Below are 40,957 nucleotides of genomic sequence, written 5' to 3' on the forward strand. Positions count from 1 at the left end.
ACCGAGACTTTCATCTCTTGGGGTATGGACCCAAACTGGGCGTGGGGTGTCGCAACCGTCGCGGGCATCCTGCTGATCGCGTTGCCACTGATGCTAGCGGTCGCGATGATCATCTATGCCGACCGCAAGATCTGGGCGGCGATCGCGCTGCGCCGCGGGCCGAATGTCGTCGGTCCCTTCGGCCTGCTGCAAAGCTTTGCCGACGGGCTGAAAGTGTTCCTGCAGGAGACGATCATCCCGACGGGCGCGAACCGCGGGCTGTTCCTGATTGCGCCGATCATCACCTTCACTGTGGCGCTGATGGCGTGGGCGGTGATCCCGTTCAATTCGGGCGCGGTGCTCGCCGACATCAACGTCGGGCTGCTCTACATCCTCGCGATTTCGTCGCTCGGGGTTTACGGCGTCATCCTGTCGGGCTGGGCGTCGAACTCGAAATATCCCTTCTTTTCGGCGATGCGCGCTTCGGCGCAGATGATTTCCTATGAAGTCTCGATCGGCTTTATCCTGATCGGCGTCGTGCTCTTTGCCGACAGCTTCAACATGAACGAGATCGTCAAGGCGCAGCAGGGCCACGGGCTCGGCATCGTCAACGCTTTCGGCTTTAACCTGCTGCTCTTCCCGCTCGCGGTGATGTTCCTGATCTCGTCGCTGGCCGAAACCGCGCGCGCGCCGTTCGACCTCACCGAAGCCGAAAGCGAGCTTGTGGCGGGCTATCAGACCGAATATTCGTCGATGGCCTTCGCGCTGTTCTGGCTCGGCGAATATGCCAATGTGCTCCTGATGTGCACGCTCAACGCGGTGCTGTTCTGGGGCGGCTGGCTGCCGCCGCTCAACGTCGACCTGATCCCGTGGTTCGACATCCCGGGCTGGGTGTGGCTGTTCGGCAAGATCCTGTTCTTCTTCTTCATCTTCAGCTGGGTGAAGGCGACCGTCCCGCGCTACCGCTATGACCAGCTGATGCGGCTGGGCTGGAAAATCTTCCTGCCGATTTCGCTGCTCTGGATCTTCCTGATTTCGGGCTGGCTGATGCTGACGAGGTACTCATGACTTCCATCGCCCACCTCATCAAAAGCTTCACGCTGTGGGAGTTCGTCAAAGCTCATTGGCTGACCTTGAAGTATTTCTTCAAGCCGAAGGCGACGATCAACTATCCGTTCGAGAAGAACCCGCTGAGCCCGCGGTTCCGCGGCGAGCATGCGCTGCGCCGTTATCCGAACGGCGAGGAACGCTGCATCGCGTGCAAGCTGTGCGAAGCGGTGTGTCCGGCGCAGGCGATCACCATCGAGGCCGAACCGCGCGAAGACGGCTCGCGCCGCACGACGCGCTACGACATCGACATGACCAAATGCATCTATTGCGGCTTCTGTCAGGAAGCGTGCCCGGTCGATGCCGTGGTCGAGGGGCCGAACTTCGAATATGCGACCGAAACGCGCGAAGAACTGCTCTATGACAAGGCCAAGCTGCTCGCCAATGGCGACAAATGGGAACGCGCGATCGCGGCAAATCTTGCCGCCGACGCGCCCTATCGATAAGGGCGCGCGCACATGATCCAATACATTGCCTTCTGGCTCTTTGCCTCCATGGTCATCGCCTCTGCGACGATGGTCATTCTGGCGCGCAATCCTGTCCACAGCGTCATGTGGCTGATCCTCGCTTTCTTCAACGCGGCGGGATTGATGCTGCTCGCGGGCGCCGAGTTTATCGCGATGCTGCTCGTCATCGTTTATGTCGGCGCGGTCGCGGTGCTGTTCCTGTTCGTCGTGATGATGCTCAACATCGATTTCGCCGAATTGCGCGCCGGTTTCGTGCGCTATCTGCCGCTCGGCGCGCTGGTGGCGATCATCCTTGCGGTCGAACTCATCGTCGCGGGTGCAGCATGGAGCGCGGGCAAGGTCGACCTCGCCGCGCGCGCCGCGCCGGCGGTGACCGACAGGAGCAATATCCAGCAGATCGGCGAACTGCTCTACACGCGCTATATCTTCCTGTTCGAAGCGGCGGGCATCGTCCTGCTGGTCGCGATGATCGGCGCGATCGTGCTGACGCATCGTCAGCGCGGCGGGGTGCGAACGCAGAATATCTCGCTGCAGAACCAGCGCCGCCCGCAGGACGCGACGCGACTGGTCGATCCGGGCGTCGGGCAGGGGATGGAACTGTGATTTCGGTCGGCCATTATCTTGCCGTTTCGGCGGTGCTGTTCACGCTCGGCGTGCTCGGTATCTTCATCAACCGCAAGAATATCATCGTCATCCTGATGGCGATCGAGCTGATCCTGCTCGCGGTGAACATCAACCTCGTCGCGTTCAGCGCCGCGCTGAACGATCTCGTTGGACAGGTGTTCGCGATGTTCGTGTTGACCGTGGCGGCGGGCGAGGCCGCGATCGGGCTTGCCATTCTTGTGATTTATTTCCGCGGCCGCGGCACCATTGCGGTCGACGACGCCAACCGGATGAAGGGGTAAGCCGGTGATTCAGGCGATCGTTTTCCTGCCGCTGTTCGCGGCGCTTGTCGCAGGGCTGGGTCAGCGGGCTATCGGCCCCTTTGCGTCGAAGCTGATCACCACGGGCGCGCTGTTCACAAGTGCCGCGCTCAGCTGGCCGATCTTCCTGTCGTTTGTAATGGGAACCGGCGAAGCGGGCGTGACACCGGTGCTGCACTGGGTGTCGTCGGGCGCGCTCCAGTTCAACTGGGAGCTGCGCGTCGATGCGCTGACCGCGGTCATGCTCGTCGTCATCACGACGGTGTCGGCGCTCGTCCACCTCTATAGCTGGGGCTATATGGAGGAAGACCCGGACCAGCCGCGCTTCTTCGCCTATCTCTCGCTCTTCACCTTCGCGATGCTAATGCTCGTGACCGCGAACAACCTGGTGCAGATGTTCTTCGGCTGGGAAGGCGTCGGTCTCGCCTCCTATCTGCTGATCGGTTTCTGGTACAAGAAGCCGAGCGCCAACGCCGCGGCGATCAAGGCGTTTGTCGTCAACCGCGTCGGCGATCTGGGCTTCATGCTCGGTATCTTCGGTACCTTCCTGGTGTTCGGCACCGTCTCGATCCCGGAGATTCTGGCAGCCGCACCGGGCATGGCGGGTTCGACGATCAGCTTCATGGGCATGCGTCTCGACACGATGACGATCCTGTGTCTGCTGCTGTTTATCGGCGCGATGGGCAAGTCGGCGCAGCTCGGCCTGCACACCTGGCTTCCCGACGCGATGGAAGGCCCGACCCCGGTGTCGGCGCTGATCCACGCCGCGACGATGGTCACCGCGGGCGTCTTCATGGTCTGCCGCCTCTCGCCGATGTTTGAGACGAGCGAAGTCGCGCAAGGCGTCGTGATGTTCGTTGGCGCCGCGACCTGCTTCTTCGCCGCGACCGTCGCGACGACGCAGTGGGACATCAAGCGTGTCATCGCCTATTCGACCTGTTCGCAGCTCGGTTACATGTTCTTCGCCGCGGGCGCGGGCGCTTATGGCGCCGCGATGTTCCACCTGTTCACGCACGCGTTTTTCAAGGCTTTGCTGTTCCTTGGCGCCGGTTCGGTCATCCATGCGATGCACCATGAGCAGGACATGCGCTATTACGGCAATCTGCGGAAATCCATCCCGATCACCTATTGGGCGATGATGCTTGGTACGCTGGCAATCACCGGTGTCGGTATCGCAGGCGTTGCGGGTTTTGCCGGCTTCTATTCGAAGGACGGCATCCTCGAGGCTGCGTTCGCGAGCGGCGGCGGCGGCGTTGTCGCCTTCTGGGTCGGCATTTTTGTGGCCTTCCTCACCAGCTTCTATTCGTGGCGCCTCGTCTTCCTGACCTTTCACGGCAAGGCGCGCTGGGAGCAGAGCGAGCATATCCAGCATGTGGTGCACGACGACCATGGCCATGACGATCATGCGCACGCCGATCATCACCATGACGCGCACAGCGATGGCACCGCGGGCTATCACCCGCATGAAAGCCCGATCACGATGCTGATCCCGCTGGTCGTGCTGTCGATCGGCGCGGTGTTCGCGGGCATCGCCTTCCACCATCCGTTTATCTACCCCGAAGAGGGGCTAGCGTTCTGGAACGGCAGCATCGCGTTCGACGAACATCTGATGCACGCCGCGCACGAAGTGCCTTTGTGGGTCAAATGGACTCCATTTACGGTGATGGCGATCGGCCTGTTCCTCGCGTGGAACAGCTATATCCGCAACACGACTTTGCCGGGGCGTTTCGTGGCGCAGTTCAAGCTGCTCCACCGGTTCCTGTTCAACAAATGGTATTTCGACGAGCTCTACCACATCGTTTTCGTCAAACCGGCGTTCGCAATTGGCCGCTTCTTCTGGAAGCGCGGCGATGAGCAGACTATCGACCGCTTCGGTCCCGATGGCATGGCGGCGCTCGTCGCGGGGGACCCGTCTCGCGGTGCGGCTGCAATCGGGTTATGTTTATGGATATGCATTTGTGATGCTGCTCGGGCTTGTCGGCCTCGCCAGCTGGGCCATGGTGAAGTTCCTGTGAGCAGTTTCCCGATCCTTTCGCTGATGCTCGCGGCCCCCGCGCTCGCCGCCGTCGCCTGTCTCTTCGTTAGCGACAAGACGGCGCGGTGGGTTGCGCTCGGCGCCACGCTGGTCACCTTCGTCCTCGGCTGTGTGATGTGGGATCAGTTCGACATCGGCGGGCCGCAGTGGCAGTTCACCGAGCGCGCCGACCTGTTCGGCCGTTTCCAGTGGGCGCTCGGCATCGACGGTATGGCGCTGATGCTCATCATGCTCAGCGTCTTCCTGATGCCGCTCTGCATCCTCGCCAGCTGGGACGCGATCAAGAGCCGTGTCGGGCTCTACATGGCGATGTTCCTCGTCATGGAAACGATCATGATCGGCGTGTTCTGCGCCCAAGATTTGCTGCTGTTCTACATCTTCTTCGAGGCTGGCCTGATCCCGATGTATTTCATCATCGGTATCTGGGGCGGCGCGAACCGCAAATATGCGGCGTATAAATTCTTCCTCTATACGCTGCTCGGTTCGGTGCTAATGCTGATCGCGATCATTGCGATGATCGCCGAAGCCGGCACGACCGATATCCCGACGCTGCTGAATTATGACTTCCCGCTGGCGATGCAGACGTGGCTGTGGCTCGCCTTCTTCGCTAGCCTTGCGGTCAAGATGCCGATGTGGCCGGTCCACACCTGGCTTCCCGACGCGCACGTTCAGGCGCCGACCGCAGGCTCGATGATCCTGGCGGGTGTGCTGCTCAAGCTCGGCGCCTATGGCTTCATCCGCTTCATGATGCCGATGTTCCCCGATGCGTCGGCGCAGCTGATGTGGATCGTTTTCGGCCTGTCGATGATTGCAGTGGTTTACACCAGTCTGGTCGCGCTGGCGCAGAGCGACATGAAGAAGCTGATCGCCTATTCGTCGGTCGCGCACATGGCGATCGTCACCGCAGGCCTGTTCGCATTCAACCAGCAGGGCATCGAAGGCGCGCTGATCATCATGCTCAGCCATGGTGTCGTCTCGGCCGCGCTCTTCTTCTGCGTCGGCGTGATCTACGATCGACTCCACACGCGCGAGATCGACCGTTACGGCGGCCTCGCCGTCAACATGCCGGCCTATGCGCTGTTCTTCATGCTGTTCACCATGGCGTCGATCGGTCTGCCGGGCACCAGCGGTTTCGTCGGCGAGTTCCTGAGCCTCGCAGGCATCTATGAAGCCTCAAGCTGGGTCGCCTTCGTGTGCACCACCGGCATCATCCTCGGCGCCGCCTATATGCTCTACCTCTACCGCCGCGTCGTATTCGGCGAACTGACCAAGGACGATGTGAAGGCGATGCCCGACCTCAACGCGCGCGAATGGACGATCATGGTGCCGCTGGCGGCCGTGGCGCTGTGGATGGGCGTCTATCCCGAAAGCTTCCTCGCGCCGATGCGCGGCGATGTAACAACAGTCGTCGCGCGGCTCGCTCCGGCCAAGCCTGCCGGCGACGCGCATCTTGCCGCCGGCAAGGCCAAACCCGCCAAGGCGCAGGATGAAACCGCCCACGGATCGAGCCACGCGGGAGGCGTCCAATGACCGCCGATCTCGCGCTCATCTGGCCCGAACTGATCCTGACGATCGGCGGGCTCATCACGCTGATGCTTGGAACCTTCCTGGGCGACCGTCAGGTCGGCATCTATCAGCTCAGCTCGCTGCTCACGCTTGCCGCCGCTGCGGCGGCGGTGGTCGCGCTGTTCGGCATCGATACCACGGTCTTCTCGGGCACGCTTTCGGTCGACAGTTTCGGCGGTTTCGCCAAACTGCTGATCTACGCCGCAAGCTTCGTCTGCATCATTATCGCGCCGCGCTTCTTTACCGGCGGGATGCGTGCCGAGTATCCGACGCTGATCCTCTTCGCCGCGCTCGGCATGGGGATCATGGCCTCGTCGCGCGACCTGATGACGCTCTATGTCGGACTCGAGCTCAACAGCCTTGCCGCTTATGTGCTCGCCAGTTTCATGCGCACCGACGAGCGGTCGACCGAAGCGGGTCTCAAATATTTCGTCCTCGGCGCTCTCGCGTCGGGCATGCTTCTTTACGGCATCTCGCTGCTTTACGGTTTCACCGGGACAACCGATTTCACCGGGATTGCAGCGACCCTTGGCGGCGAACTCAACATCGGGCTGATCTTCGGCATTGTGTTTGTCCTCGCTGGCCTCGGCTTCAAGATCAGTGCCGTGCCGTTCCACATGTGGACGCCCGACGTCTACGAAGGCGCGCCCACGCCGGTGACGACCTTCTTCGCCACGGCGCCGAAGGTGGCGGCGATGGCGCTGATGACGCGCGTCGTCATCGACGCGATGGGCCCCGCGATCGGCGCGTGGCAGCAGATCGTGATCTTCCTGTCGCTCGCCTCGATCATTCTCGGCGCGGTCGGCGCGATCGGACAAAAAAATATCAAGCGACTGCTTGCCTATTCGTCGATCAACAATGTCGGCTTCATGCTGATCGGCCTCGCTGCCGGCACGCAGCAGGGAGTCGAGGGTGTGCTGACCTATCTGCTCGTCTATGTCGTCACAACGCTGGGCGCCTTCCTCGTCGTGCTCCAGCTGCGCGATGCCGACGGCAACCAGATCGAGAGCATACCGGCACTCGCCGGCCTGTCGCAGCGGCGACCCGGCCTGGCCGCGGCCATGGCGGTGTTCATGTTCAGCCTTGCGGGCATCCCGCCGCTGTTCGGCTTCTGGCCGAAATATCTGGTGTTCGAGGCCGCGGTGGACGCCAACCTCGTGCCGCTGGCGGTCGCGGGTATCGTCGCCTCGGTGATCGGCGCCTTCTATTATATTGCGATCATCAAGATGATGTATTTCGACGATAAATCGGACACCGAAATCCCGGCGAGCGGCGGCGTTATCGTCGAGGATGCGGTCATCACCGCAAGCGCGCTTTGGCTCTCGGTCATTGGCTACCTCTTCATTCCTGTGCTGGCGGTCGTATCGGCCAGCGCCGCGGCGGTGCTGTTCTGATACCGCCGATCGAGCGGATAGCGCAGACAGGTTCGACCAATGCCGACCTGCTGGCGCGGCTGGCAGGCGGTGAGCATGTCGGCGAGGGCCATTGGCTGATCGCCGACCGCCAGACCGCCGGGCGCGGGCGGCTCGGGCGCGGCTGGAACGACGGGCCGGGCAACTTCATGGGTTCGACCGCGGTTCATCTGACCATTGGCGACCCGTCACCCTCGACGCTGGCGCTGGTCGCCGGAGTTGCGCTGGCCAAGACCGTTGCTGCGCTCGCACCGGACATCAATGCGCAGCTCAAATGGCCGAACGACCTGCTGATCAATGGCGCGAAATGCGCGGGCATATTGATGGAACGCGCCGGCAATTCTGTCGTGATCGGCATCGGCGTCAACCTGGTTGCCGCCCCTCAATTGGTCGATCGTCCAACGGCGACGCTTGCGGGCGAGGGGGCGTCGCTCGACCGCGATCATTTTGCCAACGCGCTCGGCATTGCGATGATCGACGCACTGTGGACCTGGCGGCAGGAAGGGGTCGCCAGCATCGTCCGTGCCTGGTTGCCGTTGGCACACCCCCTTGGTACGCCGCTACGCGTTTCCGAGCAGGGTATCGACGGGACTTTTGACGGCGTTGCCGACGACGGCGCGCTGCGCTTGCGCGTGGCGGGCGGGGAGACCATGCTGATCCATGCTGGCGATGTCGAACTGCGCCGTCCCGTCGAGGAAGAGAAATAAGATGCTGCTCGCAATCGATGTCGGCAACACCAACGCCAAATTCGCTCTGTTCGATGGATCGACGCTGCACGCGCGTTGGCGCATTGCGACCGATGACCGGCGTACCGCCGACGAGTATATGGTGTGGCTCGACCAGTTGCTGCGCATCGAGGGCCATGACCGTACTCAGGTCGATGCGGTCATCATTTCGACCGTCGTCCCCCGCGCACTGCACAATCTGCAACTGCTGGCGGTCAAATATTTCGGTGTCGATGCGCTGGTTGCCGGACGCGAGCCGGTGACGTGGGGCATCGCGCTCAAGGTTGAGGAGCCGCGCTCGGTCGGCGCCGACCGAGCGGTCAACGCGATCGCGGCGCAGGCGGTCGAGCCCGGCAAGGACAAGCTGGTGATCAGCTTTGGTACCGCAACGACGCTCGACCATATCGGTCCCGACGGCGCCTATCTGGGCGGCATTATTGCGCCCGGGGTGAACCTGTCGCTCGAAGCGCTGGTTGCGGCCGCCGCCAAGCTTCCGCGTATCGCAATCGAGGCACCCACGACCCCCAGCGTCATTGGCCGGACCACCGAAAGCCAGATGCTGATCGGAGTCTATTGGGGTTATGTATCAATGATGGAAGGCCTAATAGGGCGTATGAAATCCGAAATCGGCAAACCTCTCACCGTCATCGCGACCGGCGGCCTTGCAACCTTGTTCCAGGAACAGGCGCATCTGTTCGACCGCATCGAACCTGATCTGACGCTCAACGGCCTGATGCACCTTTATGCCCAGCGGGGGACCACTGCATGACCGTTCCCGGCAAGGAGCTGCTGTTCCTCGCGCTCGGTGGGTCGGGCGAGATCGGCATGAACGCCAATCTCTATGGCTGCGACGGCAAATGGATCATGCTCGACTTGGGCGTGACATTCGGCACCCATGATTATCCCGGCATCGACATCATCATGCCCGATCTGGAGTTTATCGAGGACCGCAAGCAAGATCTGCTCGGCATCATCCTGACCCATGGCCATGAGGACCATATCGGCGCCTTGCCCTATCTCGCCGCCGATCTCGGCGTGCCCCTCTACGCCAATCGCTTCACCGCCGGGCTGATTGCCAACAAGCTGGCGGAGGAAGGGCTGGAGAAAGAGGTCAAGATCAAGACCGTCGATATCGACGCGCATTTCCAGCTTGGCCCGTTCGGTATCCGCCTGATGCCGCTGGCGCACTCGATCCTCGAGATGAGCGCAGCGGTGATCGACACGCCTTATGGCCGCGTATTCCACACCGGCGACTGGAAACTCGACGCCGATCCGGTGCTTGGCACGCCGTCGAGCGCCGCGGCGCTGACCGCGATCGGCGACGAAGGCGTCGATTTCCTGGTGGGCGATTCGACCAATGCGTTCAATCCCGAGGCGTCGGGCAGCGAGGGCGATCTGTATGACGGATTGCTCACCGCGGTCGGCAATGCCAAGGGGCGGGTCATCGTCACGACCTTTGCCTCGAACGCGGCGCGCCTCAAAACGCTGGGGCGCGTAGCCACTGCGACCGGGCGCACCCTGTGCGTCGCGGGGCGGTCGCTCGACCGCATTTTGGGGGTGGCGCGCTCGGTCGGTTATTTGAAGGACTTTCCACCGACGGTTGATTTCGACGAGGCGATGCGCCTGCCGCGCGACAAGGTCATGGTGATCGCAACCGGCGGGCAGGGCGAACCGCGCGCTGCGCTGGCGCGCATGGCAGCGGACAGCCACCAGATCAAGCTCGCGCCCGGCGATACCGTCGTCTTTTCATCGAAGCAGATCCCCGGCAACGAAGTCGCAATCGGGCGGATCATGAATCAGCTGGCCGCGAAGGACATTCTGACCGTCACCGAAAAACAGGCGCATATCCATGTCAGTGGCCATCCGGGGCAGCCCGAACTGGCAGCGCTCTATGGCTGGCTGCGGCCGAAACTGGTGGTGCCGGTCCATGGCGAAATTCGCCACATGCACGAGCAAGCGCGCTTCGCGCTCGAAAAGGGCGTTCCCGACGCGCTGATCCAGGAAAATGGCGACCTGGTGCGGCTGGCACCCGGCCCGGCCAAAATCCTCGAGCGCGTTCGCGCCGGACGGCTGATCCTCGACGGTGACGTCATCCTGCCCGCCGATGGCGAGACGATCAACGAGCGCCGCAAGCTGGCGCTGCATGGGCATATAACCGTTGCGGTCATCTTTACTGGCAAGCGGTTTACCGAAGTCGCGATCAGCTATCGCGGCGTTCCGGTCGAGGATGAGCGTGAAGCCTTTATCGATGAGATGCGCGGAGCCGCGGAGAAGGCGGCACTGGTTCCGGCCAAGGAGCAGGAAAAAATGCGCGAGGCGATCCGGCTCAGCGTGCGCCGCGTCGCGACCGATTGGACCGGTAAAAAGCCGGTTGTCGATGTCATGCTCGTGCAGCTCTGAACGGACTTACGACAATGAAATGGACTTCTGCCCTCGCCATCTATTCGCTGTTCTTGGCGCTCAGCGCCTTTTTCGTGCTGCCCTTCCACGGTCGCAAGGCGAGCGACGACGAAGCTCCGCTGATCAAGGGTCAGGACCGCGGCGCGCCCGCGGTGTTCCGTCCGGCGCGCATCTTGCTCCAGATGACGATCGTCGCGACGGTCGGCTTCGTCATCTACTACGTCGCTTATGTGAACGGCTGGGTTAATCCCGACGTAGTGAGCGGGCGGGCCTGACGACCGACGGGATCGATTTCCGATCCCGAATTGTGTGCTTTGGCGCTGTTAAGCGACGATGAAACGAGCGTCGAGGCCACGCTGGCTCGTTGCGTCAGCAAACGCCTTGGACACCTTTTTGAACAACGCCGTCATATCGGGTAGCTGAACGATCCGTGTTCCGCACAACAACGCTCAGTGGAGGCCTGACTTCGTTTATGTCGCTGGTAAGGCTGTCCCAAAGCGCATCGAGGTTGTGCCCATGCCAGCTCGACGAACCCAGCGCCGATAAAAGCGTCGAATAGAAGTCGGCTTCAGACGACCATGCCGATGCATCAAGGTCTATGATCTTCATGTCGCGACAATGCATCACGTCAGCAACTCACGCAATCGATCGAAAGCAGCGACGTCGGTCTGCTCAATACCTTCCTAGTTACGCAACCGATCAATCGCCTGCGCCAGCGCCACATACAGCTTGCCGATATCCGACGACAGCAAGGTTACGCTGATTGCCGACCCGTCGCGCGCGCCGATCAGCAGGCGCAGCATCGCTTCGAAATCATGAATGAACTGGTTCACCGACGCGTGGAAACCATCGTCATTCTGGTAGAGCCGCAGAATTTCCTTTGCCTCGCCGTTTTCGATCAGCTTGACCGCGCGGCGCGCGAACACGCCGCGGTCGCCCTTCAGATAGGCGTCCCATGCCGTGTCGCTGACTTCGGTCGACAGGATTTTGGTGACGTCGATCGCGGTCGATTTCAGCGCCTCGGTCAGTAGGCCGACCTGTTTGGCGAGCGAGTCGCGGTCGGATGCGGCGATCGCCTGTTCGGCTTCGGCGACGCGCTGCTCGACGCTGGCGCTGGTGTCCATGATCGTGATCAGCTGGCGCATCAAACGGTCGGCGGCGCCGTTCGCTGCTGCGACCGCGCGCGCCGATGCTTCTTCGATCGCTGTCAGCTGCGCCATGATTTCGTTCTTGAACGCGGCGTCGATGGCCTCCGTCGCGGTCGCCTGCATCGCTTCGCGCGCACCGGACACCAGCTTTTCGAGCGTGAGTCGCGCTTCGTCGGCAGCCGAATCTGCGGTGGCGCGCACTTCACCAAGCGTCGCGATCATTCGCGCGCCGCCCTGTTCGGCAAATTCATCGGCGCCGTCGCGCAGCTTCGCCAGCGCGGCTTCGGCATCGGCGAGCGAGCCGTTGATACGATCGACGAGCTCCTGCTGGCTCGTTGCATGCCCCGCCATCTGTACTTCGTTTGCCTTGAGCGTCGCTTGCACCGCGTTGACGTGCGACATCGTCGACTGCGCGACGAGTTCGGACGCATCGAGCATTGGGCGCAATTGCGCCAGCGCGGACTGCGTCGTCTTGCCGTGCGATTTCATGCGGTCGAGTGCGCGCGGCAGCGTCTCGTCAAGCTCGCGCGTCACTGCGTCGAGCGCGAGGAGCAGCGATTCGGCGTGCGTGATCAACTGATGCGCCGACGCATTACCGCTTTGTACTTCCTGCATAAAGGCATTCAGCTGCGCTTTGGTGTCATCGATCGAACGGCCAATAACGCCAGTGCTGGCGCTGACGCTGACGTCGAGCAATTCCAACTGCTGCGCGACATCGGTGACATGCGCGGTGATCCGCGTCGCCAGCGCGTCGCTGGCGTCGGCGTGAGCAGACAGCTGTGCGCCCATCGCATCGCCTGCATCGCGTGCGGCGGTCAGCTTGGCGTCCATCTGCGCTGCGGCCGTATCGACGCCGTCGCGGAACAGGCGCCAGCTTTCGTCCATCTGCGCGGTGACGGTAGCGACGGTTGACGTCATATCGTCGCGCGCGCTGGCGCTGGCGCTGGTCATTCGCGCGAGCGCCGCGTCATGCGCGGTGCTGACCTGGGTGGAAGCGGCGAGCAGGCCGGTTTCGGTCTCCTTGCTCTGCTCCTGCAGCGCAACGATCGCTTCCAAAATGCTGGCGGTCGCGGTCTCACCGGTTTGCGCCGTTTTGCCAGCTGCTTCGCCGAGTTCGGCAAGCTTGGCTTCGAGGCTGGCGCCCTGCTGGTGCGCGACGAGCCCGGCTTCGCGGAAATTGACTGCGAGCCGCTGCGCGACATCGTCGATCCTCGGCAGGCCCGCGAGCAGCCCGTCCATGCGCTGCAAAGCGACGTCGCCCGAGCGCGCGAGCTGGTCGTGTGCATTGGCGATCACTGACGCGTTGCTAGCCAGCTTGTCGCTGCTTTCGTTGAGCCGCATCACGGTATCGAGCCCGAGCTGCTGGACGATTTTGGCCTGCTCGCCAAGCTGTTTTTGCGCGTCAGCCAGATGCAGGCCGAGCGAGTGCATTGATTGATTGAGCGCCAAATTTTCGTCGCGAAGCGCCGTCGCAACACGAGCGAAGCGCGCCTGTTCGGAACGACCCGAGCGCAGCAGCACCATCCACAGCACCGCAAGCAGCGTCAGCGGCGTAGCGATCGTCGCGACGAGCGTCGGCCAGTCGGCAAGCGCGGGGCTGCGTGCAAAGCTGTCCGTCGCCACGGCAAGCGCGAATCCTGTCCAGGCGATACCCAGCAGAACGAGCAAGGCAGGGGCGACACGATCGCGCCGCGCCGAAGCCTGTTGCCCTGCTTGTTCCACATAGTCGATGACATCTTCGGCCACGGTCAGCGGCGACATGTCGAGCCATTCGCGTTCAACCGGTGCAGCCGCTTCGGGTGCAGGCGCCGTTTCAGGCGGCGCGGCGTCGGCCTGCGCGGCGCTGTCAGCTTCCAGGATTTTGGCGGAATCCCGCCACAATCCGACGATCTTCTTGTCCCCCGTCATCCCGCCATCTTAGCACCAAATGGCCGTCTTGAAACGGAAACTTAACCACAAGCTGCCAACCCTGTGGAATGTCGTTTGATAGTGGCCCCCTTGACCGTTACCTCAGCGCCGCGATCGGCGACGATCCGGCGATTGCGCTGGACCTGCGCAGCGCCTTTACCGGCAGTGCGCGCGACCTCGCCGACCTGATGCGCCGCGCCCGTTGCGACGCCAATTGGGAGGTTGCTGCGCTTCGTCTGAAGGGGCTCGCCGCGACCTTTGGTATCATCTCGCTGATCGAACTCGCCGAGCAGGCGATAGCCGGAGCGCCGGGCGATCCGTTGGTGTTGCGCCAGATCAACGCGGCAATTGACGACATCGCCTGATCGGCGCGACAAGGCCACAGGCCGGGTTCAATCCCCGTTCAGCCGCTTTCTCCCAGTAAATATCGATACGGGCTGTCTTGCCTTGGCAACGCGACGGGTTTAGCCGCGTTATGAACGCGCGCCGGAACCCTGTTTGCTTTGCCGATTTTCGTTAGGCTAGCCGGCCGATTCTGAGGAGAGATTTCGATGTTCACCCGTTTCCGCTCGATGCCCGCAACGGCTATGGCCGCAGTGCTGGGCTGCGCGCTGATGACGACCGCCACCCCGGCCGCCGCCCAGAAAAAAGAAAAGCCGAAAAAGGAAGAAGCCGCCAAGGGCAAGGGCTTGACCGCGAGTAAGGGATTCGCACCAACGCTCAAGAAGATGATCGACTCAGCGGCCGCCAAGGACGCTGCGACCTTGCAGGCGGCGCTGACCGAAGGACAGGCGAGCGCATCGACGCCTGACGATAAATATCTGATCGGCTTTTACCAGCTTCAGCTCGGCATCCTGAACAAGGATCAGACGTCGCAGGGGCAGGGGCTCGACGTGATGATCGAGTCGGGGCTGACCCCGCCGGAAAATGTCGGTGTCTATAATTTCTACTCGGGCAACTTCGCCTATGGCGCGAAAAATTACCCAAAGCGATTCAGCGGCTTGAAGCGGCGAAGGCCGCCGGCTCGACCGAAACTGCCTTGTCGCCGATGCTGATGGACAGCTATCTGAATGCAGGGCAGGTCGATAAGGGTTGGGAGATTGCCCAGGCCGGGATTGCCGCTGCTCGCGCTGCAGGCACCAAGCCGTCAGAGGAGTTGTTCGTCCGTCCCGCGCAGGCTTTTCAGAAAGCCAATCGGACCAACGAGATGCTCGACGTGCTGACGATGCGCGTGCAGGATTATCCGACCCCGGCGACGTGGCGCAACACGCTTTACATTCTGTTGCAGCAGGCGGGCGGTGACAAGGAACTCAACCTCGATATCCTGCGGCTGATGCGTGCGACCAATTCGATGACCCAGCGTCCCGAATATCTGGAATATGCCGCCCTCGCGACCGAAGCTGGCTATCCCGGTGAAGTCGTCGCGCTGATCAAACAGGGTCAGAACAACGGTGCGATCCCGAAGACCGACACCCATTTCGGCAACATCCTGCAAACGCAAACGCCGCGCGCAACCACCGACGCTGCGGCGGTTGCTGCCGACGCCACCAAGCCCGCCACGCTTGCCAATCCCAAGGCGGCGCGCGCCACGGCGGATGCGCTCGTCGGCAATGGCGAAGCTGCGAAGGCGATCCCGCTGTACGAAGCTGCCCTGGCCGCAACCCCCACCGATCCGGTTGTGCAATATCGTCTCGGCGTTGCGCAGGCACTCGCGGGACAAAGCGACGCGGCGGTTGCCAGCTTCGCCAAGGTGCAGGGCAATCGGCAGCGGCTGGCGAATTTGTGGGCAATCCGCACCAAAGCGGGCGCCGCTCCGGCAGCGGCTCCCGCAGCAGCGCCTGCACCGACTCCCGCTACTTGAGGGCTGGGTTTTCACCCATAACGCAAAGGGGCGCCGTTCCGGCCAGGAACGGCGCCCCTTTTTAGGTGTTGGCGACGGTGGGCCGGTCAGGAATCCACGGGAATCCCGGCTAGCTGCTTTGCGGTGCGAATCGTCAGCGATGTCTTCACGCTGGTGACGTTGGGCGCAGAGGTCAGGTGCGCGGTCAGGAACGACTGAAAACTCTGCAGATCGCGCGCGACGACTTTCAGCAAAAAGTCGATTTCACCGTTGAGCATGTAGCATTCGCGCACTTCGGCGAGGCCGCCGACATAGTCTTCAAATGCTTTCAGGTCGGATTCGGCCTGGCTACGCAGACTGACCATCGCAAAGACAGTGATGCCATAGCCGAGCTTCGCCGCATCGAGGTCGGCGTGATACGATCGGATGACCCCCGACTCCTCAAGCGCGCGCACCCGGCGCAAGCACGGTGGCGCGGTCAATCCGACCATTTGCGCCAGTTCGACATTCGTCATCCGGCCATTTTTTTGTAGCTCGCCCAGTATCTGGAGGTCGATCTGATCGAATTTCTGACTCGCCATTGTTGAAACATCCGCTTTCCAAAACTGCCATGACCATAATATTATTTCAGGCGATTGCAATTGTCCCACAATGTGACGTGACCGGTGAAGGCACTTTCATGACCGGGGGATTCACGCTAGCCGGTAAGCTTACGGTAACCAACGATAGAAGATGTGGGGCTGGCTTCGCGTGACTGCTGACTCGATGATCGCGACCATCTTGCGTCAAGCGCCTGCGGACCATCGCGCCAGCATCGCAGCGTGGCGCCAGCTCTCCGATATTCTGGCGCAACGCGGCAATCAACTGGTTGATGACGATATTCGTCGCAGCCTGCATGCGCTTGCCGTTTTGCGGCCGCGCGTTCCTGAATCGGTACGCCGCGATTGTGCGCGGGCAATAGCGAAACATGGCCGATTTGCGCCGGTTGTTGCGCTTTATGCCAACGATGTCCCAGCGGTTGCGGCGATAATGCTGCGCAGCGCTCAGCTGTCAGAGGCTGACTGGCTGGCGATGCTGCCCGCGACCAATGCGATGGCACGATCGGTGTTGGCCGGGCGGACGGATTTGCCGCACGGCGTCTATCGTGCGCTGGCCAGCCTCGGCAGCGGCTCGGTTGCATTGCCGCAGCCTGCGGTGGCGGTGGAAGCGGCCCCGGCGCCTGTCGTGCCGCTGCACGCGGCGCCCGATGCCACAGTCGAAAACGGTACCAGCCAGATCAGCGAACTTGTCCGTCGGATCGACAAATATCAGTCCACCCGTGACAAGCCTGCTACGGCTACAGCTGCACAACAGTCGCGGTCGGTGTTCCTGTTCGAGACAGGCGCCGATGGTGTAATTTACTGGGCTGACGGCGTCACCCGCGGCGCGGTGATCGGCTTGTCGATTGCCGAGGCTGCGTTTGGCGGCGAACCCGGCACCGATGGGGTTGCCGCAGGCGCTTTTCGCCAGCGCGCCGAAATCCTCAATGCGCGCATGATGTTGGAGGGAACCCCATCAGACGCTGGCGAGTGGCGCTTTTCGGCGCTGCCCTGGTTTGACCCGGCCACGGGGCAGTTTCGCGGCTATCGTGGCAGCGCGCGTCGTCCCAATCGCAGCGAAACACCTTATGGTCGACCCGTCGCAGAGGATTCGGGTGATTCGATCCGCCAATTGATCCACGAACTGCGTAGCCCGCTCAACGCCATCTCGGGCTTTGCCCAGATTATCGCGGGGCAGATGTTTGGGCCGGTCAATCAAAGCTATCGCTCGATGGCCGACACGATCGTTGCCGATGCGCTGTCGGTTCAGACGATCATCGACGATCTGGAAACCGCGGCGCGCAGCAACGCCGCGGTTTCTGTCGACCCGACGCCGGGTGAGGTCGTCGATATCGGAGCGGTCGTGACCCAGGTTGAAAGTGACCTCGCGGCGCTGCTAGCCGAACAGCGAGTCGACCTCAGCATCTCGCGCGTCGGCGGACCGTTCATGGGGCTTGCCAACGACGCCAATGCACGGCGCATGGTCGGCCGCTTGCTGACCGCGCTGATAGATGTATCCGAAACGGGTGCGATTCTCGTTGGACAACTCGTCACCGAAGCGCCCCACGACGACATGCTCCAACTGCGGATCGTCCGTCCCGCGACGATTCGCTTTGCCACCGCATCTGATCTGCTCGACCCCGGTTTCAGCCCCGAGGGCGAAGCGCCGGGCGCCGCGGTGCTCAGCCTCGGCTTTTCGTTGCGACTGGTTGACAGTCTGGCCCGCGCCGCGGGCGGACGGCTCGATATCGGGCATAACGCCTTGACCTTACACCTGCGCTCCGCCAACTCGAAAGCCGAGGTCGAGCTGGGAGCCCAGCAAGGCGAATAAGCGGGACGGCTGCGGGAGCAAAGGGGAGCGTGGTGCAGCCTGCGGGAAATTTCTTAGCAGAGCCTGCGCCATCCGATCTGGTGGAGCTCGCGGCGGACGAGCGACCGCGTTTCTGGGTCACGATCGATACCGAAGAAGATTTCGACTGGGCGGCGCCCTTTGCGCGCACCGGTTATGGCGTTGCGTCGGTGCCCGCGCTTGCCGATTGCCAGAGCTATTTTGCCAGCGCGAATGTGAAGCCCATCTATCTGGTCGATTGGCCGATCGTCGCCGATGACCGTGCGGTCGCTATTCTCGGCGCCGCGCAAGCCAGCGGCGCTTGCGAGATCGGCGCGCAGCTTCACCCGTGGGTTACGCCGCCGCACGACGAGGAAGTGAACGCACACAACAGCTATACGGGCAATCTGCCCACGGACCTGCAGCGGGCAAAGATGACGGCGCTGCGTGACGCCATCCGCGATCGGTTTGGGGTTTCGCCGACTGTGTATCGTGCCGGACGCTATGGGCTTGGTCCGGACAGCGCAACAATGCTCGCCGAACTCGGCTTTCGCTGCGATACGTCGGTGCGCGCGGGCTTCGATTATCGGGCCGGTCATGGCCCTGACTACCGCGCTGCGCGGCTACACCCATGGTGGGTTCGCACCCAAGCGGGAGCAGTTCTCGAGGTGCCAGTAACGACTGTGTTTGGCGGCCTGTTAGGCGGCGCGGGAAGGTCGATCTATCACCGCGTCGCGCGCAATGGCACCCACGCGGGCGCTGCACTCGCTCGGCTGGGCCTTGTGGAGCGTATCGCGCTCACGCCAGAAGGGATTCCTGCCGAGCGCGCGTGCAAGGCGATTGATATCGCTATCGACCAACGCCTGCCGGTCCTCAACTTTTCTTTCCACTCGCCGTCGTTGCAGCCAGGCAACACGCCCTATGTTCGCAGCCAGGCTGATCTTGAGCTGTTTTATCGCTGGTGGGACGTGGTGCTGGATCATCTGGCGCGGCGGGGGGTTGAGGCGACGACGGCAGAGAAAATATTGGCGCTGGCCGCGCGCAATTCGTCCGACTGAGCCTTGGCGCTTGCCAACGCGGCGCACGCTCCGCTATCGCCCGCGCACCCCCTACCGGGTTTCGAAGGGGGGCCTGTAGCTCAATGGTTAGAGCTGGCCGCTCATAACGGCTAGGTTGCGGGTTCGAGTCCCTCCGGGCCCACCACTTCCCGCCACCATTTCCCTTGCAAATCGAAACCGATGCCGGTCCATTGCGGCGGCAGAAGGAGAGGGACATGGCAATGCGACGGAAATTCCTGATCGGGGGGCTTGCCGTCATTGCGGTGGTGGCTGGGACGGTCGCAATGCGCACGGCGACCTTCGCGCCCACAGACATCGCCGACGGGAGCGATATCCGGCTCGCTGCTGCGCCGCCCTATAATCTGGAGGTAGCGATAGCGAATCTGAGCGCGGCGGCGCAGATTCGCACCGTATCGCATCAGGACCCCGCCGACGACGATGTTGCCGAATGGGATCGGTTGCACGTCTGGCTGGCGGCGACATACCCCGCCACTCACCGCGCGATGACGCGCACCATCCTGTCCAATCGCACCCTGGTATATCACTGGCCGGGCAGCGATGCGTCGCTGGCACCAATCATCGTCATGGCGCATCAGGATGTCGTGCCGGTCACCGAAGGCACCGAGGGCGACTGGAAATATCCGCCTTTCGCCGGGACTATCGCCGAAAAAGCGGTTTGGGGCCGCGGCACCGTCGATGACAAGGGATCGCTTGTCGGCTTGTTTGAAGCTTTGGAAGCGCTGGCCGGGCAAGGGTTCCAGCCCCGGCGCGGCATTTACCTCGTGTCAGGGCATGACGAGGAAGTCGGCGGATCGGGCGCCGCGGCGGCGGCGGCCAAGCTCAAGGCCGAGGGTGTAAAAGCGATCTTCACGCTTGATGAAGGCAGCGTCCTGCTCACAGATACGCCCGTCATCAACGGTCCCGCGATCATGATCGGTATTGCGGAAAAAGGCTATGCTACGCTGAAAGTCACCGCCAGTGCCCCCGGCGGCCACAGTTCGATGCCGCCTGTCGAAACCGGCGTCGGCACGTTGGCGCGGGCGATCACCGCCATCGCCGACAAGCCGTTCCCGCTCGCACTGCAGGGACCCGGCGCGGCGATGCTTGAGACGCTGGCCGCCGAAAAGGGCGGTACGACAAAAATGGCGGTTGCCAACCAATGGCTGTTCGGCCCGATCCTGAAGCGCGAAGTGGCTGCGACCCCATCGACCGCCGCCGCATTTCATACGACGATCGCGCCGACGATGCTTGAAGGCAGCCCCAAGGAGAATGTCCTGCCGCAAACGGCCAATGCGTTGATCAACTATCGGATCGCGCCGTGGAACCGGTCCGCCGACATCATGACGCGAGCAAAGAACGCGGTCGGGGATCTGCCGGTTGCGCTGACTTGGGTGAAGCCGCCGCGAGAGCCGTCGCGAGTGTCATCAACCAGTTCGCTGGGCTGGAAATGGATCGCCGCCGCCGCCCGCGTCGACGCGCCGGATGCGGTGCTGTCGCCGATCCTGGTCGTCGGCGGTACCGACGGCCGCAGCATGGAACCGGTGTCGCAGGACGTGTACCGCTTCATGCCGATGCACTTTTCGCTCAAGGAAACGGCGATGATCCACGGCACCAATGAACATATGAAGATCGACAGCTTCAAACGCATGATCGACTTTTACGCGCGGCTGATCGCGACATCCGCCGGATAGCCGCGGCCGGGATAATTTGGGAGAACAGTGGTCGGGGAGACAGGATTCGAACCTGCGACATCCTGCTCCCAAAGCAGGCGCGCTACCGGGCTGCGCTACTCCCCGACTACTGGAGGGCGCCTTAGACAGCGCGGACGCGCAAGTCTATCCCGCCTGTGCAAAAGACAAAGAAAAAGGCGGCCTTCCCGAAGAAAGACCGCCCGTTTCTCGTTTCAGTCAACGCCCCGAAGGGCTGTGACTTACTTCTTTTCTTCAGCCGGAGCGGCCGGAGCAGCAGCGGCATCGGCCGGAGCAGCAGCGGTCGCAGCAGCGTCGGCCGGAGCAGCAGCTTCGGCACCAGCGGCAGCAGCGTCGGCACCAGCAGCGGCGGCGTCGGCGCCAGCAGCAGCGGCGTCAGCGCCTTCTTCAGCAACAGCTTCAGCAGCCGGAGCTTCCGTGGTAGCTTCTTCAGCAGCCTTTTCACCGCAAGCGGCGAGGGCGAACATGCTGGCAGCAACGGCGATAGCAGCAAATTTCTTCATGATGTGTGGGCTCCCTAAAATGCCTTACCGCGATGGGGAAACTTCCCGTCCCGCGAGCGGCGGGATTTAGCCGTTCCGTATGGATCGTCAACAAAAATAATTGAGATGTCCCGCGCTGGCGGAAAACTGTCATTTCCGCGTCACATTCAGGGCAGCTCGGCGTCGCCACTATTCGCGAGAATCGCCAACACCGCGGTCCAGACGACCACATTTTGCCGCAGCTGGACCGGATCGATCTTGTCCAGCGTGTCGTCGGGCGTGTGGTGGAGGTCGAAATAGCGCGTGCCATCCTGCGCCAGATCGATCGCTGGAACACCCGCCGCAACCAGCGCTCCGATGTCCGCGCCGCCAGCCGCGGGCTGTCGGCCGCGCACGACACCGAAGGGTGCGACCGCGGCGGCGAGCTGGTCCGCGAGCGACTTCGCGCTGTCGGGCAGCTTGAAATCGATCCGCCACACACGGTCGGCGCCGAAATCGGATTCGAGGGCGACCGCGTGCTTTGCTTTTCCATGTGCGTCGAAATATGCTTTGCCGCCGAATACGCCGACTTCTTCGGCGCCCGCCCACAGAATACGAATAGAGCGGCGCGGCTGGCCCGTCATCATCACATATTTGGCGGCAGCGGTAATGATCCCGCATCCGGCAGCGTCGTCGATCGCCCCGGTGCCGAGGTCCCAGCTGTCGAGGTGGCACGCGATGATGATCGGGCTCGCGGCGGGATCGCTGCCCGGAACTTCGGCGATCACATTGCCCGACCTCTGCTGACCCAGGTCGCGCGGGGTGAGCAGCAATTTCATCCGCAGCGATTGTCGGCGGTCGCCACGATCGCCCAACTGACGCATGGCTTGCGTGCGCTCCCATTGGCGGACGAGCTGGTCGGCATCGGGGTTTGACAAAGCGGCGGCGGGGATCGGTTTTACGCCTGCCTCGAAATTGGTCACGCCGGTGTGCGGGTTTCGGTGATCGTCGGTGCCGATCGAGCGGATGACGATCGCTATCGCTCCCTTTTTCGCCGCAACATTAGGGCCGGTGAAGCGCCCGCGGCCATAGTAGCCATAGCCGCTGCCGTCCTGCGTCGGCGCCATCTTGTGGTCGATAAAGACGATCTTGCCCTTGACCAGCGTGTCAGGCGCCGCCTGCAACGCATCGAAACCGGCGAAATAGACGATCTCGCCTTCAATGCCTTTCGGGCCGGTCGATGCGCTATTGCCTAACGCGGCAATCGCCAGTTTCTGGGGATGAAAGGGACCGATAAGCGAAGCGGCTTCGTCGCCGCGGACCCAAGTCGGCATCGCGAATCTCTCTTCGCGGACGTTTTGGAACCCCATTTCCTTCAGGCGGCGGACGGCCCAATTGCGCGCCGCGGCTTCAGCCTCGGTCGCAGCCTGCCGCGGGCCGATTTCGGTGGTGAGGTCCTCGACGATCCACCACCCAAGGTCTTTCCCCTGCTGCGCCAATTCGACCGCGGTCGGTGTGGGGGACGGCACGGGGCTTGCCGCGGCGTTGGCGGCGATGAGCGCGGCGGAGTTGATGGCAAGGAGGCGAGCGGTGCGAGCGATGTTTTTCATGGGGCAACCCTAGCGAGGAGCGGTTGCCAACGGCAAGCGTCGATTGCCAAGCTCGCCCCCATTCGCTAACCGGCCCACGATTCAGTCTCTTCCGGCCGCGCGCGCGGCTCAGCCCAAATCCGGAGCATTTCCATGGCCGCCCAATATAGTTTCGTGATCAAGGGTCTGAACAAGACCTATCCCGGTGCGCAAAAGCCGACGCTCAAGGATCTGAGCCTGCAATTCTATCCCGATGCCAAAATCGGCATCGTCGGTCCGAACGGCACCGGTAAATCGACGCTGATGAAGATCATGGCGGGCATCGACACAGAATTCACCGGCGAAGCATGGGCAGGCGACGGCATCACTGTCGGCTACCTGGCACAGGAACCCGAGCTCGACCCGACCAAGACGGTCAAAGAGAACGTCATGGACGGCGTTCGCGGCGTCGCCGACATGATGGACCGCTTCAACGAGATCAGCACGCTGATGGCCGACCCGCCCGCCGACGCCGATTTCGATGCGTTGATGGAGGAAATGGGGACGCTGCAGGAAAAGATCGATGCGGTCGATGGCTGGACGCTCGACAACCAGCTCGAGATCGCGATGGAGGCCTTGCGTTGTCCGCCGGGCGATATGGGCGTGCAGAGCCTGTCGGGCGGCGAAAAGCGCCGCATCGCGCTCACCCGTCTGCTGCTCGAGAAGCCGTCGATCCTGCTGCTCGACGAACCGACCAACCATCTTGACGCGGAAAGCGTCGCGTGGCTCGAAAAGCATCTTGTCGATTATCCGGGCAATGTCATCCTCGTCACCCACGATCGCTACTTTCTCGACAACGTCGTGAACTGGATCCTCGAACTCGATCGCGGCCGCTATTTTGTCTATGAGGGCAATTATTCGACCTATCTGGAAAAGAAGGGCAAGCGTCTCGAGCAGGAGTCGCGCGAGGACGCCGGTCGCCAGAAGGCGATCAAGGACGAACTCGAGTGGATCCGACAGTCGCCGAAGGCCCGTCAGGCCAAATCGAAAGCGCGTATCAAAAGTTTCGACCAGCTGGTCGAAGCGCAGGAAAAGCGCATCCCCGGCAAGGCGCAGATCGTCATTCAGGTGCCGCAGCGCCTGGGCGGCAAGGTGATCGAGGTCGAGAATATCTCGAAGGCCTATGGCGACAAACTGCTGTTCGAAAACCTGTCCTTCTCGCTGCCACCGGGTGGCATCGTCGGTGTGATCGGCCCGAACGGCGCGGGTAAATCGACCCTGTTCAAGCTGATCACCGGGCAAGAAACGCCCGACAGCGGCAAGGTCGTCATCGGCGACACCGTCCACCTGGGGTTCGTCGACCAGAGCCGCGATGATCTGAAGCCCGACAACAATGTCTGGCAGGAAATTTCGGGCGGCGCCGAAATGATGAATATCGGCAAACACGAGATGCAGACGCGCGCTTATGTGGGCGCCTTCAACTTCAAGGGCGTCGACCAGCAGAAGAAGGTCGGCCAGCTGTCGGGCGGCGAACGCAACCGCGTCCATATGGCGAAGATGCTGAAGCAGGGCGGCAACGTCCTGCTGCTCGACGAACCGACCAACGATCTCGACACCGAAACGCTCGCCGCGCTCGAAGAAGCGCTCGAAAACTTCGCCGGCTGCGCGGTGGTCATCAGCCATGATCGCTTCTTCCTCGATCGCCTCGCGACGCACATCCTGGCGTTCGAAGGCAACAGCCACGTCGAATGGTTCGAAGGCAATTTCGAATCCTATGAAGAAGACAAGATCCGCCGCCTCGGCGACGATGCGACGCGCCCGCATGCAACATCGTACAAGAAGCTGACGCGCTGACCTGATGGCGGGGGAGGCGGTTCCGATTTCGTCGAACGCGATCCGTTTGGATGCGGACGCGCTCAACGCTTTCATGGCGGAGGCCTTCCCCCACTCGGTGCCCGGTTCGCGCGGAACTGTTGTGTCGGCGGTGCCCGGGCATATCCAGGCGCGGATGGACCCGAATGAAAATGCCTTGCGTCCCGGCGGGCTGATCTCCGGCCCGACGCAGATGGGGTTCGCGGACATGGCGGCCTATGCGCTCGTCCTCGCGCATATCGGCCCCGTGGCAATGGCAGTGACCAGCGCGCTCAATTACCTGTTCCTGCGTCCATGCCGCCCGGGGCCGCTGTTCGCCGACGCCCATATGCTGCGGCTCGGCAAGCGGCTCGCGGTGATGGATGTGCGGATATGGACCGACGATCCTGCCAAGCCGGTCGGGCAAGCGAACGTGACCTACGCGATTCCTTGAGCGTCACTGCCACGCGTGTTTTGCTTTCGCCCGGCTGTGTTATATCAACAATACAATTGGGGAGGATCATCATGCGAATTGCTCTTGTTGCCGCTGCCTTGCTGTCGGTCGCCGTTTTGCCTGCCGAGGCGCAGATGCGGACCGATCCCGCCGTCATCGCCGAACAGAAGGCTGCGATCGCCAAACTGGCGAAGCTGCATGGCGAATGGCGCGGTACGGCGACGATCACGTCGCCAGCCGGCACGATCAAACTGGTGCAGACCGAGCGGACCGGCCCGATGCTCGACGGCACCGCGCTGGTGATCGAGGGACGCGGCTATGACGAGGCAGGCAAGCTCGCCTTTAACGCCTTTGCGGTGATCTCCTACGACGCCGCGACCAATCAATATGCGATGAACAGCTGGACCGATGGCCGCGCCGGAAAATTCCCCTTTGCGGTGACCGACACCGGCTTTGAATGGAGCATTCCGGTCCCGAACGGCGCGACCATCAAATATGCGGCGACAATCGTCGACGGCAAATGGACCGAGGTCGGCAGCTATGTCGGGGCTGGCATGCCGCCGGTCGAGTTTGCGAAGCTGGAGGTGGCGCGGATCGGTGATACCGATTGGCCTGCTGCTGGGTTTGTTACCGCCAAACCCTGAGTCTATGTGATCCTCCCTGTCGCGCAGCGATGGGGAGGTGGCAGCGCGAAGCGCTGACGGAGGGGCCATGGCGCGACGGTCGCCGCCCGTCCACCATCCGCTTCGCGGAAGGTCCTCCCCATCGCTGCGCGACAGGGAGGATCGATCAAGTCAGGTCGGCGGCACTTCCCACAGCACCAATTTGGTGGCGTGAACATCCTCACGCGCCTTGGCGGCGTCGAGGCGTTCCAGCTTGATGCTGCCTTTCAAGGCGCCCATCTCGATCATCGCGCCGATCACGACGACCCCGCCCGCGCCGACTTCGATGTCAAATTCGGCGGGATGCGCCAGCTTCGCCTTGGCGGTCGCGATATGCAGGTGATGCGTCCCCGGCGCGACATCGGCCATCAACATCTGGCCCGACTTGATCTGACCTTTCGCCGATCCGTCGAGCGTCACGTTCATGCCTTGCAGCGCAGCGACAAAGCCGCGGCGAGTCACATAGATGCGCGCCTTGCCGGTCGGCGCCTGCATCGTTCGCGCATCGGCTATTGTCGCCGTATCGGCCTTGGTGCCGCTCGTGTTGCTCGACAGCGCTCAGAAACAGAAGATGACGATGCCGCCGATCAGCAGCACCGACAGGACGAGCAAGGTTCCCGGCGACAGCACGCTCGCCAGCGATGGTCCCATGAACGCGCCGACCACCGCCGCCACGAAAATGAGGGTCAGCCACATTGCATTCTTGCTCATATCGCTTCTCCCGTTCAGGCGGCGGGCAGAAATTCTCCCGTCGCTTCGTTCAATAGGTGCAACACCCCGTCGCTGATCGCAAAAAACGCGCCGCGGACACGCAGCGCGCCGCGCCGCTCCTTTTCCTGGATGCACGGAAACGTGCGAAGGTTGTCGATGCTAACGCGCACCGCGGCCATTTCCATCGCGCGACCGGCGTCGCGGTTGTCGATGTCGCTATGGTCGCGCCGGACTTGCTCGCTGGCGTCGTCGAGCATCGCGATCCAGTCGGCGATAAAACCGCCGCGCCCCGGTTCGGCGCCCGCCATCGAACGGTGCAGCGCGGCGTGACAGCCGCCGCACAGGCCATGGCCCATGACGACGATTTCCTCGACGCGCAGGAACTGGACCGCAAATTCGAGCGCCGCCGACACGCCATGGCGGCCCGGCGTCGTTTCGAACGGCGGCACCAGCGCGGCGACATTGCGGACAACAAAAATTTCACCGGGATTGGTGTCGAAAATCTGCGACGGTTCGACGCGGCTGTCGGAGCAGGCGATCACCATCACCTTTGGCGCCTGGCCCTCGGCCAACCCGTCCCAACGCTCGCGCTGTTCCTGCCAGCCGCCGTTACGGAAACGACGATAACCGTCGATCATATCTGCAAAGTGAGTCATGCACGCGCCTTAGCATAGCCAGAGAGGTTGAGAAGAGCCGCGCGCGCGACTATGTGGGCGAAATGAACGCTCCCGCACAGCCCGCCGCCACGCCCAGCCAGCGCCAGCGCAAACCGGATTGGATCCGCGTCAAGGCGCCGACCAGCCCGGGCTATGCCGAAACGCGCAAGCTGATGCGCGAGCTGAACCTGAACACCGTGTGCGAAGAGGCGGCGTGCCCGAACATCGGCGAATGCTGGACCAAAAAGCATGCGACGGTGATGATCCTGGGCGACACTTGCACCCGCGCCTGTGCTTTCTGCAACGTCAAGACCGGGATGCCGCGCGCCGTCGACCTGCTTGAGCCTGAACATACCGCAATTGCGGCGGCGAAAATGGGGCTCAGTCATATTGTCATCACCTCGGTCGATCGCGACGACCTGCCCGACGGCGGTGCGAGCCAGTTCGTCAAGGTGATCAATGCGCTGCGCCGCGAAACCCCGCAAACGACGATCGAAATCCTGACCCCCGACTTTCGCAACAAGCCCGAAAGCGCGATTGCGGCGATCGTCGATGCGCGGCCAGACGTGTATAACCACAATCTTGAAACCGTACCGCGCCTCTATCCGACGATCCGCCCCGGTGCGCGCTATTATGCCTCGCTGCGCCTGCTCGAAAGCGTCAAGCGCCGCGATCCGTCGATCTTCACCAAATCGGGGATCATGCTCGGCCTCGGCGAACAGCGGATGGAGGTGCATCAGGTGATGGACGACATGCGCAGCGCCGACATCGATTTCATGACGATGGGCCAGTATCTCCAGCCGACGCCGAAGCATGCCAAGGTGATCGACTTCGTGACGCCACAGGCGTTCGACGCCTTTGCCCAGATTGCGCGCGCAAAGGGATTTCTCCAAGTCGCTTCGTCGCCGCTTACGCGCTCAAGCTATCACGCCGGCGACGATTTCGAGCGGATGCGTGCGGCGCGCGAGGCGCAGCTGGCGCGCGCCAGCGCCGGCTGAAGCCGCTCTTGCCCAGGCATCACGAAACTCGCGTCCTGCCGTACAGCGACGAGCAGATGTTCGCGCTCGTCACCGATATCGAGCGATATCCCGAATTCCTGCCTTGGGTAATCGCGCTGCGGATCCGCAGCGACAGCGAGCATGAGGCGGTCGCCGACATGATCGTCGGGTTCAAGGGGCTGCGTGAAAGCTTTTCGTGCCGCGTCCACAAGGACCGTCCGCGTGCCGTCACCGTCAGCTATATCGACGGCCCGATGCGCCACCTCAGCAATGAATGGCAATTTGCGCCCGTCGAAGGCGGCGGCTGCCGCGTCGATTTCATGGTCGATTTCGCTTTCCGCAGTCGCATGTTCGAGGCACTCGCGGGGCAGATGTTCGACAAGGCGCTGCGCAAGATGACCGCAGTGTTCGAAACGCGCGCCGACGATCTTTACGGGGCGGGCAGGGTGATGTCTTCGGAAGGGCGCAGTTCGTCCTTTTCGGGCTGAAGCAGGTCGAGCGCGAACAGCGTCGCATGATGGCGGATCGCGGCGCGATCACCGCCTTCAAACTGCACTCGCTGGGTGAAATAATCATCCGAATTCTGGCCGCGCAACGCGCGCGCGAAAACAACCAGCCCGACCGGTTTCTTTTCCGATCCGCCCCCCGGACCGGCGATGCCCGTGATTGCGACGGCTATATCGGCGTCGCTGTTGGCCAATGCGCCGGTCGCCATGGCCCACGCCGTCGCCAGCGAGACTTCGCCGAAGGTTTCGAGAATTTCGCTGCTGACGTCGAGCTGGCTCTGCTTAGCATGACCCGAATAGGTGATGAAACCCGCCGAAAACACGTCAGAACTGCCGGCAATGTCGGTGAGCGCGGCGCTGACCATGCCGCCGGTGCAGCTTTCCGCGACCGCAACTTTGCGGCCCGCGGCGCGATTGTTGGCGAGCACGCTGGTAGCGAGCGCATTGCGCACGGCAAACCGCGATTCATCGTCAGGCAGCACGGTCAATTCTCCGGAAGTTGCAAAGTCGCGACAGCCTGCGCAGCGATCCCCTCGCGGCGACCGGTGAACCCCAGCCGCTCTGTCGTTGTCGCTTTCACACTAACCCGGTCGAGCGGAATGGCAAGGATTTCAGCGATCCGGGCGCGTATTGCTAAACGGTGCGGGCCGATTTTCGGCGCCTCGGCGATTATGGTCAGGTCGACATGGTCGATCCGCCCGCCGCGCGCCAGAACGCGCTCCCCGGCAAAGCTCAGGAAGCGGTGCGATGCGGCGCCGCGCCATTGCGGGTCGCTGGGCGGAAAATGGTCGCCGATATCGCCGTCGGCTAGCGCACCGAGGATCGCATCGGTCAGTGAATGAAGCCCGACGTCGGCATCGCTATGGCCTTCAAGGCCATGACTATGCTTAATTTCTATGCCGCCGATCCACAGCGGCTTATCGGCGACGAGGCGGTGGACATCATAGCCCATGCCGATGGCGGTCCGTGTCATTGTCATGGTCCCCAACAGTTCGGAGAGGATGGCCATATCCTCGGCATAAGTCAGTTTGTGAAGCCGCGCATCGCCGGGCACCGTCGTCACTGCGATGCCCAAATGGCGCACAAGCTGGGCGTCGTCGGTCGCCGTCGCATCGATCGCCGCGGCATGGGCGGCACGCAATGTCCCAAGGCGGAACGCCTGCGGGGTCTGAACGCGAGCGAGCGCGCTCCTGTCGACCACGTTGCCCGCGACGCTGTCGGCTTGCTCGACGAGCGTATCGGAGACAGGCAGGGTGGGGATCGCGGCGGCAGCGTCGCCAAGCGCAACGAGAAGGCGATCGATGACCTCGGCGATCACCCCCGGCCGCGCGGCGTCGTGGACGAGCACCGGTGTAGCGTCATCGCGATCCGTCAGCGCAGCCAGCGCGTTGGCAACCGACTGCTGCCGCTCGGCCCCAGGACTGGCAGAAATCCAGCCTTTCGGTAGCGTTTCGATTGCCGCCATGACGTCATCATTTGCAATCAGCACGCCGCCGCCGATCGCAGGGTGCGCGGCAAAGGCATCGAGGCTCCAGCGCAGCACCTCTTTGCCGCCCAGCATAGCAAGTTGCTTGGGTACAGTGAAACCGGCCCGGCTACCGTTGCCGCCCGCAAGCAAGATAACCATCGCGCGCGGCGGGGTGGAAGGAGCGGACTCGGTCATTATGCGCGCCGGTTAGCGCAGCCGCGGCTTGCGGGAAAGCGGCTTAGCGTGTACGCGCTGCTCAAATTTTAGGCAATCACACGAAAGCTCTCGCCATGGCGCCGCTGCGGCCCATCCAGATCGGCAATATCACCATCGCGGATCCCGTGATCCTCGCGCCGATGACGGGCGTTACCGACATGCCGTTCCGCACCCTGGTGCGCCGCTACGGTTCGGGGCTCAATGTCACCGAGATGATCGCGAGCCAGGCGGCGATCCGCGAGACGCGCCAGTCGATCCAGAAAGCGGCGTGGGACCCGGTCGAGGAGCCAGTGTCGATGCAGTTGGTCGGCTGCACACCCTATGAAATGGGCGAGGCGGCGAAGCTCAATGAAGATCGCGGCGCCGCGATCATCGACATCAACATGGGCTGCCCGGTGCGCAAAGTGACCAGCGGCGATGCCGGATCGGCGCTGATGCGCGACCTGAAGCTCGCCGCGGCGTTGATCGAGGCCTGCGTGAAAGCGGTCGATGTTCCGGTGACGGTCAAGATGCGCATGGGATGGTGCCACGACAGCCTGAACGCCCCCGAACTGGCGCATATTGCCGAAGATCTGGGCGCCAGGCTGGTGACCGTCCACGGCCGCACCCGCAACCAGATGTACCGCGGCGAGGCCGACTGGAGCTTCATCCGCACCGTCAAGGACGCAGTTTCGATTCCGGTGATCGCCAACGGCGACATCTGCTCTGCCAACGACGCGCGCACGGCGCTGGAACAAAGCGGTGCCGACGGCGTCATGATCGGCCGCGGTGCCTATGGCCGCCCCTGGCTGCTGGGTCAAGTGATGGCGGTGCTGCGCGGTGACGGCGAGCGTCCCGATCCCGGCATCAACGAACAATATGACGTCATTACATCGCATTATCGCGCGATGATCGAGCATTATGGCGAAATCACCGGGGTCAATATGGCGCGCAAGCATCTCGGCTGGTACGTCAAGGGGCTGCACGGGTCGGCTGAGTTTCGCAACATGGTCAACCAGATCCCCAGCAGCCGCGACGTGCTCGATGCCTTGGAACGCTTTTACACGCCATTCCTGAGCAAGGCCGCGGCGTGAGCGCGCTCACGTCGAATATCCCGATTGTCGACCATGACGAGCTGATCCACTCGCACCCCGTCCCAACGCTGTTGATCGACAAGGGCGGCGTTGTCCTGTTCGTCAACGCCGCCGCCGAACAGATGTGCAACGTCAGCCGGTCGGCGATGATCGGGCGCGTCGTCTATGACGTGATCGATATGGATCGAAGCTATCGCCAGCGGATGAGCGACGCCGCGACGTCGGCGCTGTTCGCGCATCGCGCCGAGATTTCGGTCGGCGGGCGCAAAGCGATCTTTGTCGACATGCAGATGGTCCCCTATGGCCACAGCGGCCACCGCATTCTCGCGCTGATCCCCGCGCAGAGCGATGCCGAGCTGATGGGCGGGGCGATCGGGCGATCGGGGCGCGCCGCCGGCGGTGCCGCATCCATGCTGGCACACGAGATCAAAAATCCGCTCGCGGGAATAAAGGGTGCGGCGCAGTTGCTGGCGCGCAAGACCGACGCCAGCGGCGAACGCTTCACCACGCTGATCTGCGCCGAGGTCGACCGGATCGCAACACTGATCGACCAGATGGAGCATTTCTCGCGTGGTCAGCCGATCGCGTGCGGCCCGATCAACCTGTACCAACCGATCCACCAGGCGATGGAAACCGCTCGCGCGCGCCAGTTTCCCGGGGTGCGCTTTGCCGAGGATTTCGACCCGTCGCTACCGCTGGTGCAGGGCAATCATGACGCCATGGTCCAGATTTTGCTCAACCTCGTCACCAATGGCTGCGAGGCGCTGGGCGGGCGCGATGATGGCGTCGTGCGGCTGGCGACCGCCTATCGCCACGGGCTGTCTATCGACAACGGCGACGGGCGCGGGCGGATCGCGCTGCCGATCGAGGTGAGCGTCAGCGACAATGGCCCCGGCGTTCCCGCCGATATTCGCGGCGACCTGTTCGATCCGTTCGTGACCACCAAGCGCGAGGGGCGGGGGCTCGGCCTGGCGCTCGTCGCCAAACTGGCGCGCGACATGGGCGGCACCGTCCAGCATATGCGCGACGGCGAATGGACGCGGTTTCGCGTTCATCTGCCGGTGGCGCAAAAGGGACGCGCCGCATGAGCAGCCGCAAAACGATCCTGCTGGTCGAGGACGATCCGGCGATCGCGATGATCATCCGCGAAACGCTGGTCGGCGAATGCCATCATTTCGCGTCGGTCGGCAGCATCGCCGAACGCAACGCCTGGCTCGATGATCATCGCCCCGACCTGATCATTACCGATGTCGTGCTGCCCGATGGTGACGGTATCGACTCGTTGCGGGTGGATGCCGGCACACCGGTGATCGTGCTGTCGGCGCAGAACACGCTCGACACCGCAGTGCGCGCGACCGGGATCGGCAGTTATGACTATCTGCCCAAGCCGTTCGATCTCGACGAATTGACCGCGAGCGTTCGCGCGGCGTTGCAACGCCGCGCCGAACCGATGACCGGCACCGATCCGGCGCAGGCCGACAGCCACGGGCTGGTCGGCCGCGCCCCCGCGATGCAGGCCGTGTATCGGACCATCGCGCGGCTCGCGTCGAACGATCTTGCGGTGCTCATCCTCGGCGAATCGGGGACCGGCAAGGAAGTCGTTGCCCGCGCGATTCACGCCACGGGACTGCGTCGGGCGGGACCGTTCGTTGCGATCAACATGGCAGCGATCCCGCGCGAGCTGATCGAGGCCGAGCTTTTCGGGCACGAGAAGGGCGCGTTCACCGGCGCGCACAGCCGCAATGCGGGGCGTTTCGAGCAAGCGGCGGGCGGCACATTGTTCCTCGATGAGATAGGCGACATGCCGCTCGAGGCGCAGACCCGCCTGCTGCGTGTGCTGCAGAGCAATGAATATTCGACCGTCGGCGGCAACCAAGCGCTCCGCGCGGACGTGCGCGTCATCGCCGCGACCCACCGCGACATGCGGACTCTCGTCGCCGATGGCCGTTTCCGCGAGGACCTTTTCTACCGCCTCAACGTCATCCCGGTGACGCTGCCGCCGCTGCGCGACCGGCGCAGCGACATCGCCGCGCTGGTGCGCCATTTCGTCGATGCGGGGCGCGCTTCGGGCCTTCCTGACCGCCAGTTCGCGCCTGCCGCGATGCAGTGGCTCGAACGCTATGACTGGCCGGGCAACGTCCGCGAGCTTGGCAATGTCGTCCAGCGGCTGGCGGTGCTGTCGCGTGATACCGTCGTGACCGTGCGCGATGTCGAAACGGTGCTGCACGAAAATGGCGAGGGCGGCGGCGCGGTGGCACCCGCCGACCTGATCGCCAGGGCCGTCGACGATTGGGCGCGCGAGCAGATGGCAGGCGATGCAATCGACGGAAAACTTCACGGTCAGCTCGAAGCGATCGTCGAGGCGGCGCTGTTTCGCCGCGTGCTGCGGGATGTGCGCGGCAATCAGTTGGAGGCTGCGCGGCGGCTCGGGATCAATCGCAACACGTTGCGCAAACGTCTGGGGCAGCTGGATATCGATCCCACGCATCCCTGAGCGACGGAAACTAGCTCATATTTGAGGCATTCGACCTGCCCAAGCGCAGTTTGTGTGTTTTCTATGCAACAGGTTTGTCGTAGCATGGCAACAATGGCGCACGCGGCTCCCCTGAATCACAATATCGACCCGACCGAGCAGGATGTACGCTCGGGCTTCTGGCGCTTCGCGGTCCCCGAATATTACACGCTGGCGCTCGTCATCAGCGTTGGCATAGCGACCTACGTCTTTGTTACCGGCGACGCGCAAAGCGAACGATTGCTCACACCGGCGCTCGTCGCGGCGATCATGGTCGCTAATCTGGTCCCCGCGATGGCGTTGATCGTGCTGGTCGGCAGCCGCGTCGCGCGCGCGCGCGGTGCGGTCGATGGAAGGGGGCAATGGCCGTCTTCATGTCCGACTCGTCGCACTATTTTCGATGATCGCGGCCGTGCCGACATTGCTGGTCGTGATTTTTGCGTCGCTGTTGTTCCAGTTTGGTGTCGATTTCTGGTATTCCGACCGCTCACGTGGCATGTTCGAAAACGCCGCGACATTAGCCCAATCTTTCTATGAGGAAAGCCAGAAGTCGGTCGCCGGGCAAACGACGGCAATGTCCACAGATTTGGGCAAATATCTGGATACTCAGACAATCGATAGTATCAGCTTTCAAGATGCCTATGGGTTTCAGGTTGTCGTTCGCGAACTCAACGAATCCGCCATCATCGAAATCGGGCGCGATGGAATCCCCCGGACCGCGGTGATGATCGACCCCGACAATCGGGCGGCAGAGGGGCGGGTAACGCCATCGATAATACAACGGCTTAATGCTGGCGAAGAAGTCGTGGTCACCCGAAGCGCCAACAGGATCGAGGCGGTCACGCGACTTCCTGGCAGGCCGAACGCATTTCTTTATGCTTCCCGTGCTGTCTCCAGCCTCGGTCAGCAGCAGTTTCAACTCTCTCGCACGGTGCTTGCTGATTATAATGCGTTGTTCCAACGCTCGCAGCTCTTGCAGTTGCAATTCAACGGCGCACTATATTTGGGATCGCTATTGCTGCTGGCGCTCGCAGTGATCGCCGCCATTGTTGTCGCCGACCGCATCGTCCGGCCCCTCGGTACACTGATCGGCGCCACGCGCACCGCGGCGGGGGGCGACCTGTCGGTGCGCGTGACGCCGCCGGCTCGCGATGACGAAATTTCGGTGCTCACCCGCGCCTTCAACCGGATGACCGAGCAGTTGGAGGGGCAGACTGGCGCGTTGGGCAGCGTCAACGAACAGCTCGAAGCGCCGCGGGCCTTTATTGAAGCGGTGCGCCGCGGCGTGTCCGCGGCGGTGGTATCCGTCGATGCCGATCACCGCATCCAGCTCGCCAACGCCGCGGCGGAACGGCTGATCTGCCAATCGGCCGATTGGCTGACCGGTCGTCCTTTGTCGGAGGTTGCACCCGAGCTGGCGCAATTGCTGACGGGCGACGAGCGCGAGGCGATCGTCCAGCTTGCCCGCCCCAACGCCGAACCTGCGACGCTGGCGGCCAAGGCCGTGGCGCAGGGTGACGGCTTTGTCTTGAGTTTTGAAGATATTACCCAGCAATTGCTCGACCAGCGCCGCGCTGCCTGGTCCGACGTTGCACGGCGTATCGCGCACGAGATCAAGAATCCGCTGACCCCGATCCAGCTTGCCGCCGAGCGGCTCCAACGCCGCTTTGGCGACAAGATCGAAGGCGACAGCGCGACCTTCAAGAAATTGACCGACACCGTGATCCGCCAGGTTCACGACATGCGGCGGATGGTGGATGAGTTTTCGAGCTTTGCCCGCATGCCCAAACCAACCTTCGGGGTCGAGGATGTCCGCGATATCCTGCGCCAGGCGGTGTTCCTGTTCGAGGTCGCCAAGCCCGATATCGTCTTTGCGGTAAAAACCCCGGACGAAATCGAACCGCTCGTTTGCGATCGTCGCCTGTTGTCGCAGGCCATGACAAATATTGTCAAAAATGCCGTAGAAGCGATTGAAGAAAATGCGAAAAATTCGGACGTAACTCCCATTGGGCATATTGATGCCGAGCTGGCCAGCGGGCCGCACGGTGAAATCCTGATCCGTGTTGCGGATGACGGGATCGGGTTGCCGCAGGCGCGCGATACCATTGCCGAACCCTATATGACGACTCGTCAGGGCGGCACGGGACTGGGCCTAGCGATCGTCAAAAAGATCGTCGAACAGCATTATGGCGAGCTGGAGTTTTCGGACAATCCGGCGGGGCGGGGGACGTGTGTCACGCTGACGCTCCATCCCGACCGGCTGCAAGGATTGGCAGGGAAGGGCGACGAAACAAGCATGGGGTACGCAGAATCGGTTCCGGGGCGGATTCGCAACCGACAGGACAGAGAAGAATATGGCGCTTGATATATTGATCGTCGACGACGAACGCGACATTTGCGATCTCGTCGCCGGCGTCATGGAAGACGAAGGCTATGAGGCGCGTATTGCCTCCGACAGCGATTCCCGCTCGAAGCGATCCGCCAGCAGCGGCGGCCATCGCTCGCGCTGATCGACGGGTGGTTGCAGGGGTCGCGGCTCGACGGGCTAGGGCTGGTCGAGGCGATTAAGGCCTTCGATCCCACGCTGCCGATCATCGTCATTTCGGGTCATGGCGGGCTCGACACCGCGGTAGCGGCGATCCGGCGCGGTGCCTATGATTTCATCGAAAAGCCGTTCGAGGCATCGCGCTTGCTCCATCTGGTCGCACGCGCGACCGAAAGCGAGCGGCTGAAGTTCGAATATGAGCAATTGCGCGAAAAGGCGGGGCCATCAGACGAATTGACCGGGACCAGCGCGTCGATCAACAATGTCCGCGCGACCCTCAAGCGCGTCGCGGGGACCGGTAGTCGGGTGTTGATCACCGGTGCAGCGGGCGTTGGCAAGGAAGTGGCCGCGCGCGTGCTGCACGGTTGGAGCGGGCGTCACAATGCACCGTTCCGCGTCATTTCCTCGGCGCGCATGGATCCCGAGACGGTCGAAACCGAATTGTTCGGGTCCGAAACCGACGACAGGGCGATCCGCGTCGGGCTGCTCGAACAAGCGCATGGCGGCACCCTTTTTCTCGACGAAGTCGCTGACATGCCGCTGACGACGCAAGGCAAGATCCTGCGCGTACTCACCGATCAGAGCTTTACCCGCGTTGGCGGCCGCACGATGATCCGCGTCGATGTCCGGATCATTTCGGGCTCGGCGCGCGACCTGACGACTGAAATCGCCGAGAGCCGCTTTCGCGAAGATCTCTATTATCGGCTTAATGTCGTTCCGGTGCATATCCCGCCGCTGCGTGAGCGCCGCGACGATATCGCCAGCCTGTGCGACCACTATATCCGCCGCTATGCCGCCGATCGCCGCGTTCCGCCGCCCGAGATCAGTTCGGAAGCGATGGCGGCGTTGCAAGCGCATGAATGGCCGGGCAATGTCCGCGAACTGCGCAACGTCATCGAACGTGTGATGATATTGGCGCCGAGCGGTCGTTTGCACCGGATCGACGCCGATATGCTGCCAGGCGAGCTGGTCCGCGGCGGTACCGACATTTTGCCGAATTCGGAATCGATCACGGCGATCCCGCTGAAAGAAGCGCGCGAAAATTTCGAGCGCGAATATCTGCGGATCCAGATCAACCGCTTTTCGGGGAATATCTCGCGCACCGCGACCTTTATCGGCATGGAACGCTCGGCCTTGCACCGCAAACTGAAACTTTTGGGGCTCACCGAGAGTTCGGACGGCGAGGGGTGAGGCTTTGCGCTAGACCTTGCGCATGCTTTGCCGCATATTGATGGAAAGAAGAAGGTCTTAAAGCCGGAAAACCGGCGCATATCCGCGGTCGTACCGCCAAAAATAGGAGGCAAATGTGTCCGATAAGAACCAGAATCTCCAGGATATTTTTCTCAACGCACTGCGCAAAAGCAAAACGCCGGTAACAATGTTTCTCGTCAAAGGGGTGAAGCTTCAGGGCATCATCACTTGGTTCGACAATTTTTCGTTACTGCTGCGCCGCGATGGCCAGTCCCAGCTCGTATATAAACATGCGATCTCGACGGTGATGCCGTCGCATGATTTCGATCTTTCGCTGCTCGGCGGCAATCTGCGCGACGCGCCGGCCAGTAAGGGTAAGGCATTGCAGGATGTATTCCTGAATGCGGTGCGCAAATCCGATGAATCGGTGACGATGTTCCTGGTCAACGGAGTGATGTTGCAGGGCGATATCGTTGCGTTCGACCTGTTCTGCATGTTGCTTGAGCGCGAGCGCCAAGTGCAGCTCGTCTATAAGCACGCCATTTCGACGGTGCAGCCAAACGGCCCGATCAACCTGACCGACAGCGAACCCGACGCAGAAGCGGAAAACGCCTGATCGCCTCGATTATTGACAGCCAGGAAGAAGTCACCCGCGGCGCTGCCGCGCTGTTGGTCGTGCCCGAATGGCATAGCCAGCATTTGACGCGCGATCTTGACGCGCGGGCAGAGGAGGCGAGGGGGCTCGCGCTGGCGATCGGGCTCGACGTGGTCGCCGTGCATATGCTGCGACTGCGCCAGACGCGGGCAGCAACCTTGCTCGGTGTCGGGCAGATCGAGGCGATCACACCGGATATCGAGAAACATGGCGTCCAACTCGTCGTGGTCGATGCCGCTCTCAGCCCGATCCAGCAGCGCAATCTGGAAACCGCTTTCGGCACCAAGGTGATCGACCGGACCGGGCTGATCCTCGAAATCTTCGGCGAACGCGCCGCGACCGCCGAAGGACGCTTGCAGGTTTTTTCAACTGCTTGACGGGAAGTGACGTCATGGCGGAAGACATGCTGTTCGCCACCCTCGACCCGACGATGCGCGAGATCCGGCTACCGGGCATCGACAAGGCGATCCTTTCCGACACCGTCGGTTTTGTTTCCGACCTGCCGACCGAACTGGTCGCGGCGTTTCGCGCCACGCTCGAAGAGGTCACGACCGCCGACCTGATCGTCCATGTCCGCGACATCGTCCATCCCGACAGCGACGCGCAATATGACGACGTACGCGCGATTCTGGGCTCGCTAGGGGTCAATGGGCCAGAAGATGACGGGGAGGGCGATACGCCGTCTGCCATCCCGCAGATCGAAATCTGGAACAAGATCGATACTGCGGACACCGATGGTCGCGCCGCAATCGAGGAGATGGCGGCGAAGCGTTCCGACGTCGCGGTCATTTCCGCAGTAACGGGCGAAGGCGTCGAGGCGGCCCGCGTCCTGATGGCTTCGCAGCTGACCGCGCTTCACAAGGTTCAGCGGATTTACCTCGACTATCAGGACGGCGAAGCGGCGGCGTGGCTTCACGCGCGCGGTGAAGTGCTGGCCGACGAGCCTGAGGGTGAGGGGCATGTGCTGACGGTCCGGCTGGATCCGGCCGACAGCGCACGGTTCGAGCGGCTGTGGCCTACGAACGACGCTCCGACGCCTTGACAGCGACCCAATGGGCCTCCTGTTCGTCGAGCGACAGGCCCGCCAGGCTTCCACCTGCGCGATTTTCCATTGCTGCAAAGCGACGTCCGAACTTGATGTTTGCATCGCGCAGGGCGCTTTCTGCATCGACTCCCAGGTGGCGCGCGTAATTGGCGACCGCGAGCAGCAGATCGCCGACCTCTTCGTGGCGTTCCGCTTCATCGGTCGCGAGTGCAACTTCGACCAGTTCTTCGGCGATCTTGTCGCGCGGACCGTTAACATCGGGCCAGTCGAAGCCGACACGCGCGGCGCGTGACTGGAGCTTTTGGGCACGAAGTAAAGCCGGCAAGGATTGCGCGACACCCGACAGCGCGCCTTCGGAACCATCGGCGGCGCGTTCATCGGCCTTGATCTGTTCCCATTGCTGGCGGACGTTATCCGTATTGCCGTCACCAAAGATGTGGGGATGCCGACGTTCCATCTTGTCGCAAATTGCGGTGGCAACGTCGTCAAACCCGAACAGACCCGCGTCGGCGGCAATCTGGCTGTGGAATACGACCTGGAGCAACAGGTCGCCAAGCTCGTCGCAAATCGCCGCAGGGTCGCCGCCCGCGATCGCATCGGCCACTTCATAGGCTTCCTCAATCGTGTAGGGCGCGATCGTCGCGAAACTCTGCGCCAGATCCCATTCGCAGCCGCCGTCGGGATCGCGCAATTTGGCCATCACGGCTAGCAGGCGATCGATGGGGGACTGGAACGTCGGGTCGGTCATAGTTTATCCGATAATATATATTATGTTAATAGCGCTACCAGAACTGTCCATGTAAACTGTGTCCAGTGTGATGGCGAAAGGCTTGCGGTTACGGTAGTCTTTCATCAGTATCAGCGACCGTGTCCACTTCGTTCGCCACGACGCCTTGGCAGGCTGCACGCATCGAAATGCCCGGCGGTCGCCGGTTGTGGACGGTATTGGACGATGCCGGCGATGTCGTCGAGTGCCTTCGTCACTGGATCGTTCATCTCGAACAGACTCACGCGTCACCAAATACGATACGGGCTTATGTTCGCCACGTTGTGGACTTCGCGAACTTCCTCGGTGCCAATGGCGTAGGTCTACATGAAGCTTCGGTTTCGTTGTACGACAGCTTCCTTGCTTGGCGGCTTGCCCGCCGAAAGGATGCCTTGCCGAGCCCGCGGCTGATCCTGCTGCGAAAGCAGGAGACGCGGGTTCTGGCGCCATCGACGCGCAACCAGATCCAGCTGGCGATCAAATCTTTACCCGCTTCTATAACGGCACCGACGACTTCGCGGTCGATACGGCCGAGGTTAACAATGCCTGACGGGCATCGGATACGCCGTTCCTCGAGCATATCAGCCAGCGTCGTACGACGAAGGGGGCAAGGACCGCTATCTGTCGGGCGATCCCGGCCGGGTTCAGCAGCAGGTGCTGGAAGCGCCTGACGCCAAGCGAGTCCCGCGGCTGATCGAGGCGTGCCCGGTCGCGCGCGACGCGTTTCTGATCGTGTTGCTCTGCAATGCCGGCCTCAGGATCGGCGAAGGCTGGGCTTGCGACATGTCGATGTCGACCTCGCCGAAAAGGTCGTCTGGGTCGTTCCGCGCGAAGATAATGCCAATGGCGCCCGCGCCAAATCCGGCCGGACGCGCGGTGTGCCACTCACGACTACGTGCTCAACATGTGCGTCGATTACCTCACCAGCGACGAATA

The 40,957-nt window shown here is 62.5% G+C and carries 39 protein-coding genes, 2 tRNA genes and 5 pseudogenes (2 of these 46 running past the window's edge); 34 read left to right on the forward strand and 12 right to left on the reverse strand.

From position 1 onward, the window contains the following. On the forward strand, position 1 holds a 1-nt sliver of the coding sequence (locus IPF76_RS09145; protein ID WP_293842764.1) for a hypothetical protein. It extends 140 nt beyond the left edge of the window; a 1-nt sliver of its 141-nt coding sequence is all that appears in the window; its start codon lies off the left edge, out of view; the stop codon is cut by the window's left edge — 1 of its three bases falls inside, at position 1. Next, positions 1-1,047, forward strand: partial view of an NADH-quinone oxidoreductase subunit NuoH gene (gene nuoH / locus IPF76_RS09150; RefSeq protein ID WP_293842766.1) — the 3' portion only. It extends 3 nt beyond the left edge of the window; the window shows 1,047 of its 1,050 coding nt (coding positions 4-1,050); the start codon falls outside the window, past its left edge; the stop codon is at positions 1,045-1,047. Before IPF76_RS09145 ends, nuoH begins: the two co-directional genes overlap by 4 nt. Further along, a complete protein-coding gene (gene nuoI, locus IPF76_RS09155) occupies positions 1,044-1,532 on the forward strand; it encodes an NADH-quinone oxidoreductase subunit NuoI (RefSeq protein ID WP_293842768.1) in 489 nt (162 codons plus the stop codon). Before nuoH ends, nuoI begins: the two co-directional genes overlap by 4 nt. A gap of 12 nt (positions 1,533-1,544) precedes the next feature. After that, positions 1,545-2,156, forward strand: coding sequence for an NADH-quinone oxidoreductase subunit J (locus IPF76_RS09160; protein WP_293842770.1), 612 nt, complete (start codon positions 1,545-1,547; stop codon positions 2,154-2,156). Continuing rightward, the gene (gene nuoK / locus IPF76_RS09165; RefSeq protein ID WP_260583119.1) at positions 2,153-2,458 is read left to right on the forward strand and encodes an NADH-quinone oxidoreductase subunit NuoK; all 306 of its coding nucleotides are present in this window, start codon (positions 2,153-2,155) and stop codon (positions 2,456-2,458) included. Before IPF76_RS09160 ends, nuoK begins: the two co-directional genes overlap by 4 nt. 4 nt (positions 2,459-2,462) lie before the next feature. After that, positions 2,463-4,491 (forward strand): annotated as a pseudogene (gene nuoL / locus IPF76_RS09170) (NADH-quinone oxidoreductase subunit L). Beyond that, positions 4,488-6,041, forward strand: a complete 1,554-nt coding sequence (locus tag IPF76_RS09175; RefSeq protein ID WP_293842772.1) for an NADH-quinone oxidoreductase subunit M — start codon at positions 4,488-4,490, stop codon at positions 6,039-6,041. Before nuoL ends, IPF76_RS09175 begins: the two are co-directional and overlap by 4 nt. Further along, a complete protein-coding gene (nuoN, locus tag IPF76_RS09180; RefSeq protein WP_293842774.1) occupies positions 6,038-7,471 on the forward strand; it encodes an NADH-quinone oxidoreductase subunit NuoN in 1,434 nt (477 codons plus the stop codon). Before IPF76_RS09175 ends, nuoN begins: the two co-directional genes overlap by 4 nt. Next, on the forward strand, positions 7,393-8,196 hold the full coding sequence (locus tag IPF76_RS09185; RefSeq protein ID WP_293842776.1) for a biotin--[acetyl-CoA-carboxylase] ligase: 804 nt from the start codon (positions 7,393-7,395) through the stop codon (positions 8,194-8,196). The genes nuoN and IPF76_RS09185 overlap by 79 nt, the downstream gene beginning before the upstream one ends. 1 nt (position 8,197) lies before the next feature. After that, positions 8,198-8,983 (forward strand): type III pantothenate kinase, encoded by a 786-nt coding sequence (locus IPF76_RS09190; RefSeq protein ID WP_293842778.1) that lies wholly within the window; start codon positions 8,198-8,200, stop codon positions 8,981-8,983. Continuing rightward, on the forward strand, positions 8,980-10,614 hold the full coding sequence (locus IPF76_RS09195) for a ribonuclease J (RefSeq protein ID WP_293842780.1): 1,635 nt from the start codon (positions 8,980-8,982) through the stop codon (positions 10,612-10,614). The genes IPF76_RS09190 and IPF76_RS09195 overlap by 4 nt, the downstream gene beginning before the upstream one ends. Positions 10,615-10,628: 14 nt before the next feature. Beyond that, complete coding sequence (locus IPF76_RS09200) at positions 10,629-10,889, forward strand: DUF1467 family protein (RefSeq protein ID WP_293842781.1); 261 nt, start codon at positions 10,629-10,631, stop codon at positions 10,887-10,889. A 94-nt stretch (positions 10,890-10,983) separates the two neighbouring features. Here the strand turns inward: IPF76_RS09200 and IPF76_RS09205 are convergent, their stop codons facing one another. Both IPF76_RS09205 and IPF76_RS09210 read right to left on the reverse strand, forming a co-directional pair. Further along, positions 10,984-11,223, reverse strand: a complete 240-nt coding sequence (locus IPF76_RS09205; RefSeq protein ID WP_293842783.1) for a barstar family protein — start codon at positions 11,221-11,223, stop codon at positions 10,984-10,986. Between the two features lie 74 nt (positions 11,224-11,297). Next, complete coding sequence (locus tag IPF76_RS09210; protein ID WP_293842785.1) at positions 11,298-13,670, reverse strand: hypothetical protein; 2,373 nt, start codon at positions 13,668-13,670, stop codon at positions 11,298-11,300. 68 nt (positions 13,671-13,738) lie between these two features. Here IPF76_RS09210 and IPF76_RS09215 point away from each other — a divergent pair, with 68 nt between their 5' ends. From IPF76_RS09215 to IPF76_RS09225, 3 genes are all read left to right on the forward strand, one after another. After that, positions 13,739-14,035 carry an Hpt domain-containing protein gene (locus IPF76_RS09215; protein ID WP_293842787.1) on the forward strand — a complete coding sequence of 99 codons (297 nt, stop codon included), beginning with the start codon at positions 13,739-13,741 and terminating at the stop codon, positions 14,033-14,035. Between the two features lie 186 nt (positions 14,036-14,221). Further along, entirely contained in the window at positions 14,222-14,725 is a 504-nt protein-coding gene (locus IPF76_RS09220; RefSeq protein WP_293842789.1) for a hypothetical protein, read from the forward strand. Continuing rightward, entirely contained in the window at positions 14,719-15,531 is an 813-nt protein-coding gene (locus tag IPF76_RS09225; RefSeq protein ID WP_293842851.1) for a tetratricopeptide repeat protein, read from the forward strand. Before IPF76_RS09220 ends, IPF76_RS09225 begins: the two co-directional genes overlap by 7 nt. Before the next feature lie 86 nt (positions 15,532-15,617). On the opposite strand, the gene IPF76_RS09230 is transcribed toward IPF76_RS09225, so the two are convergent. After that, on the reverse strand, positions 15,618-16,091 hold the full coding sequence (locus tag IPF76_RS09230) for an Lrp/AsnC family transcriptional regulator (protein WP_293842791.1): 474 nt from the start codon (positions 16,089-16,091) through the stop codon (positions 15,618-15,620). A 151-nt stretch (positions 16,092-16,242) separates the two neighbouring features. Between IPF76_RS09230 and IPF76_RS09235 the strand changes: the two genes are divergently transcribed. The 4 genes from IPF76_RS09235 to IPF76_RS09250 all read left to right on the forward strand — a co-directional run bounded on the left by IPF76_RS09235 (position 16,243) and on the right by IPF76_RS09250 (position 20,665). Continuing rightward, on the forward strand, positions 16,243-17,919 hold the full coding sequence (locus IPF76_RS09235; RefSeq protein WP_293842793.1) for a histidine kinase dimerization/phospho-acceptor domain-containing protein: 1,677 nt from the start codon (positions 16,243-16,245) through the stop codon (positions 17,917-17,919). 32 nt (positions 17,920-17,951) lie between these two features. Further along, positions 17,952-18,974, forward strand: a complete 1,023-nt coding sequence (locus tag IPF76_RS09240) for a polysaccharide deacetylase family protein (RefSeq protein WP_293842794.1) — start codon at positions 17,952-17,954, stop codon at positions 18,972-18,974. A gap of 69 nt (positions 18,975-19,043) precedes the next feature. Continuing rightward, positions 19,044-19,119 (forward strand) — tRNA-Ile (locus IPF76_RS09245). 70 nt (positions 19,120-19,189) lie between these two features. Then, positions 19,190-20,665 (forward strand): M20 family peptidase, encoded by a 1,476-nt coding sequence (locus tag IPF76_RS09250; RefSeq protein ID WP_293842795.1) that lies wholly within the window; start codon positions 19,190-19,192, stop codon positions 20,663-20,665. Between the two features lie 28 nt (positions 20,666-20,693). On the opposite strand, the gene IPF76_RS09255 is transcribed toward IPF76_RS09250, so the two are convergent. The 3 genes from IPF76_RS09255 to IPF76_RS09265 all read right to left on the reverse strand — a co-directional run bounded on the left by IPF76_RS09255 (position 20,694) and on the right by IPF76_RS09265 (position 22,754). Further along, positions 20,694-20,770: transfer RNA gene (locus IPF76_RS09255), tRNA-Pro, on the reverse strand. Positions 20,771-20,786: 16 nt separating this feature from the next. Further along, positions 20,787-21,128 carry a hypothetical protein gene (locus IPF76_RS09260; protein ID WP_293842797.1) on the reverse strand — a complete coding sequence of 114 codons (342 nt, stop codon included), beginning with the start codon at positions 21,126-21,128 and terminating at the stop codon, positions 20,787-20,789. Positions 21,129-21,332: 204 nt separating this feature from the next. Further along, positions 21,333-22,754: a M28 family peptidase gene (locus IPF76_RS09265; protein ID WP_293842799.1), complete on the reverse strand. Its 1,422-nt coding sequence runs from the start codon at positions 22,752-22,754 to the stop codon at positions 21,333-21,335. 132 nt (positions 22,755-22,886) lie between these two features. Here IPF76_RS09265 and ettA point away from each other — a divergent pair, with 132 nt between their 5' ends. From ettA to IPF76_RS09280, 3 genes are all read left to right on the forward strand, one after another. Next, positions 22,887-24,566 carry an energy-dependent translational throttle protein EttA gene (gene ettA, locus IPF76_RS09270; protein WP_293842800.1) on the forward strand — a complete coding sequence of 560 codons (1,680 nt, stop codon included), beginning with the start codon at positions 22,887-22,889 and terminating at the stop codon, positions 24,564-24,566. A 4-nt stretch (positions 24,567-24,570) separates the two neighbouring features. After that, positions 24,571-25,017 (forward strand): PaaI family thioesterase, encoded by a 447-nt coding sequence (locus tag IPF76_RS09275; protein ID WP_293842802.1) that lies wholly within the window; start codon positions 24,571-24,573, stop codon positions 25,015-25,017. Between the two features lie 71 nt (positions 25,018-25,088). Then, complete coding sequence (locus tag IPF76_RS09280; protein WP_293842803.1) at positions 25,089-25,661, forward strand: DUF1579 domain-containing protein; 573 nt, start codon at positions 25,089-25,091, stop codon at positions 25,659-25,661. 150 nt (positions 25,662-25,811) lie between these two features. On the opposite strand, the gene IPF76_RS09285 is transcribed toward IPF76_RS09280, so the two are convergent. The 3 genes from IPF76_RS09285 to IPF76_RS09295 all read right to left on the reverse strand — a co-directional run bounded on the left by IPF76_RS09285 (position 25,812) and on the right by IPF76_RS09295 (position 27,046). Further along, a complete protein-coding gene (locus IPF76_RS09285) occupies positions 25,812-26,174 on the reverse strand; it encodes a DUF2846 domain-containing protein (RefSeq protein WP_293842805.1) in 363 nt (120 codons plus the stop codon). Positions 26,175-26,237: 63 nt separating this feature from the next. Next, the gene (locus IPF76_RS09290) at positions 26,238-26,390 is read right to left on the reverse strand and encodes a hypothetical protein (RefSeq protein ID WP_293842807.1); all 153 of its coding nucleotides are present in this window, start codon (positions 26,388-26,390) and stop codon (positions 26,238-26,240) included. Positions 26,391-26,404: 14 nt separating this feature from the next. Continuing rightward, a complete protein-coding gene (locus IPF76_RS09295) occupies positions 26,405-27,046 on the reverse strand; it encodes a carbonic anhydrase (protein WP_293842809.1) in 642 nt (213 codons plus the stop codon). A 62-nt stretch (positions 27,047-27,108) separates the two neighbouring features. On the opposite strand from IPF76_RS09295, the gene lipA reads away from it, so the two are divergent. After that, on the forward strand, positions 27,109-28,044 hold the full coding sequence (gene lipA, locus IPF76_RS09300; protein WP_366499408.1) for a lipoyl synthase: 936 nt from the start codon (positions 27,109-27,111) through the stop codon (positions 28,042-28,044). A gap of 8 nt (positions 28,045-28,052) precedes the next feature. Then, positions 28,053-28,532: a type II toxin-antitoxin system RatA family toxin gene (locus IPF76_RS09305; RefSeq protein ID WP_293842810.1), complete on the forward strand. Its 480-nt coding sequence runs from the start codon at positions 28,053-28,055 to the stop codon at positions 28,530-28,532. On the opposite strand, the gene IPF76_RS09310 is transcribed toward IPF76_RS09305, so the two are convergent. Next, positions 28,475-29,032, reverse strand: coding sequence for a CinA family protein (locus IPF76_RS09310; RefSeq protein WP_293842812.1), 558 nt, complete (start codon positions 29,030-29,032; stop codon positions 28,475-28,477). The two genes, IPF76_RS09305 and IPF76_RS09310, sit on opposite strands and share 58 nt — an antisense overlap. 2 nt (positions 29,033-29,034) lie before the next feature. Next, the gene (locus IPF76_RS09315; RefSeq protein ID WP_293842814.1) at positions 29,035-30,213 is read right to left on the reverse strand and encodes a bifunctional 2-C-methyl-D-erythritol 4-phosphate cytidylyltransferase/2-C-methyl-D-erythritol 2,4-cyclodiphosphate synthase; all 1,179 of its coding nucleotides are present in this window, start codon (positions 30,211-30,213) and stop codon (positions 29,035-29,037) included. 95 nt (positions 30,214-30,308) lie between these two features. On the opposite strand from IPF76_RS09315, the gene dusB reads away from it, so the two are divergent. The 9 genes and pseudogenes from dusB (at position 30,309) to IPF76_RS09360 (ending at position 39,252) form a co-directional block, all read left to right on the forward strand. Further along, positions 30,309-31,307 carry a tRNA dihydrouridine synthase DusB gene (gene dusB, locus IPF76_RS09320; protein WP_293842815.1) on the forward strand — a complete coding sequence of 333 codons (999 nt, stop codon included), beginning with the start codon at positions 30,309-30,311 and terminating at the stop codon, positions 31,305-31,307. Then, on the forward strand, positions 31,304-32,395 hold the full coding sequence (locus IPF76_RS09325) for an ATP-binding protein (protein WP_293842816.1): 1,092 nt from the start codon (positions 31,304-31,306) through the stop codon (positions 32,393-32,395). The genes dusB and IPF76_RS09325 overlap by 4 nt, the downstream gene beginning before the upstream one ends. Further along, a complete protein-coding gene (locus IPF76_RS09330) occupies positions 32,392-33,801 on the forward strand; it encodes a sigma-54 dependent transcriptional regulator (protein ID WP_293842817.1) in 1,410 nt (469 codons plus the stop codon). The genes IPF76_RS09325 and IPF76_RS09330 overlap by 4 nt, the downstream gene beginning before the upstream one ends. 93 nt (positions 33,802-33,894) lie before the next feature. Next, a pseudogene (locus IPF76_RS09335) lies at positions 33,895-34,080 on the forward strand (hypothetical protein); the annotation flags it as partial. An 88-nt stretch (positions 34,081-34,168) separates the two neighbouring features. Continuing rightward, a pseudogene (locus IPF76_RS09340) lies at positions 34,169-34,777 on the forward strand (PAS domain-containing sensor histidine kinase); the annotation flags it as partial. Positions 34,778-34,822: 45 nt separating this feature from the next. After that, positions 34,823-36,184 (forward strand): ATP-binding protein, encoded by a 1,362-nt coding sequence (locus IPF76_RS09345; protein WP_293842855.1) that lies wholly within the window; start codon positions 34,823-34,825, stop codon positions 36,182-36,184. After that, positions 36,174-37,555, forward strand: a pseudogene (locus tag IPF76_RS09350) (sigma-54 dependent transcriptional regulator). Before IPF76_RS09345 ends, IPF76_RS09350 begins: the two are co-directional and overlap by 11 nt. Before the next feature lie 115 nt (positions 37,556-37,670). Continuing rightward, positions 37,671-38,171: an RNA chaperone Hfq gene (hfq, locus tag IPF76_RS09355; RefSeq protein ID WP_293842818.1), complete on the forward strand. Its 501-nt coding sequence runs from the start codon at positions 37,671-37,673 to the stop codon at positions 38,169-38,171. Between the two features lie 8 nt (positions 38,172-38,179). After that, positions 38,180-39,252 (forward strand): annotated as a pseudogene (locus IPF76_RS09360) (GTPase). Here IPF76_RS09360 and mazG read toward each other — a convergent pair. Further along, positions 39,227-40,003, reverse strand: a complete 777-nt coding sequence (gene mazG / locus IPF76_RS09365) for a nucleoside triphosphate pyrophosphohydrolase (RefSeq protein WP_293842820.1) — start codon at positions 40,001-40,003, stop codon at positions 39,227-39,229. The pseudogene IPF76_RS09360 and the gene mazG sit on opposite strands and share 26 nt — an antisense overlap. 167 nt (positions 40,004-40,170) lie before the next feature. Here mazG and IPF76_RS09370 point away from each other — a divergent pair, with 167 nt between their 5' ends. After that, the gene (locus IPF76_RS09370) at positions 40,171-40,692 is read left to right on the forward strand and encodes a site-specific integrase (protein ID WP_293842822.1); all 522 of its coding nucleotides are present in this window, start codon (positions 40,171-40,173) and stop codon (positions 40,690-40,692) included. The last annotated feature ends 265 nt before the right edge of the window (positions 40,693-40,957 follow it).

Origin of the sequence: Sphingopyxis sp. (assembly GCF_016704835.1) — a bacterium.
GTDB lineage: Bacteria > Pseudomonadota > Alphaproteobacteria > Sphingomonadales > Sphingomonadaceae > Sphingopyxis.

Excerpts from the sequence above, each read along its gene's own strand:
- IPF76_RS09215 (WP_293842787.1), top strand. The coding sequence starts at position 13,739 with ATGTCGTTTGATAGTGGCCCCCTTGACCGTTACCTCAGCGCCGCGATC.
- dusB (WP_293842815.1), top strand. The coding sequence starts at position 30,309 with ATGGCGCCGCTGCGGCCCATCCAGATCGGCAATATCACCATCGCGGAT.
- IPF76_RS09235 (WP_293842793.1), top strand. The coding sequence starts at position 16,243 with ATGTGGGGCTGGCTTCGCGTGACTGCTGACTCGATGATCGCGACCATC.
- lipA (WP_366499408.1), top strand. The coding sequence starts at position 27,109 with ATGAACGCTCCCGCACAGCCCGCCGCCACGCCCAGCCAGCGCCAGCGC.
- IPF76_RS09250 (WP_293842795.1), top strand. The coding sequence starts at position 19,190 with ATGGCAATGCGACGGAAATTCCTGATCGGGGGGCTTGCCGTCATTGCG.
- IPF76_RS09265 (WP_293842799.1), bottom strand. The coding sequence starts at position 22,754 with ATGAAAAACATCGCTCGCACCGCTCGCCTCCTTGCCATCAACTCCGCC.
- IPF76_RS09205 (WP_293842783.1), bottom strand. The coding sequence starts at position 11,223 with ATGAAGATCATAGACCTTGATGCATCGGCATGGTCGTCTGAAGCCGAC.
- IPF76_RS09315 (WP_293842814.1), bottom strand. The coding sequence starts at position 30,213 with ATGACCGAGTCCGCTCCTTCCACCCCGCCGCGCGCGATGGTTATCTTG.
- nuoI (WP_293842768.1), top strand. The coding sequence starts at position 1,044 with ATGACTTCCATCGCCCACCTCATCAAAAGCTTCACGCTGTGGGAGTTC.
- mazG (WP_293842820.1), bottom strand. The coding sequence starts at position 40,003 with ATGACCGACCCGACGTTCCAGTCCCCCATCGATCGCCTGCTAGCCGTG.
- IPF76_RS09285 (WP_293842805.1), bottom strand. The coding sequence starts at position 26,174 with ATGCAGGCGCCGACCGGCAAGGCGCGCATCTATGTGACTCGCCGCGGC.
- nuoN (WP_293842774.1), top strand. The coding sequence starts at position 6,038 with ATGACCGCCGATCTCGCGCTCATCTGGCCCGAACTGATCCTGACGATC.
- IPF76_RS09290 (WP_293842807.1), bottom strand. The coding sequence starts at position 26,390 with ATGAGCAAGAATGCAATGTGGCTGACCCTCATTTTCGTGGCGGCGGTG.
- IPF76_RS09225 (WP_293842851.1), top strand. The coding sequence starts at position 14,719 with ATGCTGATGGACAGCTATCTGAATGCAGGGCAGGTCGATAAGGGTTGG.
- IPF76_RS09275 (WP_293842802.1), top strand. The coding sequence starts at position 24,571 with ATGGCGGGGGAGGCGGTTCCGATTTCGTCGAACGCGATCCGTTTGGAT.
- IPF76_RS09280 (WP_293842803.1), top strand. The coding sequence starts at position 25,089 with ATGCGAATTGCTCTTGTTGCCGCTGCCTTGCTGTCGGTCGCCGTTTTG.
- IPF76_RS09210 (WP_293842785.1), bottom strand. The coding sequence starts at position 13,670 with ATGACGGGGGACAAGAAGATCGTCGGATTGTGGCGGGATTCCGCCAAA.
- ettA (WP_293842800.1), top strand. The coding sequence starts at position 22,887 with ATGGCCGCCCAATATAGTTTCGTGATCAAGGGTCTGAACAAGACCTAT.
- IPF76_RS09295 (WP_293842809.1), bottom strand. The coding sequence starts at position 27,046 with ATGACTCACTTTGCAGATATGATCGACGGTTATCGTCGTTTCCGTAAC.
- IPF76_RS09195 (WP_293842780.1), top strand. The coding sequence starts at position 8,980 with ATGACCGTTCCCGGCAAGGAGCTGCTGTTCCTCGCGCTCGGTGGGTCG.
- IPF76_RS09190 (WP_293842778.1), top strand. The coding sequence starts at position 8,198 with ATGCTGCTCGCAATCGATGTCGGCAACACCAACGCCAAATTCGCTCTG.
- IPF76_RS09370 (WP_293842822.1), top strand. The coding sequence starts at position 40,171 with ATGCCCGGCGGTCGCCGGTTGTGGACGGTATTGGACGATGCCGGCGAT.
- IPF76_RS09330 (WP_293842817.1), top strand. The coding sequence starts at position 32,392 with ATGAGCAGCCGCAAAACGATCCTGCTGGTCGAGGACGATCCGGCGATC.
- IPF76_RS09220 (WP_293842789.1), top strand. The coding sequence starts at position 14,222 with ATGTTCACCCGTTTCCGCTCGATGCCCGCAACGGCTATGGCCGCAGTG.
- IPF76_RS09200 (WP_293842781.1), top strand. The coding sequence starts at position 10,629 with ATGAAATGGACTTCTGCCCTCGCCATCTATTCGCTGTTCTTGGCGCTC.
- IPF76_RS09230 (WP_293842791.1), bottom strand. The coding sequence starts at position 16,091 with ATGGCGAGTCAGAAATTCGATCAGATCGACCTCCAGATACTGGGCGAG.
- IPF76_RS09160 (WP_293842770.1), top strand. The coding sequence starts at position 1,545 with ATGATCCAATACATTGCCTTCTGGCTCTTTGCCTCCATGGTCATCGCC.